The sequence below is a fragment of the Rhizobium redzepovicii genome (genome assembly GCF_019793435.1).
GTDB classification, from domain to species: Bacteria; Pseudomonadota; Alphaproteobacteria; order Rhizobiales; family Rhizobiaceae; genus Rhizobium; species Rhizobium redzepovicii.
This window is the reverse complement of sequence record NZ_JAILYH010000014.1, coordinates 1-55,406: the sequence shown is the minus strand read 5'-3', so window position 1 is coordinate 55,406 and position 55,406 is coordinate 1. Positions and strand designations below refer to the sequence as shown.

The 55,406-nt window shown below is 61.8% G+C and carries 59 protein-coding genes and 1 riboswitch (1 of these 60 running past the window's edge); of the genes, 25 read left to right on the top strand and 34 right to left on the bottom strand.

The genetic code is table 11. The annotated features are described in order from the left end of the window. The 3 genes from purL to K6N12_RS21995 form a co-directional block, all read right to left on the bottom strand. Positions 1-982: the 5' portion of a phosphoribosylformylglycinamidine synthase subunit PurL gene (purL, locus tag K6N12_RS22005; protein WP_097628603.1), read on the bottom strand. Its footprint begins 1,250 nt before the window's first position; 982 of the gene's 2,232 nt are visible here — the first part of the coding sequence; the start codon lies at positions 980-982; the stop codon falls past the left edge of the window. Positions 983-1,151: 169 nt separating this feature from the next. Beyond that, positions 1,152-1,730 (bottom strand): acyloxyacyl hydrolase, encoded by a 579-nt coding sequence (locus tag K6N12_RS22000; RefSeq protein WP_097628604.1) that lies wholly within the window; start codon positions 1,728-1,730, stop codon positions 1,152-1,154. 122 nt (positions 1,731-1,852) lie between these two features. Then, positions 1,853-3,271 (bottom strand): aminotransferase-like domain-containing protein, encoded by a 1,419-nt coding sequence (locus tag K6N12_RS21995; protein WP_097628605.1) that lies wholly within the window; start codon positions 3,269-3,271, stop codon positions 1,853-1,855. An 81-nt stretch (positions 3,272-3,352) separates the two neighbouring features. Between K6N12_RS21995 and K6N12_RS21990 the strand changes: the two genes are divergently transcribed. Next, entirely contained in the window at positions 3,353-3,610 is a 258-nt protein-coding gene (locus K6N12_RS21990) for a DUF1127 domain-containing protein (RefSeq protein WP_097628606.1), read from the top strand. 24 nt (positions 3,611-3,634) lie between these two features. Here the strand turns inward: K6N12_RS21990 and K6N12_RS21985 are convergent, their stop codons facing one another. The 7 genes from K6N12_RS21985 to K6N12_RS21955 all read right to left on the bottom strand — a co-directional run bounded on the left by K6N12_RS21985 (position 3,635) and on the right by K6N12_RS21955 (position 9,520). Further along, positions 3,635-4,033 (bottom strand): hypothetical protein, encoded by a 399-nt coding sequence (locus tag K6N12_RS21985; protein WP_097628607.1) that lies wholly within the window; start codon positions 4,031-4,033, stop codon positions 3,635-3,637. Between the two features lie 31 nt (positions 4,034-4,064). Further along, positions 4,065-4,736: a phosphoribosylformylglycinamidine synthase subunit PurQ gene (gene purQ / locus K6N12_RS21980; protein WP_003586242.1), complete on the bottom strand. Its 672-nt coding sequence runs from the start codon at positions 4,734-4,736 to the stop codon at positions 4,065-4,067. Beyond that, a complete protein-coding gene (locus tag K6N12_RS21975; RefSeq protein ID WP_097628608.1) occupies positions 4,733-5,287 on the bottom strand; it encodes an RNA 2'-phosphotransferase in 555 nt (184 codons plus the stop codon). Before K6N12_RS21975 ends, purQ begins: the two co-directional genes overlap by 4 nt. A 44-nt stretch (positions 5,288-5,331) precedes the next feature. Next, positions 5,332-5,574, bottom strand: coding sequence for a phosphoribosylformylglycinamidine synthase subunit PurS (purS, locus tag K6N12_RS21970; protein ID WP_003568928.1), 243 nt, complete (start codon positions 5,572-5,574; stop codon positions 5,332-5,334). Between the two features lie 15 nt (positions 5,575-5,589). Next, positions 5,590-6,354: a phosphoribosylaminoimidazolesuccinocarboxamide synthase gene (gene purC / locus K6N12_RS21965; protein ID WP_003568927.1), complete on the bottom strand. Its 765-nt coding sequence runs from the start codon at positions 6,352-6,354 to the stop codon at positions 5,590-5,592. Positions 6,355-6,583: 229 nt separating this feature from the next. Next, positions 6,584-8,869, bottom strand: coding sequence for a putative bifunctional diguanylate cyclase/phosphodiesterase (locus tag K6N12_RS21960; RefSeq protein WP_097628609.1), 2,286 nt, complete (start codon positions 8,867-8,869; stop codon positions 6,584-6,586). 96 nt (positions 8,870-8,965) lie between these two features. Then, entirely contained in the window at positions 8,966-9,520 is a 555-nt protein-coding gene (locus K6N12_RS21955; protein WP_097628610.1) for an RBBP9/YdeN family alpha/beta hydrolase, read from the bottom strand. Positions 9,521-9,697: 177 nt separating this feature from the next. Between K6N12_RS21955 and K6N12_RS21950 the strand changes: the two genes are divergently transcribed. Both K6N12_RS21950 and K6N12_RS21945 read left to right on the top strand, forming a co-directional pair. Continuing rightward, positions 9,698-10,501 carry a DUF2189 domain-containing protein gene (locus tag K6N12_RS21950; RefSeq protein WP_097628611.1) on the top strand — a complete coding sequence of 268 codons (804 nt, stop codon included), beginning with the start codon at positions 9,698-9,700 and terminating at the stop codon, positions 10,499-10,501. Positions 10,502-10,619: 118 nt separating this feature from the next. After that, positions 10,620-11,099 (top strand): low affinity iron permease family protein, encoded by a 480-nt coding sequence (locus K6N12_RS21945; protein WP_097628612.1) that lies wholly within the window; start codon positions 10,620-10,622, stop codon positions 11,097-11,099. Between the two features lie 102 nt (positions 11,100-11,201). On the opposite strand, the gene purB is transcribed toward K6N12_RS21945, so the two are convergent. The 5 genes from purB to K6N12_RS21920 all read right to left on the bottom strand — a co-directional run bounded on the left by purB (position 11,202) and on the right by K6N12_RS21920 (position 15,722). Further along, a complete protein-coding gene (gene purB, locus K6N12_RS21940) occupies positions 11,202-12,509 on the bottom strand; it encodes an adenylosuccinate lyase (RefSeq protein WP_097628613.1) in 1,308 nt (435 codons plus the stop codon). A gap of 110 nt (positions 12,510-12,619) precedes the next feature. Continuing rightward, on the bottom strand, positions 12,620-13,105 hold the full coding sequence (locus K6N12_RS21935; protein ID WP_097628614.1) for a hypothetical protein: 486 nt from the start codon (positions 13,103-13,105) through the stop codon (positions 12,620-12,622). Positions 13,106-13,182: 77 nt separating this feature from the next. Continuing rightward, positions 13,183-13,899 carry a DUF2259 domain-containing protein gene (locus K6N12_RS21930; RefSeq protein WP_097628615.1) on the bottom strand — a complete coding sequence of 239 codons (717 nt, stop codon included), beginning with the start codon at positions 13,897-13,899 and terminating at the stop codon, positions 13,183-13,185. Further along, entirely contained in the window at positions 13,896-14,573 is a 678-nt protein-coding gene (gene rpe / locus K6N12_RS21925; protein WP_097628616.1) for a ribulose-phosphate 3-epimerase, read from the bottom strand. Before rpe ends, K6N12_RS21930 begins: the two co-directional genes overlap by 4 nt. Positions 14,574-14,639: 66 nt before the next feature. After that, positions 14,640-15,722 carry an ABC transporter substrate-binding protein gene (locus K6N12_RS21920; RefSeq protein ID WP_097628617.1) on the bottom strand — a complete coding sequence of 361 codons (1,083 nt, stop codon included), beginning with the start codon at positions 15,720-15,722 and terminating at the stop codon, positions 14,640-14,642. A gap of 183 nt (positions 15,723-15,905) precedes the next feature. Between K6N12_RS21920 and K6N12_RS21915 the strand changes: the two genes are divergently transcribed. After that, positions 15,906-16,400 carry a flavin reductase gene (locus K6N12_RS21915; RefSeq protein ID WP_097628618.1) on the top strand — a complete coding sequence of 165 codons (495 nt, stop codon included), beginning with the start codon at positions 15,906-15,908 and terminating at the stop codon, positions 16,398-16,400. 35 nt (positions 16,401-16,435) lie between these two features. Then, positions 16,436-16,756, top strand: a complete 321-nt coding sequence (locus K6N12_RS21910; RefSeq protein ID WP_097628619.1) for a TfoX/Sxy family protein — start codon at positions 16,436-16,438, stop codon at positions 16,754-16,756. Here K6N12_RS21910 and K6N12_RS21905 read toward each other — a convergent pair. From K6N12_RS21905 to K6N12_RS21885, 5 genes are all read right to left on the bottom strand, one after another. Further along, entirely contained in the window at positions 16,726-17,175 is a 450-nt protein-coding gene (locus K6N12_RS21905; RefSeq protein WP_097628620.1) for an NUDIX domain-containing protein, read from the bottom strand. The genes K6N12_RS21910 and K6N12_RS21905 overlap by 31 nt on opposite strands. Positions 17,176-17,182: 7 nt before the next feature. Then, a complete protein-coding gene (locus tag K6N12_RS21900) occupies positions 17,183-18,700 on the bottom strand; it encodes a DEAD/DEAH box helicase (protein WP_097628621.1) in 1,518 nt (505 codons plus the stop codon). 157 nt (positions 18,701-18,857) lie between these two features. Then, positions 18,858-20,177, bottom strand: coding sequence for a peptidoglycan DD-metalloendopeptidase family protein (locus K6N12_RS21895; protein ID WP_097628622.1), 1,320 nt, complete (start codon positions 20,175-20,177; stop codon positions 18,858-18,860). Between the two features lie 106 nt (positions 20,178-20,283). Then, positions 20,284-21,111, bottom strand: coding sequence for a ferritin-like domain-containing protein (locus tag K6N12_RS21890; RefSeq protein ID WP_097628623.1), 828 nt, complete (start codon positions 21,109-21,111; stop codon positions 20,284-20,286). Continuing rightward, positions 21,108-21,581 carry a peroxiredoxin gene (locus tag K6N12_RS21885; protein ID WP_003586264.1) on the bottom strand — a complete coding sequence of 158 codons (474 nt, stop codon included), beginning with the start codon at positions 21,579-21,581 and terminating at the stop codon, positions 21,108-21,110. Before K6N12_RS21885 ends, K6N12_RS21890 begins: the two co-directional genes overlap by 4 nt. Positions 21,582-21,705: 124 nt before the next feature. On the opposite strand from K6N12_RS21885, the gene K6N12_RS21880 reads away from it, so the two are divergent. Next, positions 21,706-25,107 carry a YhdP family protein gene (locus tag K6N12_RS21880; protein ID WP_222148971.1) on the top strand — a complete coding sequence of 1,134 codons (3,402 nt, stop codon included), beginning with the start codon at positions 21,706-21,708 and terminating at the stop codon, positions 25,105-25,107. Positions 25,108-25,120: 13 nt separating this feature from the next. Here the strand turns inward: K6N12_RS21880 and K6N12_RS21875 are convergent, their stop codons facing one another. Then, complete coding sequence (locus tag K6N12_RS21875; RefSeq protein WP_097628625.1) at positions 25,121-26,782, bottom strand: alpha-amylase family protein; 1,662 nt, start codon at positions 26,780-26,782, stop codon at positions 25,121-25,123. A 201-nt stretch (positions 26,783-26,983) separates the two neighbouring features. Between K6N12_RS21875 and K6N12_RS21870 the strand changes: the two genes are divergently transcribed. Beyond that, the gene (locus K6N12_RS21870) at positions 26,984-27,265 is read left to right on the top strand and encodes a hypothetical protein (protein WP_097628654.1); all 282 of its coding nucleotides are present in this window, start codon (positions 26,984-26,986) and stop codon (positions 27,263-27,265) included. A gap of 186 nt (positions 27,266-27,451) precedes the next feature. On the opposite strand, the gene tyrS is transcribed toward K6N12_RS21870, so the two are convergent. Further along, positions 27,452-28,708 carry a tyrosine--tRNA ligase gene (gene tyrS, locus K6N12_RS21865; protein WP_097628626.1) on the bottom strand — a complete coding sequence of 419 codons (1,257 nt, stop codon included), beginning with the start codon at positions 28,706-28,708 and terminating at the stop codon, positions 27,452-27,454. Between the two features lie 131 nt (positions 28,709-28,839). Between tyrS and K6N12_RS21860 the strand changes: the two genes are divergently transcribed. After that, positions 28,840-29,958: an anhydro-N-acetylmuramic acid kinase gene (locus K6N12_RS21860; RefSeq protein ID WP_097628627.1), complete on the top strand. Its 1,119-nt coding sequence runs from the start codon at positions 28,840-28,842 to the stop codon at positions 29,956-29,958. Between the two features lie 65 nt (positions 29,959-30,023). On the opposite strand, the gene K6N12_RS21855 is transcribed toward K6N12_RS21860, so the two are convergent. Together K6N12_RS21855 and K6N12_RS21850 are read right to left on the bottom strand one after the other, a co-directional pair. Beyond that, positions 30,024-31,199 (bottom strand): acyltransferase family protein, encoded by a 1,176-nt coding sequence (locus tag K6N12_RS21855; protein ID WP_097628628.1) that lies wholly within the window; start codon positions 31,197-31,199, stop codon positions 30,024-30,026. A 140-nt stretch (positions 31,200-31,339) separates the two neighbouring features. Beyond that, positions 31,340-32,017, bottom strand: coding sequence for an alpha/beta hydrolase (locus tag K6N12_RS21850; RefSeq protein WP_003568896.1), 678 nt, complete (start codon positions 32,015-32,017; stop codon positions 31,340-31,342). A 217-nt stretch (positions 32,018-32,234) separates the two neighbouring features. On the opposite strand from K6N12_RS21850, the gene K6N12_RS21845 reads away from it, so the two are divergent. From K6N12_RS21845 to sufA, 8 genes are all read left to right on the top strand, one after another. After that, on the top strand, positions 32,235-33,452 hold the full coding sequence (locus K6N12_RS21845) for a cysteine desulfurase family protein (RefSeq protein ID WP_097628629.1): 1,218 nt from the start codon (positions 32,235-32,237) through the stop codon (positions 33,450-33,452). Between the two features lie 93 nt (positions 33,453-33,545). Beyond that, positions 33,546-35,015, top strand: a complete 1,470-nt coding sequence (gene sufB / locus K6N12_RS21840) for a Fe-S cluster assembly protein SufB (RefSeq protein WP_097628630.1) — start codon at positions 33,546-33,548, stop codon at positions 35,013-35,015. A gap of 1 nt (position 35,016) precedes the next feature. Then, a complete protein-coding gene (locus K6N12_RS21835) occupies positions 35,017-35,262 on the top strand; it encodes a hypothetical protein (protein ID WP_003586275.1) in 246 nt (81 codons plus the stop codon). 79 nt (positions 35,263-35,341) lie between these two features. Beyond that, positions 35,342-36,097, top strand: a complete 756-nt coding sequence (gene sufC / locus K6N12_RS21830) for a Fe-S cluster assembly ATPase SufC (RefSeq protein ID WP_037073856.1) — start codon at positions 35,342-35,344, stop codon at positions 36,095-36,097. Between the two features lie 24 nt (positions 36,098-36,121). After that, positions 36,122-37,396 carry a Fe-S cluster assembly protein SufD gene (sufD, locus tag K6N12_RS21825; RefSeq protein ID WP_097628631.1) on the top strand — a complete coding sequence of 425 codons (1,275 nt, stop codon included), beginning with the start codon at positions 36,122-36,124 and terminating at the stop codon, positions 37,394-37,396. Between the two features lie 12 nt (positions 37,397-37,408). Then, complete coding sequence (locus K6N12_RS21820) at positions 37,409-38,650, top strand: cysteine desulfurase (protein WP_097628632.1); 1,242 nt, start codon at positions 37,409-37,411, stop codon at positions 38,648-38,650. 12 nt (positions 38,651-38,662) lie between these two features. Next, positions 38,663-39,043: an SUF system Fe-S cluster assembly protein gene (locus K6N12_RS21815; RefSeq protein ID WP_097628633.1), complete on the top strand. Its 381-nt coding sequence runs from the start codon at positions 38,663-38,665 to the stop codon at positions 39,041-39,043. A 93-nt stretch (positions 39,044-39,136) separates the two neighbouring features. Beyond that, positions 39,137-39,529, top strand: a complete 393-nt coding sequence (sufA, locus tag K6N12_RS21810) for a Fe-S cluster assembly scaffold SufA (RefSeq protein ID WP_003586280.1) — start codon at positions 39,137-39,139, stop codon at positions 39,527-39,529. Between the two features lie 70 nt (positions 39,530-39,599). Here sufA and K6N12_RS21805 read toward each other — a convergent pair whose 3' ends face one another. The 5 genes from K6N12_RS21805 to gcvT form a co-directional block, all read right to left on the bottom strand. Further along, entirely contained in the window at positions 39,600-39,905 is a 306-nt protein-coding gene (locus K6N12_RS21805; RefSeq protein ID WP_097628634.1) for a flagellar basal body rod C-terminal domain-containing protein, read from the bottom strand. A 139-nt stretch (positions 39,906-40,044) separates the two neighbouring features. Beyond that, positions 40,045-41,082 (bottom strand): glycoside hydrolase family 25 protein, encoded by a 1,038-nt coding sequence (locus K6N12_RS21800; RefSeq protein WP_097628655.1) that lies wholly within the window; start codon positions 41,080-41,082, stop codon positions 40,045-40,047. A 213-nt stretch (positions 41,083-41,295) separates the two neighbouring features. Beyond that, on the bottom strand, positions 41,296-44,160 hold the full coding sequence (gene gcvP / locus K6N12_RS21795; RefSeq protein ID WP_097628635.1) for an aminomethyl-transferring glycine dehydrogenase: 2,865 nt from the start codon (positions 44,158-44,160) through the stop codon (positions 41,296-41,298). Further along, positions 44,160-44,522 (bottom strand): glycine cleavage system protein GcvH, encoded by a 363-nt coding sequence (gene gcvH / locus K6N12_RS21790; RefSeq protein WP_097628636.1) that lies wholly within the window; start codon positions 44,520-44,522, stop codon positions 44,160-44,162. The genes gcvP and gcvH overlap by 1 nt, the downstream gene beginning before the upstream one ends. 23 nt (positions 44,523-44,545) lie before the next feature. After that, a complete protein-coding gene (gene gcvT / locus K6N12_RS21785) occupies positions 44,546-45,682 on the bottom strand; it encodes a glycine cleavage system aminomethyltransferase GcvT (protein WP_097628637.1) in 1,137 nt (378 codons plus the stop codon). 157 nt (positions 45,683-45,839) lie between these two features. Next, positions 45,840-45,934, bottom strand: a riboswitch (glycine riboswitch). A gap of 158 nt (positions 45,935-46,092) precedes the next feature. Between gcvT and K6N12_RS21780 the strand changes: the two genes are divergently transcribed. After that, positions 46,093-46,473, top strand: a complete 381-nt coding sequence (locus tag K6N12_RS21780; protein WP_097628638.1) for a hypothetical protein — start codon at positions 46,093-46,095, stop codon at positions 46,471-46,473. 73 nt (positions 46,474-46,546) lie between these two features. Continuing rightward, a complete protein-coding gene (locus tag K6N12_RS21775) occupies positions 46,547-47,548 on the top strand; it encodes a DUF1775 domain-containing protein (RefSeq protein WP_097628639.1) in 1,002 nt (333 codons plus the stop codon). Positions 47,549-47,619: 71 nt separating this feature from the next. Here K6N12_RS21775 and K6N12_RS21770 read toward each other — a convergent pair whose 3' ends face one another. After that, positions 47,620-47,886 carry a hypothetical protein gene (locus K6N12_RS21770; protein WP_097628640.1) on the bottom strand — a complete coding sequence of 89 codons (267 nt, stop codon included), beginning with the start codon at positions 47,884-47,886 and terminating at the stop codon, positions 47,620-47,622. A 121-nt stretch (positions 47,887-48,007) separates the two neighbouring features. Between K6N12_RS21770 and crcB the strand changes: the two genes are divergently transcribed. The 7 genes from crcB to K6N12_RS21735 all read left to right on the top strand — a co-directional run bounded on the left by crcB (position 48,008) and on the right by K6N12_RS21735 (position 53,548). Then, positions 48,008-48,385 (top strand): fluoride efflux transporter CrcB, encoded by a 378-nt coding sequence (gene crcB / locus K6N12_RS21765; protein ID WP_097628641.1) that lies wholly within the window; start codon positions 48,008-48,010, stop codon positions 48,383-48,385. A gap of 94 nt (positions 48,386-48,479) precedes the next feature. Next, the gene (locus tag K6N12_RS21760) at positions 48,480-49,469 is read left to right on the top strand and encodes an RluA family pseudouridine synthase (protein WP_003586294.1); all 990 of its coding nucleotides are present in this window, start codon (positions 48,480-48,482) and stop codon (positions 49,467-49,469) included. Continuing rightward, positions 49,466-50,119 (top strand): HAD-IA family hydrolase, encoded by a 654-nt coding sequence (locus K6N12_RS21755; RefSeq protein WP_097628642.1) that lies wholly within the window; start codon positions 49,466-49,468, stop codon positions 50,117-50,119. The genes K6N12_RS21760 and K6N12_RS21755 overlap by 4 nt, the downstream gene beginning before the upstream one ends. 9 nt (positions 50,120-50,128) lie before the next feature. Then, positions 50,129-50,914 carry an ATP12 family chaperone protein gene (locus K6N12_RS21750; RefSeq protein WP_097628643.1) on the top strand — a complete coding sequence of 262 codons (786 nt, stop codon included), beginning with the start codon at positions 50,129-50,131 and terminating at the stop codon, positions 50,912-50,914. A gap of 65 nt (positions 50,915-50,979) precedes the next feature. Continuing rightward, on the top strand, positions 50,980-51,438 hold the full coding sequence (locus K6N12_RS21745) for a calponin homology domain-containing protein (protein ID WP_097628644.1): 459 nt from the start codon (positions 50,980-50,982) through the stop codon (positions 51,436-51,438). 45 nt (positions 51,439-51,483) lie between these two features. Beyond that, on the top strand, positions 51,484-53,016 hold the full coding sequence (locus tag K6N12_RS21740; protein WP_097628645.1) for an acyl-CoA carboxylase subunit beta: 1,533 nt from the start codon (positions 51,484-51,486) through the stop codon (positions 53,014-53,016). Between the two features lie 139 nt (positions 53,017-53,155). Continuing rightward, a complete protein-coding gene (locus tag K6N12_RS21735; protein ID WP_097628646.1) occupies positions 53,156-53,548 on the top strand; it encodes a DoxX family protein in 393 nt (130 codons plus the stop codon). Between the two features lie 49 nt (positions 53,549-53,597). On the opposite strand, the gene sugE is transcribed toward K6N12_RS21735, so the two are convergent. The 4 genes from sugE to K6N12_RS21715 form a co-directional block, all read right to left on the bottom strand. Further along, positions 53,598-53,912: a quaternary ammonium compound efflux SMR transporter SugE gene (gene sugE / locus K6N12_RS21730; protein ID WP_097628647.1), complete on the bottom strand. Its 315-nt coding sequence runs from the start codon at positions 53,910-53,912 to the stop codon at positions 53,598-53,600. A 163-nt stretch (positions 53,913-54,075) separates the two neighbouring features. Further along, positions 54,076-54,540, bottom strand: a complete 465-nt coding sequence (locus tag K6N12_RS21725; RefSeq protein ID WP_097628648.1) for a YaiI/YqxD family protein — start codon at positions 54,538-54,540, stop codon at positions 54,076-54,078. A 10-nt stretch (positions 54,541-54,550) separates the two neighbouring features. Further along, a complete protein-coding gene (locus tag K6N12_RS21720) occupies positions 54,551-55,021 on the bottom strand; it encodes a GNAT family N-acetyltransferase (RefSeq protein ID WP_097628649.1) in 471 nt (156 codons plus the stop codon). After that, positions 55,021-55,406: zinc-binding dehydrogenase (locus tag K6N12_RS21715; RefSeq protein WP_222148970.1), on the bottom strand; the 386-nt coding region annotated here is incomplete at its 5' end. The genes K6N12_RS21720 and K6N12_RS21715, both read right to left, overlap by 1 nt.

Genomic DNA, 55,406 nt, shown 5'->3' with positions numbered 1-55,406 from the left:
GTTCCTTCTCCGGCTGCAGCACCATGAGCATACGCTCCTGGCTTTCCGACAGCATCATCTCATAGGCGGTCATGCGCTCTTCACGCACCGGCACCTTGTCGAGTTCGAGCAAGATGCCGAGATCGCCCTTGGCGCCCATTTCGACGGCCGAGCAGGTGAGCCCGGCCGCACCCATATCCTGGATGGCGATGACGGCGCCGGTCTGCATCAGCTCGAGGCAGGCTTCGAGCAGGCACTTTTCGGTGAAGGGGTCGCCGACCTGCACGGTCGGGCGCTTTTCTTCGATCGATTCGTCGAATTCGGCCGAGGCCATCGTCGCGCCCCCGACGCCGTCGCGGCCGGTCTTGGCGCCGAGATAGACGACCGGAAGGCCGACGCCCTTGGCTTCGGACAGGAAGATGGCGTTGGATTTGGCGATGCCGGCTGCAAAGGCGTTGACAAGGATATTGCCGTTATAGCGGGCATCGAACTCGACCTCGCCGCCGACCGTCGGCACTCCAAAGGAATTGCCGTAGCCGCCGACGCCGGAGACGACACCGGAAACGAGGTGGCGGGTCTTCGGATGATCCGGGTCGCCGAAGCGCAAGGCGTTCATCGCGGCGACCGGGCGCGCGCCCATGGTGAAGACATCGCGCAGGATGCCGCCGACGCCGGTTGCAGCCCCCTGGTATGGCTCGATATAGGAGGGGTGGTTGTGGCTCTCCATCTTGAAGACGACGCAATCGCCGTCATCGATATCGACGACGCCGGCATTTTCGCCCGGGCCCTGGATGACGCGCGGCCCTTTGGTCGGCAGCGTGCGCAGCCATTTCTTCGAGGATTTATAGGAGCAGTGCTCGTTCCACATGGCCGAGAAGATGCCGAGCTCGGTGAAGGTCGGTTCGCGGCCGATCAGATCCAGAATGCGCTGATACTCGTCCGGCTTCAGGCCATGGCCCGCAATGAGTTCCGGCGTGATCGGGATGGTGTTTGGAATGGTCATGAGCGGAAAGTCCCTGGCGCGTTTTGCGCTGTCTTTAGCGTATGTAGCGGCGGCGCGCGACAGAAAAAAGCCCGCTGTCAACACAGTGAACTGACTCCCAAAGTTGGACACCCAACTTCGGCGGTCAGTTCACAGGGCGGGCAGACTGTTTTCACAAAGCGGCAATCGGTCAGAACTTGTAGCCGACCTGCAGTCCGGCGCGTGTCATGCCGTCGTTCGGGCCGTCGCAGAGATTGGCATGCGAGGAGTGGGCAATCTGAGCCATCACGTTCCAATGCGGGGTGAAACGGTAGCCGGCGCCTGCATATTCGTGAAAGAGGACGCGGCAGCCCAGTTCCGGGCCGTCATCATCGCCCTCGAGATCGCCGGTGTGGATGACGCCGCCGAAGCCGGCTTCGGCAAAGAGCTTCTCGTTGAAATTGACCGTCCAAGTGAAGCCTGTGAAGAATTGGCTGGCCTCGCCCGATGTGCCGATCGAGGTGCCGAGATGAACACGGGGGTGCAACAACTGCTGCTGCCAGCCGACTGAAGACTCGTAGCCGAAAGGATCGAAAAGAGCGGTGATCTCGGTAAAGACGCCGTCTTCCCTGGAATGGCCAGATTGCACCGAGGTCGAGAGCCCGAAACGCAGTTCGTCGAATATCTGCTCGCCGGCATTCGCCGAGCCTGCCGCCAAGGTGCCGGCTACCGCTGCCACTGATGCCTTATTCAAAAAACGCAACGCGATTCTTCCGAAGTCGACCCTCATTTGCTGTCCTTTGATTCGCGTCAGGCGGGAATAACAAAGAGGTAGCATGGAGGTTCGGTCGGTAAAGCACCGCGAATAGGCCCCGGCGGTTTTTCTAATTTATGACGTGTATTTGCAACACATCATATTTCACCATCATAGGCGGAGCCGCCGTTTTCCAGCAGCCGGCGCAGGATCATCAGGCCGGAGACCAGTTCCTGTTGCGACTTGGGCGACGAGAAGCCGATGCGAACGCGGTGATAGATTTTCTCGCCGCGCGCCGCCTTGAACTCATCCTCGTCATCGACCAGCACGCCATCGCGGTAAGCGGCATTCTTGAACGTGCCGGACATCCACGGCTCCGGCAGTTTCAGCCAGAGGAAGGGCGCGTGCGGGTGCGATTGGAAATCGAAGCCCTGCAGTTGCTCGCGGGCGAGCCCGACGCGCCGGGAGAGTTCTTCGACGCTCTGCTTGCGGATTTCGTGCGCCGTGCCGCTTTCGACGAGACGTGCGCAGGTTTCCGCCAGGATGAAGGGCAGGCCACCTGTGATCATCCTGTGCGTCACCCTGATGCGCTGGGCAAAATGCGGCGGGCAGGCGACCCAGCCGCCGCGCACGCCGGCGGCGACGGATTTCGACAGGCCGCTGACGAGGAAGGTGCGATCGGGCGCAAGCGAGGCGATGAGCGGTGTGTCATCGTCGGCCATGCCACCGTAGAGATCGTCCTCGATCAGCCAGACGCCGTGCTTCCTGGCGATTGCAGCAATTGCCGCGCGCCGTTCATAGGGCATGATCGTCACGGTGGGATTGTGGATGGTCGGCATGAGGAAGGCGAGCTTCGGATGCTGCTGCTGGCAGAGCCGCTCGAAATCCTCCGGGATCACGCCGTCTTCATCCGAATCGACCGTCAGCGTGCGGCGGCCGAGCAGGCGGGCGCTGCGGCTGACCTGCGTGTAGGTGAGGTCCTCGAAGACGATCTTGTCGCCCGGCGCCGAGACGGCGGCGATGACGGCGACCGCGGCCGCGTGGGCGCCGAGTGTCGGCACGATGTTTTCGGCTTCCGGCGTCCAGCCGCTGCGGGCAAGCCAGCGGCGGCCCGCCTCGAACCAGTTGCCCGGAAAACTCCGGGAATAGGAGGAGATTTCGGCAAGATGCTCCTCGCCGATCTCGGAAAGGATGCCCGCTATGATCTTGCCCTGGCCAAGATCGGGAGCGGCGGTGGTGTCGAAACGGATCTTGTCTGCCGGCGCATCGCGGAGGCGGGTGCTGCCGAGCGAAACCGTCAACGGGTCGGCTTGTTCGCCGGGCGGGGTCTCCGAGCGGTTCAGCACATAGGTGCCGCGCCCGACTTCGCCGGCGACCAGGCCACGCTCATGCACCAGCGCATAGGCGCGGCCGATCGTGCCGATTGTCACCCCGATATCGTAAGCGAGATTGCGCTGCGGCGGCAATTTGCTGCCGGCGGGCAGGGCCCCGCTCGAAATAGCGGATTCAATGCTGTCGGCGAGCCGGAGATAGACCGGCCCGGAGCCGCGGGAAAGATCAGGAAGCCAATTTGTCATGGTGACAATTGCCTATATTGTCACATTGTCTCTGTCAAGATTAAGAGTCAATTCCAACGGATAACCGAGAGGATTCCTGGAATGTCTGCCTTGCCTGAGATCAAAATGCCGATTGTACCTATTGTCTCTTACGAGGATAGGAGACAAATCGTCGTTCCCGACGCACCTGCCGAGGCGACGACGCGCTTGGGTCGGGTCTGGGCGGCGGTGCTTCTCTGGCATCAGAAGCGGGAAGGCCGTCGGGCACTCAGAAACCTGACGGCGAGCGAGCTCAAGGATATCGGGGTGTCGCAGTCCGATGCTGCGCGCGAAGTCGGCAAGTCGTTCTTCTGGGACTGACGGTGCGGAAAGCGATTGCCGCGATCAGCTGCAGGCCTTGCTGCCGCCGGACCAGCGATTGACGTCGGCGGCGATGCGGCCGGCGACCGGCTCCGACATCATCGGACCGAAGGCCTGGACATGCGACGGGCTTCCCTCGGCCTGCACGACGAGCAGCGGTCGGCTTTCCGGGCTGCCCTTGTGGACGAGAAGGATGCGCGGGCGGCCGGAGAAGGAATTGAGCTCCGGCGCAAGCTTATAGGCGGCAAAAGCCGGATCGCCCGACTTGAACCAGCAGGCATTGGCGCCGAGCGCCACGCGCTCCATCGTCGGCAGCGCGGCGCGGTTCGGACCCGTTGGCGCCGGCGTCGACTGGCAGGCCGCGACCATGGCTGCGAGAGCGGCAAGCAGGGCGGCATTTGCGACGGAAAGGCGAGGGCGCATCGATCTTGCTCCAGATCCGGATGAGAGGATTTCAGGCGGCAATGACATCGAGCGCCGAGGCGAACAGGCCGCGGCCATCCGAGCCGCCATGGGCGGCTTCGATCAGGTTTTCGGGATGCGGCATCATGCCGAGCACGTTGCCCTTTTCGTTCATGACGGCGGCGATGTCGTTGACCGAGCCGTTCGGGTTGGTGCCCTCGGCATAGCGGAACACCACCTGGCCATTGCCTTCGATTGCCGCCAGCGTCGCTTCATCGGCGAAATAATTGCCGTCGTGATGGGCGACCGGGCTGCGGATGATCTGGCCCTGCGCGTAGGCGCGGGTGAAATCCGTCTCGGCATTGACGACTTCGAGCTTGATTTCGCGGCAGACGAATTTCAGCGAGGCATTGCGCATCAGCGCGCCGGGCAGCAGGCCGGCCTCGACGAGGATCTGGAAGCCGTTGCAGACGCCGAGTACCTTCACGCCTTTTTCGGCTTTGTCGATGATCGCCTGCATGACCGGCATACGGGCGGCGATCGCGCCGCAGCGCAGGTAATCGCCATAGGAGAAACCGCCGGGGATGACTATCAGGTCGACATCGGGGATCTCGGTTTCCGTCTGCCAGATCGTCACCGGCGGCTTGCCGGAAATTTTCGTCAGGGCGGCGATCATATCTCGGTCGCGGTTGAGGCCCGGAAGTTGAACGACGGCTGATTTCATGGGGTCCCCGCGTCTGGCGAAAGATATTGATTTGGAACGCTTTCGGCGAGCCATACTCCATTGTCGGAGACAAAGAAAGAATGACCCTCTGAAAACATGCGAGCCGCATCGACACGCAGGATGAGATATTCACCCTTGCGGCGCGTTGCGACGATTTTTGCGGTTTCGATGTCCGCCGACAGATGAACGTGATGACGCTGCATCTTTTTCAAGCCTTCGCGCTCGATCGAATGCCAGTTGGCGGAAGACGTGCCGTGATAGAGAACCGCTGGCGGTTCCACCGGGGTCAATGCGAGATCGACGTCGACGCTATGACCCTGATTGGCGCGAATTCTATTGTCGGCAAGGGTGAAGCGCTTCTTCGGATTGTTTTCGACGACGGCGATAATATCGGCGCGGGAAACGTCGTATTTCGACGTCACCGCCTTTTCGAGTTCATCCAACGATACCCAGCCCTCGGCATCGAGCGTCAAACCTGCGGCCTCAGGCGCATGACGCAAAACATAGCTCATATATTTCGAGACGTCTGTCTCCAGCTTTGCCTGCGTCATGACGCCAAATCCTCAAGGTCCGCCGGACGACGGGTCGGTGATCGTCAGTCGATCGCGATCGCGTAGTTCTCGATGACCGTGTTGGCGAGGAGCTTCTCGCACATGGCTTTTAGGTCGGCTTCGGCCTTGGCCTTGTCGGTGCTTTCCAGTTCCAGGTCGAAGACCTTGCCCTGTCTGATGTGGCCGACGCCCGAGAAGCCGAGGGCGCCGAGCGCGCCTTCGATAGCCTTGCCCTGCGGATCGAGAACGCCGTTTTTCAGCGTGACGGTGACACGAGCCTTGATCACTTTGTCTTTCCTGCCTTACTTGACCAGAACCGGGCCGGTGCCACGCACAGGCTCGTTTTCATTGATGATGCCGAGACGGCGCGCAACTTCGGAATAGGCTTCGAGCAGCCCGCCGAGATCGCGGCGGAAACGATCCTTGTCCATCTTCTCGTGGGTCTCGATATCCCAGAGCCGGCAGCTGTCCGGTGAGATTTCGTCGGCGAGGATGATGCGCATCAGATCGCCTTCGAATAGGCGGCCGCATTCGATCTTGAAGTCGACGAGCTGGATGCCGACGCCGAGGAAGAGGCCGGTCATGAAGTCGTTGACGCGGATGGCAAGCGCCATGATGTCGTCGAGCTCGGCGGGATTGGCCCAGCCGAAGGCAGTGATGTGCTCTTCGGAGACCATCGGATCGTCGAGCGCGTCGGATTTGTAGTAGAATTCGATGATCGAGCGCGGCAGTACCACGCCTTCGTCGATCCCGAGACGCTTGGCGAGCGACCCGGCGGCGACATTGCGCACGACGATCTCCAGCGGGATCATCTCCACTTCCTTGATCAGCTGCTCGCGCATGTTGAGCCGGCGGATGAAATGCGTGGGGATGCCGATCTTGTTCAGATGGCTGAAGATATATTCGGAAATGCGGTTGTTGAGGACGCCCTTGCCATCGATGACTTCGTGTTTCTTCTTGTTGAAGGCAGTGGCATCGTCCTTGAAGAACTGGATCAAAGTGCCCGGTTCCGGGCCCTCATACAGAATCTTTGCCTTGCCCTCGTAGATACGGCGGCGACGGTTCATCGTGGTCATTCTCTGTTGTTGGCGCTCTTGGGATAGCGCGAGTGGATCGATCTCGTGGCGTCCCCTTAAAGGAAAAGAGTGAGTTTCACAATCCGCCTATCCTTCCTTCCCCGGTTTCCAGATTTTACGGAATACCGCCAAGAGAATCGAATGAATTCGCAAGACGAGTCTAGCGCCTTTTCCGATACGGTGAAATGACGACGAAATGGCGGGCTGCTTGTGCAGGTCTTTATTTGGCGGATCTGCTTCGAAGCTCGCGGCGAAGCTGCGTCTGCAAGGCGCGCGCGGCGACCTGCCCGTGGCGCCAGCTGCCGGCGCGGATGAAGGAGGGGATCTGCATCGCCGGCATCGGCCGGGCGAGCGCGTAGCCCTGCAGCGTGTCGCAGTCGAGTTCTTCGAGAATGCGGATATGATCTGACGTCTCGACACCCTCGGCAATGACAAGGATGTTCAGCGAGCGGCCGATATCGATGATCGAGCCGACGAGTTTGCGCTGCTCAGCCGATTGCGGCAGCAGCCGGATCAGCTCGCGGTCGATCTTCAGCGTCTTCGGGCTCAGGCGCAGCAGGCTGACGATCGATGCATGGCCGGTGCCGAAATCGTCGATCTGAATGTCGATGCCGAGTTTGCGCAGCTTTTTCAGGTTGGCGGCGACCGCCTCATCGCAATCGTCGAGCGAGATCGATTCCAGCAATTCGAAGGCGAAGGTGCCGGGCGCAATCTTCAGGGCGCGGAGCTTCTTGCCGAGATCGGGATCGGCAAGCCGCCGGGCGGAAACGTTGACTGATATCTTCGGAACGGACAGCCCGTCCTTGATCCAGGCGCGGCGATCGGCGATGGCGCGCTCCAGGATCAGAGCGTCGATGGTCGAGACGACGTCGAGATCCTCGGCGATATCGAGGAAACGGTCTGGTGCCAGCAGCCCGTGCACCGGGTGCTGCCAGCGGGCAAGTGTTTCGACGCCGACGACATCAAGGGTGCGGGCATCGAACTGCAGCTGATAGAAGGGCACGAATTCGTTGCGCTCGAGGCCGATCAGGATCTCGTCGGCAAGGTGCTTGGCCGAGATGACGTCGCGGCGGTCGGATGCGGAGAAAAATTCGAAACGGTTGCGGCCCAGGCCCTTGGCGCGATAGAGCGCGATATCGGCATCGAGCAGCATCTGTTTGGCGTCGAGTGTCGGGCCGCTGTCGACGGCAATGCCGATGCTGGCCCCGAAACGACAGTCGTGCCCCTCATATCTGACCGGTTTGCGCAATTCACGAATGATCCGTTCGGCAAGGCTGGCGATCTTCTTCGAGGCGGGATCGACGGTGCAGAGGATGACGAATTCGTCGCCGCCGATGCGGGCCACGAAATCGGCGGCGCGGACGGAGTTTCTGAGCACGCTTGCTGCATGCTGCAGCATGGCGTCGCCGGCCCGGTGGCCGAGCGTATCGTTGATCTGCTTGAAGCGGTCGAGATCGATATGCAGGATCGCAAGGCCCAAGCCCTTGGCCCGGCATTCAGCCGAGCGCTCGTCCAGCATCTTGTCGAGATAGCGGCGGTTCGGCAGGCTGGTGAGATAATCGTGCAGCGCCAGGCGCTCGATGCTCTCCTTGGCGGCTTCGAGTTCGCGGTTATGCGCCTCGGCCTGATCCTTGGCGCGCTGCAGCTCGTTGCGGAGCGCGACCTCCTCGGTGACGTCCCAATTGGCGCCGATCAGCTTGCGGTGGCCGTTGCCGTCGACGAAGAAGGCCGAGCGGGCACGGATGACGCGCTCGGCGCCGTCGCCGCGGATGATGCGGTATTCCTGCTGAAAATCACTGCCGCTTTCGACGCTGCGATCGGACAAGCCGAGCACGCGCTCGCGATCGTCGGGATGCAGGCTTTTTGCCCAGATGTCGCTGGCGATTGGCCGCGAGGCGCCCTTCAGCCCGTAAATGGCGATGAGACGCTCGTCCCATTCGACGGTGTCATTCTCGATATCCGCCTCGAAGACGCCGATGCGGGAAATCTCCAGCGCCAGGTCGAGCCGGCGCGACAGGCGCGACAGCGTATCTTCGGCCTCCTTGCGGGCGGTAATATCCGTATCCGTGCCGACGATGCGCGTCGGCACGCCGCTCTCGTCCCATTCCACGCAGGCGCCGCGGCAGTCGATCCACATCCAGTGGCCGTCCCTGTGGCGCTCGCGATATTCGAAGATCTGGAAATCCGGATCGCCGGCATTTTGCCGGTCGATGGCATGGACGACAAAATCGCGATCATCGGGATGGACGAGGGCCAGCCAGGCATCGTAGTCGCCGGCGGCCTCCTCGTCGGGCGCCATGCCGCGCATGGTCTTCCACGTCTGCGAATAATATTTCCGGTCGAGACGATAGTTGTGATCCCAGACGCCGAGGCCGGAGCCGACGAGCGCATGGTTCCACCGGCTCTCCCGTTCCGCCAGGTCGGAATCGTCATCCGCCACGCTGCCGACGCCTGCCTCAGCCGCCGTGGAATCATCGGCCTCTGGATGGGCTTTCTTCACGGGCATTCTCGCTTATTTCATCTCGGTGCAGTTTGCTGTCATTCCATTAAGAAAGACTTAGAAAGCACTTTCTGAATTATCGAGAAGGGCCGGTTTCCTCTATCAGGCGGAGAGCCGGCTGAGGAACTGAGCGAAGACCATTGTGCCCTCGGGCCAGGGGCCGTGGCCGGAATCGGCATTGATATGTCCTGCCTCGCCGGCATCGACGAGGAAGGAGCCCCAGCTGCTGGCGATATCGTCGGCATGTTCGTAGCTGCCGAACGGATCGTTGCGGCTCGCCACCGTGATCGATGGGAAGGGCAGCGGATCGCGCGGGTAGGGGCCGAAGGTCATCAGGTGCTTCGGGCGGATATCGGGATTGGCGACATCGGGCGGGGCGACGAAGAAGGCGCCGGCCACCGGCTTGCGGAAATGCGGGATGGCGTGGATTGCCGAGGTCACGCCGAGCGAATGGGCGACGAGGATAACCGGGCGGGTCGAGGCGTTCACTTCCTCGGCAATCCGGGCGATCCAGTCCTCGCGGACTGGCTTTGTCCATTCGGCCTGTTCGACGCGCCGCGCCGTACTGAGCTTTGCCTCCCAGCGGCTCTGCCAGTGGCTCGGGCCGGAATTGGTGTAGCCGGGGATAATGAGGATATCTGCGTCTGAGGCTTTCATAGTGCCGCCGATGTGAGAAGGCGCGCCCGAGATGTCAAGAGGGGATGTGAAGGGAGAGAGCGACACGGGCGATTTGGTTTGCTATATTGCTCCAGTGCCGGTTGCGGATTTCGTGTCGGCGTTCCCGCCGATTGCGTGTCCGCAGCCGACAAGGTCTCGGCTGAGGAGGAGAAAGCCATGGCGGCATTTCATGTCATGACGGGTTCTAGCGAAAGCTTCGCACGGCCCGTTGTCAATCGCATCGGTATCGCCGACGTCTTCGACGCGCTGAAGCGCGGTTACGACGATTTCATGGAGAAACCGTCCCACTACGTGTTCCTGTGCCTGATGTACCCGATTGCCGGCGTCTTCCTGACGTTATGGACGTCGGGTGCCAACCTTTTGCCGATGGTCTTTCCGCTAATGGCAGGTTTCGTGCTGATCGGCCCGATCGCGGCGATCGGCCTCTACGAGATCAGCCGCCGGCGCGAAGCCGGCCTCGATAGCTCCTGGACGCATGCGCTCGAGGTACGCCATTCGCCGGCGCTGCCCTCGATCGTCGCAGTCGGGCTGATGCTTTGCGGCATTTTTGTCGTCTGGCTGGTGACGGCGCAGACGCTCTACAGCAATCTGCTCGGCGAAGTGTTTCCGCGCAGCATGGCGGATTTCTTCCGCCAGGTCTTCGGCACGCCCGAGGGCATGCAGCTGATCATCTGGGGCAACCTGATCGGCTTCGTCTTCGCGCTCGTCGTGCTGGCGACGACCGTCATCACCTTTCCGCTGCTGCTCGACCGCGATGTCGGCGCGGTAGCCGCCGTCGTCGCCTCGATCCGCGCGACGATCGCCAATCCGGTGCCGGTGCTGCTGTGGGGCCTGATCGTCGCTGCACTGCTCGTCATCGGCACGATCCCGGTCTTTGCCGGGCTTGCGCTTGTCATTCCCATCCTCGGCCATGCGACCTGGCATCTTTATCGCAAACTGATTGCGCGGGAGCCCGCGTAATCGAAGGTTTCCGGGGATCGCGAACTCTCGCGATCCCCGGAGGTTAAAGCTTCGCCGATTCCCGGAACCTCGGGACCTCTCGCCGCGTTATTCAGCACATGCTTGTGGGAGGATTTCGATGAAGCATCTGTTCGCCCGCTTCGCAACCAAGATATCGGAATGGGCGGGCAAACCCGTCATCTTCATCCTGGCGCTGACCGCCGTCATCATCTGGGCGGCACTCGGCCCCTTCTTCGATTATTCGGAAACCTGGCAGCTGGTCATCAACACCGGCACGACGATTATCACCTTCCTGATGGTCTTCGTGTTGCAGAACGCCCAAACGCGCGACACGCGGGCAATCCAGGCCAAGCTCAATGAAATGATCCTGACGAGCCATGCCGAGAACCGCTTCATCGGCATCGAAAATCTCGACGAGGAGGAACTGAAACACCTCGACCAGCTGGTCGCCAAGGCTGCCAAGGGCAGGGGCGAGACGGAGGCTTGCAGGACGACGGAGGCCGCGGAAGCTGTTGCGCCGAAAAAGACGGAGACGAGGAAGCGCGCTATGGCTGGCAAAGCGCCGAAGCAAAAACAACGGCCGCTTGAAAGGAGATAGAGAAATATTGGCGAGCGCAGGCGCGACAACTGCGATAACAGAATATAATCAAACATAAAAACGGCGCCGTAAAGGCGCCGCAATATTGTCGATTTGGAGAACTCACGCTTCGCCAAACACCCGCCGGAAAATCGTGTCCACATGCTTCGTGTGGTAGCCAAGGTCGAACTTCTCGCGAATATCTTCTTCAGAAAGCGCAGCACGGACCTCCGCATCCGCCAGCAGCTCCTCCAGAAAATCCTTGCCCTGTTCCCAAACCTTCATGGCATTGCGCTGCACAAGGCGGTAGGCGTCTTCGCGGGAGGTGCCGGCTTGGGTCAGCGCCAACAGCACGCGCTGGGAGTGGACGAGGCCGCGGAATTTGTTGAGGTTCTTCTCCATGTTCTCAGGGTAGACCAGCAGCTTTTCGATGACGCCGGCGAGACGCGAGAGGGCGAAGTCGAGAGTCACGGTGGCGTCGGGGCCGATCATGCGTTCGACCGAGGAGTGGGAGATATCGCGCTCGTGCCAGAGTGCGACGTTTTCCATGGCCGGCAGGGCGTAGGAGCGGACCATGCGGGCGAGGCCGGTGAGGTTTTCAGTCAGCACCGGGTTGCGCTTGTGGGGCATGGCCGAGGAGCCCTTCTGGCCGGGGGAGAAATATTCCTCGGCTTCCAGAACCTCGGTGCGCTGCAGGTGGCGGATCTCGGTCGCCAGGCGCTCGATCGACGAGGCGACGACGCCGAGGGTGGCGAAGTACATGGCGTGGCGGTCGCGCGGGATGACCTGGGTCGAGACCGGCTCGGCTTTCAGGCCGAGCGCCTCGGCGACATGTTCCTCGACGCGCGGGTCGATATTGGCGAAGGTGCCGACGGCGCCCGAGATGGCGCAGGTCGCGACTTCCTCGCGGGCGGCGACGAGACGCTGGCGGCAACGCTCGAATTCGGCATAGGCGAGCGCCAGCTTGACGCCGAAGGTGGTGGGCTCGGCGTGGATGCCGTGCGAACGGCCGATGGTGACGGTGTCCTTATGTTCGAAGGCGCGGGTTTTCAGCGCTGCGAGCAGGCGCTCGATATCGGCGATCAGGATGTCGGTGGCGCGCACCAGCTGGACGTTGAAGCAGGTGTCGAGCACGTCTGACGAGGTCATGCCCTGGTGGACGAAGCGAGCATCCGGGCCGACGATTTCGGCAAGGTGGGTCAGGAAGGCGATGACGTCATGCTTGGTGACGGCCTCGATCTCGTCGATGCGGGCGACGTCGAAGGTGGCCGCACCGCCCTTTTCCCAGATCGTCTTTGCCGCCGATTTAGGGATGACGCCGAGCTCGGCCAGCGCGTCGCAGGCATGCGCCTCGATCTCGAACCAGATGCGGAACTTGGTTTCGGGAGACCAGATGGCGACCATTTCGGGCCGGGAATAACGCGGGATCATGGCGGCTGCCTTCACTTCAAGAGGTTTACTTCGATTTTCTTTGCGCAAAACCGCTGTGCAGTCTTGCCTGAATTGCTTCAACGCCCCTGTAGCAAAGACGGGCGGCAATCTCAACGCATGCGTTTGGCAAGATGATAGCTGCTGACGACAAGGCAGACGAGACCGAGCGGCAGGAAGAGCCGCAGGCCGATGACCAGGAACTGGTAGACGGCGCTGATGCTGGTGAAGACGAACTGAAAAGCCCAGACGACGCTGCCGAAAGGCGCGTGCCAGCGCGAATAGAAGAGCCGGTATTCCATGGCGAAGAGGAAGGCGGTCATGGCGATCGTCGCTGCCGTCAGCGTCACGAAAAAGGCGGCAAAACGCGCTTCCGGCGGCCTGTCATAGGCAAAGAAGCGGGCAACCGGCAGGGCAAGGGGCCACGCGAACAGTCCGCCGGCGAAATACAGCGCGGCGACTTCGGCAAGCCGGCTCGTCTGCAGGCCGTTGCGCAGGTAAAGGCCGAGCATGGCGGAAGCGAGCATCTGCGCGCCCCAGAACAATGCGCCGGCAATCAGATCGGGGTAGGGCGGCCGCGCGGCTCTCAGACGATCCATTTTCGGGCGATCTGTCTTAGAGCGATCCGTGCTGGGGCGATCCGGGCTCGGGCCATCCATCCCTGGGCGATCCGGGTTCAGGGATGAACCGGAACGGCGATCCAGCGTCCGTTCCTGTCGGCGTCGAAGGCCAGGATCAAGGCGATGTGAACCTGGTCTCCGGCTTCCGGCTGATAGACCACCGCGCCGCCGATCCGGTATTCCACAGAACAGGCGCGCTCGGCCGGAATCGCCGTCGCCTGCCGTGCCGCCTGGCGGTTCGGAGCGCCTTGTTTTTCGATCATCTGCAGGCTGAAACCAAGGACCCGCTTGTCGACTGCTGCGCAATCCTTCGGCGTCGGCACCGGCATCTCACCGAGCGACAGCGTATAGGGCGATTTCGGCGGGCCATCGGTCGCGAGCGTGGTGTAGCGGATGGTCTTTGCGGGAGAACCGAGCTCAGTTGGCGGATTGAAGGCGGCGATGAGGCCCGGATTGGTGAGCAGATCGTATTTGTCCATCTGGCTGCGCGCTGCCGTCAGGTTCTGCCGCCGCGCCTTGGAAAGATTGGCGTCCTTCTCGGTCATCTCGGTGCGGAAGGGGGTGCCCTCGAGATACTGGCCGTTTTCAGTATCGATGAAATAGGTGTTGGAGTAAGGAGCGCCGCCTTCCTCCTTGATGCCGAATTCCTGAAATCCGAACACCTTGCCATCGGCGGAAAAGCCGATCGGCTGGATATTGGCGATGTCGCCGGCCAGTGACAGGCCGGGCAATGCGGCGGCAAGCATGCCGCCGATGAGTAGACGCTTCATCATGATCGTGCCCCTTCGGCTGCCTGACGCAGATCGGCGATGGTCCGGCGATAATCCTCGACCGTCGCGCCCTTGAAAATCGCCGAGCCGGCGACGAGGACGTTGCCGCCGGCGCGGGCGATTGCCGGCGCCGTTTCCACCGTGACGCCGCCGTCGACCTCGAGTTCGATCGGCCTGTCACCGATCAGCGACTTCGCCGCCGCGATCTTGGCTCCCATCGCCGGAATGAACTTCTGGCCGCCGAAGCCGGGATTGACCGACATGATGAGGATGAGGTCGACATCGTCGAGCACGTTCTCGATGGCGCTGAGCGGGGTTGCCGGATTGAGCGTCACGCCGACCTTCTTGCCGAGATTGCGGATGGTCTGCAGCGAGCGATGCAGATGCGGCCCGGCTTCGGCATGGACGGTGATGCGGTCGCAGCCGGCCTTGGCAAAGGCCTCGAGATAGTCGTCGACCGGCGAGATCATCAGGTGGCAGTCGAAGGTCGCCGAGGTATAGGAGCGTAGCGACTTGATGACATCCGGACCGAAGGAGATGTTCGGCACGAAATGCCCGTCCATCACGTCGAGATGGATCCAGTCGGCGCCCGCGGCCGTGACGTTGCGCACCTCCTCGCCGAGCCTGGCGAAATCCGCCGCGAGGATCGAGGGGGCAATGCGAATGGGCAGCGTCATCAAGTTTTACTCCCTGTGGGCCGCCATTTGAGCGCGGTGCCCGATTTCAAGACTGGCGGCCGCCGCTTATTGCGTCGGCGCGCGAGGTGGAAAAAAGCCATTGCCCCGCCATTCGAGCAGGCGGTAGGGGTTTTGGGCAAGTTCGTGCGCGGCAGTGAAAGCGATGGCGCCGACCGGCGTCTGGAATGTCGTGCCGAGGAGCGTCTCCTGCAGCGGCTTGCCCGCGGCGGCCGCAGCTTCCGCCGCCTGGCCGGCGATCAGCGCTGCCGCGAGCGACGGCAGGACATAGCCTTCCGGCTCGATGCCCTTGGCGCTGAGAGCCTCGGCTGTCGCCGCGCCTTCCGGCAGAACGGCATATTCCGGCAGGGCGACGGCGCGCACGCCGGGGTCAAGCGGCAGCGGTTGGTCGGCGGCGCGCATGGCATCGCCGCCGAGGATGGAGAGCGGAATATTTTCTGCCTTGGCGTCGCGCGCGATGACGGCGACATCGTTGCGGTCGCCGCCGATGAAAACCCGGGTGGCGCCGGCGCGCTTCAGACGGCGGACGAGGGCAATCTGCTGCTCCTGTCCCGGCCGGTAAGTATCTGTAAAGATCGGCTTCAGGCCGTTCTGTTCCAGTGCGTTGCGCACCGCTTCGGTCAGTTCGCGGCCATGGATGGTGCCGTCTTCGATCAGGGCGATCGGATCGGCGGCCCAGTCCTTCAGGATCACTTCATTGATCTTTGCCGCTTCGGCGCCGTCGGCGGGCGCCAGACGAAAGAGCGGCCAGCCGTTCTTCAGCGCATCCTCCATCAGGATGCGGGAGCGCGCCGAGATGGTCATGGCGGGAATGCCCGCGTCTTTCAGCTTCGGCAGCGCGCCTTCCAGCGTCTCGCTGCAGAGAAAGCCGACCGCGACCTGCACCTTGGCAGCGACCAGCGCATCGGCAACCGTAGCGCCGCTATTGTCCTCGCAGGTCTCATTGATGGCGACGAGGGTGTTTCCGGATTGCTGGATCCCGAAACCGGCCCCAGTGGCAATCTGGGCGCCAAGCAAGGCGAGCGCGCCGTTCTGAGGGGCGACGACGCCGATCGTCACGCCGGCCGCATGGCCTTGCGCCGCCGCTCCCAGCAGCACCAGACAGGCTGCTATGCCACGCAGGTTGATCATGAAAGGCGGAGATCCCCTAGCCATCGTCCATGCCCTTTTATCCGCAAGGCTGCGATCGTCAAAGAAAAACAAGCGTGAAGCAGTGCTTTTCACTGGTCCTATTGTAGAAAAGGTAACCGATGCTCGCCATATTGGCGCGATAGCAAGTCGAACCATGGATCAAAGCGCGTACGGGAGAAGCAGGTGTTGAACAGGCAGCATATCGACCCCGGCCTTTATCGAGACGCCATGAGCCGTTATGCCGGCCATGTGCAGCTCGTGACGACGGCGATGGGCGAGTTGCGCCGCGGCGTCACCATCACCGCCGCCTGCTCGGTCTCGGACAATCCAGCCTCGGTGCTGATCTGCCTCAACAACAACAATTCGAAGAACGAAATCTTTTTCCGAAGCGGCATCTTCGTTCTGAACACGCTCGGCGCTCATCATCAGGGCGTTGCCGACGCCTTTTCCGGACGGACGGCGCTTGCCGATAGCGAACGTTTTGCCAGCGCCCGTTTCGAGACGCTGGTCACCGGCGCGCCTGTGCTGGCCGATGCGCTGGCTGCCTTCGATTGCCGGGTGACCGACATCAAGGAAATGCCGACGCACAATGTCATCTTCGGCGAGGTCGCGGCTGTGCGCTTCAGCGAAAAGCATCCGGCGCTCATCTATATGAACCGGGATTATCACGCGCTGTGATGGCCGCCACGGCCGGGATTTCGAGGGAATAGCGAATGGACAATGCCGGCATCGAGGAAATGTTTCAAGGTCTCGGCCCGGTCACGGTCAAGCGCATGTTCGGCGGCAAGGGCATTTATCATCTCGGGCGCATCATCGCGCTCGAAGTGCGCGACGAGATGCTGCTGAAGGCCGATGAGACGAGCGCCCCGGAATTTGCCGCCGCCGGCGCCACGCAATGGAGCTACGAGGGCAAGAAGGGCAAGCCGGTAAAGATGCCCTACTGGTCGATTCCCGACGAGGCCTACGACGATCCCGATTTGATGGCGAAATGGGTGCGGCTTGCCTATGAGGCGTCGCTGAGGGCCGATCGCTGACTGGATTCGGCTGAGGGCAGGGCTGCTATCGCCGCCTTGGTGAATGCCGAGAGCGGTTCCGGCAAATCCGTGAGCGGAAACCAGCCGAAATCGGAAAGCTTGTCCGGTTCGGTCAGTTGCGGCTCGCCGTCGACGTCGCGGGCGAGATAGAGAAGTGAAATCCAGTGCTGGCGGTCGGTATCGATGATCTGTTCGGTCACGGCGATCCGCTCGATGCGGCCGATCTTGAGGCCGGTTTCTTCCTCGGCCTCGCGGCGCGCGGCTTGCTCGGCCGGCTCCATATGATCGACCTTGCCGCCGACGATATTCCAGTAGCCGGCTTCCGGTGGGCGCACGCGTTTATAAAGAAGAATTTTGGCGTCGCGCAGAATGACCAAGCCAACGCCGAAGCCCGGAAAATCGAGACCGGGCTTACCCATTGGCCGTTCAGACCTTGGCGCTGCCGGCGATCAGCATGAAGGCGGGGATATCGTCGCCGAAGCCGACCGGGGTCGGGCCGTCATCATGGTCGCGATGGCGGCGGCGGTCGCGGCTGTCGTCGTTTGCCGGATAAGGCCGGCTGTTGCGCGCATTGTTTTGCGGCTTCTGCTCTGCTTTGCGCTCGTTCTTCACGATGTCGGCCTTTACTGGTGCTGCCTGGATCACTTGGACGTCATTATCCTGTATGTCGTTATCAGATTTATGACCTGCGGCGCTGCGATTGCCGCGTCCGCGACCACGATCCCTGTCGCCGCGTTCACCCTTTGCGCCACGTTCGCGGCTGTTGCGCCGCGGGCGCTCGCTGTCGGCGCTTTCTTCTGCCGGCGGCAGGGAATTCACATCGCCGCTCAGCCATTCCACTTTCTCGCCGATCAGCTTTTCGATCGCGTCGACGAATTTGCTGTCGCGCTTGGTGACGAGCGTGAAGGAGGCGCCTGAGCGGCCGGCACGGCCGGTGCGGCCGATGCGGTGGACGTAATCCTCGGAATGGATCGGCACGTCGAAATTGAAGACGTGGCTGACATCGGGAATGTCGAGGCCGCGGGCAGCGACGTCTGAGGCAACCAGCAGCTGCAGATTGCCGTCACGGAAGCTCTGCAGCGTCATCGTGCGGGAGCGCTGGTCCATGTCGCCATGTAGCGCGCCGACGGAGAAGCCGTGGCGTTCCAGCGACCGGAAGAGGTCGGCAACATCCTTCTTGCGGTTGCAGAAGATGATGGCGTTCTTGAGTTCCGTCTGGGCGCGGACGAGTTCGCGCAGAACCGCGCGCTTCTCGTAGTCCTTGCTGTGCGAGGCGACGAAGCGCTGCGTCACGGTCTTTGCGGCCGAGGCGGGCTTTGCGACTTCGATGCGTTCCGGATTCTGCAGGAACCGGTCGGCGAGCTTCTGGATCTCCGGCGGCATGGTTGCCGAGAAGAACAGCGTCTGGCGGGTGAACGGGATCATCTTGGCGATGCGCTCGATATCGGGGATGAAGCCCATGTCAAGCATGCGGTCGGCCTCGTCGATAACGAGGATCTCGACGCCGCTCATCAACAGCTTGCCGCGCTCGAAATGGTCGAGCAGGCGGCCGGGCGTGCAGATCAGCACATCGGCGCCGCGCTCGAGCTTGCGGTCCTGGTCCTCGAAGGAAACGCCGCCGATCAGAAGGGCGACGTTGAGACGGTGGTTCTTGCCGTATTTTTCGAAATTCTCGGCAACCTGGGCGGCGAGTTCGCGCGTCGGCTCGAGAATCAGCGTGCGGGGCATGCGGGCGCGGGCCCGGCCCTTTTCCAGAAGCGACAGCATCGGCAGAACGAAGGATGCCGTCTTGCCGGTGCCCGTCTGCGCGATGCCGCAAATATCGCGACGCTCGAGCGCAAACGGAATGGCTCCCGCCTGAATAGGCGTGGGTATCGTGTAGCCCGCGTCGGTAACAGCGGATAGCACTTTTTGGCTCAAGCCAAGGTCAGCGAATGTCGTCAAAGGGAAAACTGTTTCCGTTCCGGTTCGGCCGAGCTCTGAACGAGTCGGCGGGATTGCATGCCGCAATGCAGCGCGACATAGCCCCGAATGGCCGGCAAGTCAAGAAATAGAGAGGCCGCACCCCATACAGAGTGAAGCCATGGTTACCTGACGGCTGTTACTTGATATAGGTGGCGAGTTTAAGGCCCGCATTCATGAAATATACTGGATCGACCGCGTGCCCGTCCTGGCGCACTTCATAGTGCAGATGCGTTCCCGTCGAGCGGCCGGTGCTGCCGGCGAGGCCGATGACGTCACTGCGGCCGACCGTGTCGCCGACCTTGACCAGCACCTGGGACATATGGCCGTAGCGTGTCGAGATGCCGTTGCCGTGGTCGACCTCGACCATGTTGCCGTAACCGCCGGTCCAGCCGGCCGCGATGACCTTGCCCGGCGCCGACGGGCGGATCTTCTCACCCGGCGAAAAGCGGAAATCGATGCCGGAATGCAGCGCGAGGCGGCCGAGGAAAGGGTCGCGGCGATTGCCGAAGGGACTGGTCACGTCCTTGCCGATGGCGGGATTGCGGAAGGGAAGGGATTCGGCGGTGCTGCGCACGGCCTCCAGCCGGGTCAGCGCGCCGTCGAGTGCTGCCAGTGAATTGTTGAAATCATCGTTGCTTTCAGGCTCGACATAGGGGCCGCCGACGGCATCGTCGCCCTGCCGCCCCGCAGACTCCTCAGGCACCGGAATTTTGAAGCGGGTCAGCACGTTGCCGATGGCATCGGCGGCGTTGCCGGCGTCGCTCGTCAGCTGTTCGACACGGTTGCGCTGGTCCTGTTCGACACCCTTCAGCGACAGCGTTACATTGGAGAAGATGCGGTCGGCGCGGTCGCCGACCGTTTCGGCGGAGGGCACATAGGCAAGCGTCAAATTGTCGGGCGTCGCATCGGCGGGCGCGCCGCTCGCCAGCTGTTTCTCAATCGCCTCGATGCCGCCGCCGGTCAGCGAAGCGCGCTTGTCCTTGATCTCAGGGGCAAAGGACTGAATCGGCGAAGACGGCTCGGGCAGGGCGCCGGACTTTTCCGTCAGGCCGGAGCTTTCGGCCCGGTCGAGCAGATTATCGAGCTTGCCGTGGCGCGACGTCAGCGCCATCTGCTGTTCCATCAACTTGTCGACCTTGTCCTCGACCACCTGCTGGTCGAGAAGCTGGCGGGAGGTGATGCGGTCGACCTGGGCGCGAAGAGCGGCGATGCGGTCCTCATAGTCATGCTGCATCCGGGCTTGCCGCGCCATGGTGGCGCCGATCAGGTCGTCGCGCAGCACGAGATAGGAGGTGGCCAGCAGATAGCCGATCGAGAAGACGCCGATGAAGCAGAAGGCGAGAGCGGCCATCCACGGCCGGACCGTCATGTGGCGGACCTTGTCGCCGCTTGCGAGGATCAGGATGTGCTCCTGCGCCCGCTTGCCGAATACCCGGTGCTGATGTCCGCTGTTCACGCAGGCTCTCCCGACTGATGCACTACGCCTCTTTCGGAAAATTAGACACGTTTATGGTTAACGAATGCTTTCTTTGTCGCTGTCCGTGTAGAAAATACCAGCGATTTCAGGCATGGCTGATCGATGCCAGCGAGCGGTAGAAGGACGGCGTCAGCCCGGCCTCGGCGCGCGCGAGATCGTTGAAGGGCGGTTTCAGCGGCCCGCGGAAATTGGCGCGCACCAGATCCCGAAAGGCCTTTGCCGGATCGCGCTTCTCCCGGGCGCAGAGGAAGCGGAACCATTTGGCGCCGACCGCGACATGACCTTTCTCGTCGTTGTAGATGACGTCGAGAACCGCGGCACTTTCGAGGTCGCCGGTCTGGCGCATTTTCGCCTGCAGCGACGGCGTGACGTCGAGGCCGCGGGCTTCGAGAATCAGCGGCACGACGGCGAGCCTTGCCGTCAGGTCGTTGCGCGTCGAATGGGCCGCCTGCCAGAGCCCGTCATGGGCGGGGAGATCGCCGTAATCGGCGCCGAGATCGTTGAGACGGGCGCGCACCAAGCGAAAATGCTTGGCCTCCTCGAAGGCAACCTGCATCCAGCCGTCGAAAAAGGAATTCGGCACCTGTTCGGTGGCGAATCGCGCAACGATATCTAGCGCCAGATCGACAGCATTGAGCTCGATATGGGCGATGGCATGGAGCAGAGCGATCCGGCCTTTCAGCGTATGCAGTGAGCGCTTTTCCACCTGGGTCGGCGGCGTCAGCAACGGCCGGTCGGGACGACCGGGCCTCTCCGGCATGGCCGCATCGAGCGGCGAGCGCAGCGACACCCGGCGGGCGAACCAGCGGGTGGCGCTTTCCTGCGCAAGCGCCGTCTTGCGGTCGAGATCAGCGGAGCAGATGGCATCGATGGCGCCGCCGCGCAGCGAGGTCATCGCGAGGTCGCCGGTCACGCAGCCAGATTCCGCACGGCCTCAAGCACGGTTTCGGCGTGGCCCTGCACCTTCACCTTCTGCCAGATCGTGGCGATCGTGCCGTCCTGGCGGATCAGGAAGGTGGTGCGCTCGACGCCCATGAAGTTACGGCCGTACATGCTCTTTTCCTTCCAGACACCGTAGGCCTGCAGCGTCGTCTTCTCCTCGTCCGAGGCGAGCGCTACCGAAAGACGGTGCTTCCTGACGAACTTGTCATGGCAGGCGGCCGAATCGGGCGACATGCCGATTACGGCTGCACCCGCGGCTTCGAACTCGCTTGCCAACGCGGTGAAGGCCAATGACTCGGCGGTGCAGCCTGTTGTATCGTCCTTGGGATAGAAGAACAGGACGAGCGGCCGACCCTGGAATTCGGCCAGCGAGATGCGGCCGCCGCCGTCGCGGGGAAGGTTGAAATCAGGAGCCGTGGCGCCGATGCCGGGAACCGCCATTGGGAAAACCTTTCTTTTGCCGGGTTTGTGGATGACACTTTCTCTCCCCGAATTATATAGTGGACGGAAACCCGTCCAGCATGCCGGGTTCAATTCTTCACTTAAAGGGAGAGCCCGAAGGCGCATGTCAGCCATCCGCGGCGAAAAGGTCACGTTTCGCAAGAAGGATATCGTTGCGCTGGACCGCTTGCCGTCCGCCCAGGCCGAGGATCCGATCATCGTCTCTTGCCCGCCGCCGCGTTCTCCTATGCGGCGCACGGCGAAGCTGACGGCCGGATTTCTGGGGGTGATTCTGCTTATCCTCGCCGGAATTGTCTTCACCGTCGAGAGCGGCATGTTCGACAAGCCGCTGTCGCAGCAGGCGCAGGCGGCGTTGAACGGCGTGGCCGGACCGCGCTACCGCGCCGAGGTCGGCTCCACCGTCATCCGTTTCACCTCGGATTTCCGGCTGGCGCTGGAAGCGCGCAACGTCAACATGATCGACGAGCAGAGCGGCCAGCACCTGTCGACGACGGGCTCGGTGCGGCTGGGGCTCGATCCGCTGCAGCTTTTCCGCGGCCGCATCGCCGTCACCGACATCGAAGCCGACGATATCGCGCTCGATACCGCTCTGTTGCCCTCCGGCAATCCTCTGACGCTCGACGATTTTCGCATCGACGCCATGCCGGCAGCGATGGAGAAGATCTTCTCGCAGTTCGACATGTTCGACAGTGTCGTCACGCGCGGCTCGACCAGCTCCGTGCGCATCTCCGGCATCGACATCAAGCTTGCCGACACCGCCAACGGCCCGCTGTCGCTGGTCGTCGACGATCTTGTCTTTGCCCATGCCGGCCCATCCTCACTGCAGTTGACCGGCGAAGTGGCGCTGAACGGCGAGGTGGCCGAGCTCGAGGTGCTGGCCGAAAAGGAAGCCGGCCACGTGTCGAAGGTGGTGGCGACGCTCAAGCATGCCGACCTCACGCCCTTTGCGCTGAAACGCAACGATCAGGGCGTGATCCGACAGGGGCTCAGTGCCTTTGCCGATTTGACGGTATCGGCCACCAGGGAACGCGATGGCGTGCAGCCGGCACTTGCGGCGACCGTCGACATCGATCCCGGCCAGATCTATGCCGACGGCGATCCGCAGGAACTGTCGGGCGGGCAGATCAACCTCGTTTATGATTTCGCCAAGCAGACGCTCGAAATCGCCCGGTCGAACGCCCGCTTCGGCGCGACCACGGTTCCGATCAACGGCGCGCTGATCGATCTCGACAAGCTCGACCCGCAGGCCGGCAAGGGCTTCGGCATCGATCTTCTGGTCAGCGGCGGCTCGGCAGCACCCGGCGGCTCCGGCGAGCAGCCGCTCTCCTTCGATATCCAGGCGACCGGGCGCTACCTGGTCGCCGGGCGGGAATTTCTATTTCCCAACATGACCGTCTCCAGTCCGCTCGGCGCGCTATACGGGGCACTGCACGTCAAGCTCGGGAGCAAATCGCCGGAGATCAGCTTTGCCGGCCAGTCGGCACAGCTGCAGACGACGGCGATCAAGCAGCTCTGGCCGTTCTGGATGGCGCCCAAGGTGCGCACCTGGGTGCACGGCAACCTCTTCGGCGGCAGCGTAGCCAACGCCTCCATCTCGGTCTTCATTCCCTTCGGCAGGCTGGACGAGGCAGCCGGCGGCAAGGGACTGAAGCTCGACGCCAACCAGATCCGCATCGGCTTCGACATCGCGGATGCGCGGATGAACATCGCCGGCGACATTCCGCCGGTTCGCGATATGGCGGCCCATTTCGACCTGACCGGTCCGGTTGCGACGATCGCGATCAAGAGCGGCACGTCGTTTTTCCCCTCCGGCCGGTCCGTCGGTCTCGGGCAGGGGACGTTCACCCTACCCGCCACGTACGACAAGCCGCTGATGGCCGATATCGATCTTGCGATCTCCGGGACAGCGGATGCCGTCGGCGAGCTTCTGACCTACAGGCCGATCCGGGTGCTGCAGCGCGCCGGCTTTGCGCCCGACGATCTCAAGGGGCGGATCGAGGCGAATGTGAAGGCGCATTTCGGCTTGCTCTCCTCGCAGAATCCGCCGCCGGCCGAATGGACGGCGGCGATGAAGCTCACCGATATCGATCTTGCCAAGCCGTTCTCCGGCCGCACGATCAGCAATCTCGACGGGACGCTGAACGGCAATCCGAAACAGATCACGCTGGATGCCAAGGCCCAGATCGACGGCGTCCCGGCCGATATCGATCTTGCCGAACCGGTCGAGGCCTCCGATGGCGCGAAGCGGACGCGGGTGATCACCGCGACGCTTTCCGAGGAGCAGCGCAACAAGCTGATACCCGGCCTTTCCGGCATCATCGGCGGCAGCGTCAAGATGGTGCTGACGCGGATCGACGACGACCGGCAGGATGTGCAGCTCGACCTGACCAAGTCGCAACTCGACCTGCCATGGATCGGCTGGTCGAAGGGCAGCGGTATTGCCGCGACGGCCGAATTCGAAACATTCGGCCCGGCCGACAATACCCAGATCAAGAATTTCCGGCTGAAAGGCGACGGTTTCGGCGCCAACGGTTCGATGAACATTGGCAAAGGCGGGCTGATCTCGGCCGATTTCGACAGCGTCAAACTCTCCTCGCTTGACGATTTTGCCCTGTCGGTGAAACGCAGCAAGGGCAATTTCGACGTCTCGGTCTCCGGCGACAGCGCCGATGCGCGGCCTGTCATCGCACGATTGAAATCGGGCTCGGGCGATGGCGATGATGACGGGGATGGCGGCGACACCGGCGTATCGGTGCGCGCCAGGCTGAAAAATGTCATCGGGTTCAACGACGAGAAGATCGGCAATTTCCAGGCGCAGGTGTCACTGCGCGGTGACAAGCTGCAGGCGCTGAACTTTTCGGCCGTGACCGACAGCGGCGAAGCCGTGGTCAGCCAGATGAAGGATGGCGGCGTCATCAACATCACCAGCGGCGATGCCGGCGCGGTGTGGCGTTTCGCCGATCTCTACCAGCACATGCAGGGCGGCCTGCTCAATCTGGCGATCCGGCTTTCGGCAGAGGGCGGCTGGGACGGCTCGCTCGACGTGCGCCGTTTCTCGATCGTCAACGAACAACGGCTGCGCTCGATCGTCTCGACGCCGGTTGGAAATGAGCAGCGCAGCCTCAACGAAGCCGTCAAGCGTGACATCGATACCTCTTCGCAACGCTTCCAGCGCGGCTTTGCCCGCGTCGTTTCGCGCAATGGCATGGTCGGCATCGAGAACGGCGTGCTGCGCGGCGACCAGATCGGCGCAACCTTCCAAGGCATTGTGCGCGATCGCAAGGGCAACATGGACATGACCGGCACCTTCATGCCGGCCTACGGCCTCAACCGGCTGTTTGCCGAATTGCCGCTGATCGGCGTCATCCTCGGCAACGGCAGCGATCGCGGCCTGATCGGCATCACCTTCAAACTCACCGGCAAATTCGACCAGCCGAACCTGCAGATCAATCCGCTGTCGATCATTGCGCCGGGTGTATTCCGGCAGATCTTCGAATTCCAATAGGCAGGGCCGAGACCTAAATCTCCTTGCGCCTGAGGAGATAGTCGAGGCCGCCGACGCGATACCAGCGGTAGCCGTAGGCATCGAGCCTGACGGTGTGAAAGCCTTTATCGTCTGCTTCACTGCTCGCGCCATCGGCAATGTCGATCAGCTGTCGTCCGTCTTCACCGACATCGGGATCGAAGGTTACTTCTGCCGGTTGCGCATGCAGATTGTGCAGGATCAACACGGAATTGCCGCGCCAGTCGTAGCGAAGCGCCAGCACGCCGTCGTCACCCGTGTCGACCACGGAGAAATCGCCCCATCCGATCTCCGGGGCTTCCTTGCGCATCCGGATCATCCGTTCGGTCCAGTTCAGCAGCGAATTGGGATCGCGCCGCTGTTCGGCGACGTTGACATGCTGGAACCCGTAGGGGCCGTCCTTGATAACCGGCGAGACAGGCTTTCCACTCTTGGTGAAACCGCCTTCCGGTTCCGTCGACCACTGCATCGGCGTGCGGGCACAATTGCGCTCCGGCAAGGCCAGATCGTCGCCCATGCCGATCTCGTCGCCGTAGCGGATGACAGGCGTTCCGGGCAGCGAAAACAGCAGGCTGTATGCCATCTCGATCCTGCGGCGGTCGCCGCCGAGCATCGGCGCCAGGCGACGACGAATGCCCCTGTCATAAAGCTGCATGTCCTTTTCGGGTCCGAAGGCGGCAAAGACCGCGCCGCGCTGCTTTTCCGACAGCCGACCGAGATCCAGTTCGTCGTGATTGCGCAGAAACAGACCCCATTGGGCGGTGGCCGGGCGCGGTTTCGTCGTCTCCATCGCCTTCTTCAGCGGCCGCGTATCGGCGCTGGCGAGAGCATAAAACAGCGCCTGATTGACCTGGAAATTGAACATCATCTGCATGCGGTCGCCGTCATCGCCGAAATATTCGAAATTGTCTTTCGGCAGGATGTTGGCCTCGGCGAGAATGATGGAATCGCCCAGTCGCCATTGCAGGAATTCGCGAAACTTCCTCAGCATGTCGAACTGCTCGACGGGCTTGGAAACGTCTGCGCCTTTCGTCTCGATTATGAAGGGGGCGGCATCCATCCGGAAGCCGGAGACGCCGAGCTGGATCCAGAAGCCCATGATCTTGAGGATCTCCGTCTGCACCTCGGGATTGGAGGTGTTGAGATCGGGCTGGTGGTCGTAGAAGCGGTGAAAATAATAGGCCCTGGCTTTTTCGTCATGGGTCCAGGTGGTCTTCTGGACGCCGGGGAAGACCATTCCCTGATCGGCATTCGCAGGTTTTTTGTCTGACCAGACGTACCAGTCGCGATAGCGTGAGTGCGGGTCGCTCCTGGCGTCTTGAAACCAGGGATGGTCCTTGGAGGTGTGATTGATCACCAGATCGATCAGCACGCGGATACCGCGCTGCTTGGCGCCATGGGTGAATTCGACGAAATCGCCGAGCGAACCATAGCGCGGGTCGACATTGTAATAGTCGGAAACATCATAGCCGTCGTCGCGGCCGGGCGACGTCTGGAATGGCATCAGCCAGATCGCCGTCACGCCAAGGCCGGAGAGATAGTCGAGGCGCCGCATCAGCCCCTGAAAATCACCGACGCCGTCACCGTTCGCATCCATGAAGGTCTCGACCGAGAGGCAGTAGATGACGGCGTTCTTATACCAGAGGTCGTTGATCATGCCGGAGCTCCAATCCAATCTGGTCGCAAATCCCGGCGGGCGGAAAAGGTTCCGATAAAGCGGTCTTTGTCGCACGGCTTATCCGCTGATTCCGACCTATACTGTCCAGTCGGGCAATGATGCTTTGCCTATTTTAGGTAATTCTGATGTAATGCAGCTTCCGGCTAGCAAATAATGGTCGGCGCGATGTCGGAGGATGCCATGCAGTGCGCTCGGACAGTCTCTTTCGTATCGGTCGCGGTGATCGCCGCCGCAGCTGGAGAGGTTTCGCATTCTGCAGAAAAGAGCGACAGGCTGAGGCCAACCGAGCTCATTCGTTCCGCCCATGTGCTGACGGTTCCTCTCGACGCGACGGTGACGCCGCCGACCTTCTCGATCAGCTGGTGGTCACGCGTGACGCGCGCGCCAGACGCCAATCCGCCTCCCTATGTCTTCCAGGAGGCTGAACGAATGGACGCGATTTCTCGGCCAGGCGCTGAGTGAGGGTTACCCGCCTATTCAGGAGTTGGACAAAGAAAAGCCGGCGCGGACGCCGCCTTAAAGCATGTCTCGCAAAAGTGTGCAGCGGTTTTGCGATAATGACATGCGAAAAAACAAAGACATAAAGCGTGACAAGCGAATCTGAAAGATCGCGGCACGCTTTAGATATCCATTCGAAACTGGATCCGCTTAGGCGGCGCGGCGGATCAAAATGTGCTTCTTTTTACCGAGCGAGAGCTTGATGACGCCGTCGGCGGTGATTTCGTTGCTGCCGATCAGACGGCGTTCGTCGCTGATCGCCTCGTCGTTGATGCGCACCGCGCCGCCCTGGACGTGTCGGCGCGCTTCGCCGTTCGAGCCGGCAAGGCCAGCGCGGACCATCAGGGACAGCAGGCCGATGCCGCCGTCGAGTTCGGTCGCAGGGATATCGACGGACGGCAGGTTTTCCGACAGCCCGCCTTCTTCGAAGGTCTTGCGCGCCGTTTCCGCAGCCTGCTCGGCGGCCGGACGGCCGTGCAGGATGGCGGTAACTTCGGTCGCCAGAATCTTCTTGACCTCGTTCAGCTCCGAACCGCCGATCGCCGAAAGCCTTGCGATTTCATCCATCGGCAGCGTGGTGAAGAGCTTGAGGAAGCGCGGCACGTCGGCATCCTCGGTGTTGCGCCAATATTGCCAGAAGTCATAGACGGGGCGCAGGTCGGCATTCAGCCAGACCGCGCCGGATGCCGACTTGCCCATCTTGGCGCCTGATGACGTCGTCAGCAGCGGCGATGTCAGTGCGTAGAGCTGCTGTGTCCCCATGCGGTGACCGAGATCGATGCCGTTGACGATATTGCCCCACTGATCAGAACCGCCCATCTGCAGACGGCAGTCGTAGCGCTTGGCAAGCTCGACGAAGTCGTAGGCCTGGAGGATCATGTAGTTGAATTCCAGGAAGGACAGCGACTGTTCGCGGTCAAGGCGCGTCTTCACGCTGTCGAAGGACAGCATGCGGTTGACGGAGAAATGACGGCCGACATCGCGCAGGAACTCGAGGTAGTTCAACGAGCGCAGCCATTCGGCATTGTTGATCATCAGCGCGGCATTGCCGGGTTTGTCGTAGTCGAGATAGTTCGAGAAGCAGTTCTTGATCGAGGCGATATTCTGCTCGATCGTTTCGATCGTCATCAGCTGGCGGGCTTCCTCCTTGAAGGAGGGGTCGCCGACCATGCCGGTGCCGCCGCCCATCAGAGAAATCGGGCGGTGGCCGGTTGCCTGCAGCCAGTGCAGCATCATGATCTGGGTGAGATGGCCGACATGGAGGCTGGATGCCGTCGGGTCGTAGCCGATATAGGCCGTCACGGTTTCCTTGGCGAACATATCGTCGAGGCCACGTTCATCGGAAACCTGATGAATGAAGCCGCGCTCTTTCAGCGTGCGGAGGAAATCGGACTTGAACTCGGACATGGCTTTCGTCTCTTGGTGTCTGCGCTTGACCCATATGGCTTCACGCAAGTTCGTTGTTGTTGATCTGTCGCGGCGCGTTTAGCACTGTTTTTATAAAAGTGCATCCGGGAATCGCATGGGAGGCAAGCCTCATGGATGTCATCAGAACCGCGATCGGCCTGATGAGCGGCACGTCGATGGATGGAATCGACGTGGCGCTGATCAGGACCGACGGCCGCGGCTTCATCGACCGCGGGCCGTTCCTGGGCGTGCCCTATGAGGCCGATTTCCGCGGGCAGCTGAAACGGGCGCTCGAACTGGCGCGACCGCTGACCGACAGGAACGGCCGCTCCGCTGAACTTCGCGACATCGAGCTTGAGTTGACCCAACGGCATGCAATTGCCGTTGCGGCATTCCTGGAGCGTTTCGGGCTTGCTGCCGATGCCGTCGATGTCCTCGGCTTCCATGGCCAGACCGTGCTTCACCGGCCCGACGAGGGGCTGACGGTCCAGATCGGCGACGGCCAAGAATTGGCGCGCCAAACCGGCATACCGGTGGTCTATGACATGCGTGCCAACGATATGGTTCATGGTGGCCAGGGCGCGCCGCTGGTGCCGGCCTATCATGCGGCACTGGCCGGAAAATTCCAGCAGGCCGGGCAGGCTGTCTGTTTCGTCAATATCGGCGGTATTTCCAACCTGACCTTCATCGGCACGGACGGGCGGATATCGGCCTTCGACAGCGGCCCGGGCAATACGCTGATCGACCAGTGGGTGGAGATGCAGACCGGCAAAACTTACGATCCCGGCGGCGAGATCGCCGGACGCGGCAAGGTCGTGGCCGCCCTGGCGGAGCGTTACCTTGATAACCCGTTCTTCCGCGGCAATGTCCGCCGCTCGCTCGATCGCGGCGATTTCGCGCCGCTTCGGGATGGCGAAGCGAGTCTCGAAGACGGCGCCCGGACGCTCGCGCATGTCGCTGCCGCCGCGATCGTCAAATCTGCCGGTTTCCTACCGGAGAGCCCGTCGATCTATATCGTCTGCGGCGGCGGGCGGCTAAACGCCACAGTGATGGCGGAGTTTTCGGCCATGGCCGAAGCACTGGGATCGCATGTGTTGACCGCCGAGCAGGCCGGCTTCGATGGCGACGCTATGGAGGCCGAGGCCTGGGGCTATCTCGCCGTCCGCTCGCTGGACGGGCTGCCGCTGACATTTCCTGGCACGACGGGCGTTACCGCCCCCGTCAGCGGCGGGATGCTCGCAAGGCCATGAGCGAGAGGGTGATGCTGAAGACGCGGCCCGGTTTCCTCAGTCCCGACCATGCGGCCGGCAAAGCCCTAACTCTTTACGGCGACTGGCCGGACATTGGATCCGCGCCCAGCCTGATTGCCATCCTCGACGCCTCTGACCTGGGCGATGAATGAGAATTTCTTGCGAAGGCCAAGGATCGGCTTCTCGATGAAATGCCAGGACAGGACCGCGACGGCGAGGGCCGAGGGCAGGCCGACGAGATAGAGCGCCAGTGCACCATATTTCGGATAGAGAAAGACCGTGGGGAAAGAGCTGATCCAGATCTGCAAGAACGGATCGTGGTAGAGATAGACCCCGTAGGAATAGTCGCCTTTCCTGAAGAAGGCGGGAATCGGAACTTCCGACAGGCCGATGAAGACTGTGATGTAAACCAGCGAGGTGATGACGATCGGCCGGTTGATCACCGACTCCACTGCCTGGCTGTCGAGGGTAACAATGGCGACGACGCAAACCAGGCAGGCGGCAGCAAATAGCCAGCGGGAATACGGAATGACGGCTTTGAACTGAAAGGCGACGATGCCCATCATGAATGCCGTTATCAGCTGCGAGCCCCGGCTCATGAACAGAAAGCGCGCGATCGGCTTGATCGAGCCCGGGAACAGATAGGGCATTTTCTGCACGATCAGGCCGAGGACGATATAGGCGGCCGTCACGGCGAGCAGCTTATAGCGGGTCTTCACGATGGCGGTGATCATCAGGAACGACATGATGATGTAGCAGAAGATTTCCCAGGGAACCGTCCAGAGCGCGCCGTTGACACGCTGGCTGGGATTGTCCTGGAAGACACCCGGCAGCTCGTAATGGATCCAGCCGACGATATTCAGGAAGTATTTGAAAAATCGCGGATCGGTAAAATAGTCGGCATGATAGACGACCGTGATGATCGGCCCGATGATCAGCGAACAAACGACGATATCGACGGCCAGTGCGGGGACGATTCGCAAGCCGCGATTGATCAGGAAGTTCCGCAGGCTCAGGCGTTGGGCACTGCCGGCGATCAGAAATCCGCTCAACGCGAAAAACATCGGAACAAGAGCATATTCGGTAAACCAGAGTACCGAGCCCCTGATGAAGGCATCATTCCTTGTCAGCAAAAAGGAATGGGTCAATACGATAGAAAAGGCGAGCCCAATTCGAAGAAAGTCGAACCCCGGACCGATACCCCTATACTTATCCAGGACTTCCCCGAACGACTTGGTCATTGCGGACCTCGCTTTAGTTAGGATCGCGAGGAACCTACCGCACTGCAATATAGATTGCAACACGGTAGGTGATCTGTTCCGGCACAATCGACCCAAGCGACCTGGATCGTGCCGAGCGGGATGGTTTCGGCGCTATGAGGTCAGCGGATCCGCTTGGCGGCCGGCTCTGGCACCAACTCGCCGTTCAGGCGGCGGTCGAGGTAGTCCTCGCATTCGCCCATCAGCGTTTCCACCTGGCCGTTGAAGAAGTGGTTGGCGTTGGAAACGGTGCGGTGGGTAATCAGAATGCCCTTCTGGGTCTTCAGCTTCTCCACAAGGCCATTGACGTCCTTTTCCGGCGCTACCTTGTCGGCCTCGCCGTTGATGATCAGGCCGGAGGAGGGGCAGGGCGCCAGGAAGGAAAAGTCGTAAGTGTTCGGCTGCGGGGCGATCGACATAAAGCCTTCGATCTCCGGCCGGCGCATCAAGAGCTGCATGCCGATCCAGGAACCGAAGGAATAACCGGCGACCCAACAGGTCTTCGAATCAGGGTGCAGGCTCTGGACCCAGTCGAGCGCCGAGGCAGCATCCGAGAGTTCGCCGGCGCCGTGGTCGAATTCGCCCTGGCTGCGGCCGATGCCCCGGAAATTGAAGCGCAACGTCGTGAACCCGCGCTTCTGGAACATGTAGAAGAGCTGGTAGACGATCTGATTATTCATCGTGCCGCCGAACTGCGGATGCGGATGCAGAATCAGGGCGATGGGCGCGCTTTTTTCCTTGGAGGGCTGGTAGCGGCCTTCAAGACGGCCGGCTGGGCCGTTGAAAATAACTTCGGGCATTGGTACTCCGGGTTTTATTTCGCGTTCGCGCTGCGTCGGACGACAACATGACTTGACTAGTGTTGTCAGCTTTTCTAAAACGCAGTTTAGAACAATTCGAAACTTGCATGGCGATCCACGCATCGTGGAATGTGTCATAAGGCAAGCCCGGCGGAAATTTCAAGAAAAATGAACCGCGGATGCTGAAGCAAGCTCGTCAAGCGCAGGACTGAAGATCATGGCGCCGCCACGCCTTTATCTCGACTGGAACGCCACAGCGCCGCTGCACCCCGCAGCACGCGCGGCGATCATGCGCGCCATCGACATTTTCGGCAATCCAAATTCCGTTCACGGCGAGGGCCGGGCCGCTCGCGCCGCCATCGAAGGCGCACGGCGCAAGGTGGCAGCACTTGCCGGCACCGATGCCGGCAATGTGGTCTTTACCAGCGGCGCGACCGAGGCCGCCAATCTGGTGCTGACGTCGGATTTCCGCATGGGCCGCACGCCGCTTCGGCTTGGCCATCTCTATTTTTCGGCGATCGAGCATCCGGCTGTGCGCGAAGGCGGGCGCTTCGCCAGAGAGAGTATGACGGAGATCCCGGTGACGGAAGCCGGCATCGTCGCTCTCGATGCGCTCGGCCACCTGCTCGAAGCGCATGACAAGGCTGCGGGTCTGCCGATGGTCGCTATCATGCTCGTCAACAACGAGACGGGAATCGTGCAGCCTGTCGAGGCAGCGGCAAAGATCGTCCACGCCCACGGCGGGCTCTTCGTGGTCGACGCCGTGCAGGCGGCGGCCCGCATCGCGCTCGATATCGAAAAGATCGGTGCCGATTTCATAATCGTTTCCTCGCATAAGATCGGCGGGCCGAAGGGTGCCGGCGCGCTCATTGCGCGCGGCGAGGCGCTGATGCCCAGGCCGCTGATCCAGGGCGGCGGACAGGAGCGGGGTCACCGCTCAGGGACACAGAATTCGCTGGCGCTGATCGGCTTCGGCGCGGCAGCAGAAGCGGCGGTCGACGAACTCGAGGCGCGCAACGCGGCGATCGGCGCGTTGCGCGAGCGGCTAGAAGCCGGCATGCGTCAGGCCGCAGCCGACGTGATGATCCACGGCGAGGGTGGCGAGCGTGTCGCCAATACGATCTTCTTCACCCTGCCGGGGCTGAAGGCCGAGACCGGACAGATCGCCTTCGATCTCGAAGGCGTTGCACTTTCCGCAGGCTCGGCCTGCTCATCGGGTCGGCTTGGCGAAAGCCATGTGCTGACGGCGATGGGCCGCGACGCCAAGCTCGGAGCGCTGCGCATCTCGCTCGGCTTTTCGACGACGGAAGAAGATATCGACAGGGCGATTGCGGCTTTCGCCAAGATCGCCAACCGGCGCAGGTCGGCGGGCGAGGCGGCTTGCCCCGTGTCAAAACTTGCGGAAACGCAAATTTCTGCTTGCCAATCGGGCTGAAAAGTCCCTTTTGGCCTCTTACATAAAGGGCAAGAGAAATGCCCAAACACTACAAGCTGCCGGACCTTGTATCCGGCGAGATTGGAGAATGAGATGGCTGCGGTGCAGGAAACAATCGACCAGGTGCGCCTGATCGATGTGGACCAGTACAAATACGGTTTCGAGACCGTCATTGAGATGGACAAAGCGCCGAAAGGCCTGTCCGAAGATATCATCCGCTTCATTTCGGCGAAGAAGCAGGAGCCGGAGTGGATGCTGGAATGGCGTCTCGAGGCCTATCGTCGCTGGCTGACGCTGGAAGAGCCGACCTGGGCGCGCGTCGACTATCCGAAGATCGATTTCAACGACATCTATTATTACGCCGCGCCGAAGAGCACGCCGGGCCCGAAATCGCTCGACGAGGTCGATCCGGAGCTGTTGAAGGTCTATGAGAAGCTTGGCATCCCGCTGCGTGAGCAGGAGATCCTTGCCGGCGTCGAGAAGCCGAAGATCGCCGTCGATGCCGTTTTCGACAGCGTCTCGGTCGTCACCACCTTCAAGGCAGAGCTGAAGAAGGCCGGCGTGATCTTCATGTCGATCTCGGAAGCCATCCGCGAGTATCCGGAGCTGGTACAGAAGTACCTCGGCTCCGTCGTTCCAACGAGCGACAACTACTATGCGACGCTCAATTCGGCGGTCTTTACCGACGGCTCCTTCGTCTTCGTGCCGAAGGGCGTTCGCTGCCCGATGGAGCTGTCCACCTATTTCCGCATCAATGAGAAGGGCACCGGCCAGTTCGAGCGCACCCTGATCATTGCGGAAGAAGGCGCCTACGTCTCCTATCTCGAAGGCTGCACGGCGCCGCAGCGCGACGAAAACCAGCTGCATGCGGCTGTCGTCGAACTCGTTGCGCTCGACGATGCCGAGATCAAATATTCCACCGTCCAGAACTGGTATCCGGGCGATAAGGAAGGCAAGGGCGGCATCTACAACTTCGTCACCAAGCGCGGCGACTGCCGCGGCGACCGGTCGAAGATCTCCTGGACGCAGGTCGAAACCGGCTCGGCGATCACCTGGAAATATCCGTCCTGCATCCTGCGCGGCGACGACAGCCGCGGCGAGTTCTATTCGATCGCCGTCTCTAACGGCCATCAGCAGATCGACAGCGGCACCAAGATGATCCATCTCGGCAAGAACACGTCGAGCCGCATCGTCTCCAAGGGCATCGCCGCCGGCGTTTCCAACAATACTTATCGCGGCCAGGTCTCGGCCCACCGCAAGGCTTCGAATGCGCGCAACTTCACCCAGTGCGACTCGCTGTTGATCGGCGACAAGTGCGGCGCCCATACCGTGCCCTACATCGAGGCGAAGAACTCGACGGCGCAGTTCGAGCATGAGGCGACAACCTCGAAGATCTCCGAGGATCAGCTGTTCTACTGCCTGCAGCGCGGCATCCCGACCGAAGCGGCGATCGCCCTGATCGTCAACGGCTTCGTCAAGGAAGTCCTGCAGGAATTGCCGATGGAATTCGCCGTCGAGGCGCAGAAGCTGATCAGCATTTCGCTGGAAGGCTCAGTGGGCTGACATGAGCGAGGCGGACAAGAAGCGTATTCTTGAACGTCTGGAGAATATGCGCGGGGAGATATTGGCGAAAATTCGCCCCCGCGAGCAAAGAAACGAGACGGAAACGCCGCCGGAGCGGCCTTATGTGTTTCTCCGGCAGCGCATGGAAAAACCGGGAGAGATCATTCAGGGGATCCCGGAATTTCTCGAATGGGTTTGGCTCGTAACGGTCGCGGTTTTCCGCGTTTTCCGTTTTTTGGGGCGATAGCGCCGAGCACAACATGTCGATGTCCTTAGAAATTACGCGAGGCTCCGATGAGCTACGCAGAGAAAACGCAGGAACCAAGATGCTTGAAATCAGAAACCTCCATGCTCGCATTGCCGAAGACGGCACCGAGATCATCCGTGGCCTGAACCTGACGGTAAAGGCCGGCGAAGTTGCCGCAATCATGGGGCCGAACGGCTCCGGCAAGTCGACGCTCTCCTATGTGCTGTCTGGCCGCAGCGATTATGAAGTCACCGAGGGCGACATTCTCTATAATGGCGAGAGCATTCTTGAGCTCGATCCGGCCGAACGCGCCGCCAAGGGCGTGTTCCTCGCCTTCCAGTATCCTGTGGAAATTCCGGGTGTCGCCACCATGCAGTTCCTGAAGGTGGCGATGAACGAGCAGCGCAAGGCGCGCGGCGAGGACGAACTGACGACGCCGGATTTCATGCGCCGGGTCAAGGATGCCGCCGGCAAACTGCAGATCAACACCGAGATGCTGAAGCGGCCGCTCAATGTCGGCTTCTCCGGCGGCGAGAAGAAGCGCGCCGAGATCCTGCAGATGGCGCTGCTGGAGCCGAAGCTCTGCGTGCTCGACGAAACCGATTCCGGCCTTGACATCGACGCGCTGAAGATCGTTGCCGACGGCGTCAATGCGTTGCGTTCGCCGGACCGCGCCGTCGTCGTCATCACCCACTACCAGCGCCTGCTCGACTATATCGTGCCGGATACCGTCCACGTGCTCTACAAGGGCCAGGTGATCAAGTCTGGCGACAAGACGCTGGCGCATGAGCTTGAGGCCAACGGCTATGCCGACATCATCGGCGCGGCGGCCTGATCTCGGGTGGAAAGGACGACGTCCATGAACATGCAGACGACGAGCCGCCTGACCGCGGCGGAAACTGCGCTGATCGAGGCCTTCAACCATCAGATCGGCGATCTGCCGGGCAATGGCGCGGTGACGGCGCTGCGCGACCGGCTTCTCGATGATCTGAAGAAGGCCGGCCTGCCGACGCGCCGCATTGAAGCCTGGCACTACACCGATCTGAAAAACCTGCTGCGCACCTTGCCGCCGCAGGTCGGTGACGCCGGCTCCGACGCGCTTGAGCCGCTTGTCGACGGCTCTACGGTGCTGGCGGTGATCCAGGGTCATGCCAACCAGAAGGCTGCCGCCGACGGTCTTGGCGTTTCGGCCTATAGCGAACATCTGCTCGACGGCTCCGCCGCGGACGGCCTCGATGCGCTCGGCAGCGACGACGCGGTCGGCCGCATCAACGGCAGCTTCGTGCGCGACGGCTATGTCATAGACGTGCCTGCCGATACCGAGCTTGACGCTCCGCTCGAAATCCAGTTCGTCCATGCCGGCGGGCAGACACATACGCGTCTTCCTGTTGCCTTCGCCTCTGGCGTCAAAGCGACGGTGATCGAGCGTCATCTTGCGGTGACCGGCGATCCGGCACTCGTGTCCCACGTCAGTGACATCACTGTCGGCGAAGGTGCGGAGCTGACCTGGATCATCCTGCAACAGCACGGAGCCGAGGATACGCATCTCGGCCAGATCCGCATCGATCTCGGCGCCGACGCCAAGCTTCGCCTGTTCGTCATCAATGCCGGCGGCAAGCTGGTGCGCCAGGAGCTGCATATCAAGGTGACGGGCGAGGGCGCTGATCTGACATTGCGCGGCATCAACCTGCTCGGCGCTGACAGCCATACCGACGTGACGATGGTGCTCGGCCACGACGTGCCGCACACCGGCTCGACCGAAGTGATTCGCAACGTCGTCTTCGACCGCGCCAAGGGTGTTTTCCAGGGCATGATCCGGGTGGCACCCGATGCGCAAAAGACCGATGCCAAGATGGCCTGCAATACGCTGCTGATGTCCGACGATGCCGAATTCTCGGTCAAACCCGAGCTCGAAATCTTCGCCGACGACGTGCAGTGCGGCCATGGGGCGACGGTGACCGATATCGACGCCAATCATCTCTATTACATGATGGCGCGCGGCATTCCGGAGAACAAGGCGCGGGCGATGCTCGTCAACGCTTTCGTCGCCGAGATCGTCGAGGAACTGGAAGACGAGACCCTGGTCGAAGCGCTGGAAGGCGTGATTTCGGCGTGGCTCGAAAAGCACGCCTGATCGGATATAGCAATGGACAAGATCGTGCCGGCCACGCCATACGATGTCGAAGCCATCCGCCGGGATTTTCCGATCCTGGCGGAGAAGGTGCACGGCAAGCCGCTGGTCTATCTCGACAACGGCGCTTCGGCGCAGAAGCCGCAGGTGGTGATCGACGCCATCTCGCATGCGTATTCGCATGAATATGCCAATGTGCATCGCGGACTGCACTATCTCTCCAATGCCGCGACCGATGCTTATGAGGCGGCGCGCGAGAAGGTGCGCCGTTTTCTCAATGCGCCTTCGGTCAACGACATCGTCTTCACCAAGAATTCGACAGAGGCGATCAATACCGTCGCCTATGGCTGGGGCATGCCTGAGATCGGCGAAGGCGACGAGATCGTCCTGACGATCATGGAGCACCACTCCAACATCGTGCCCTGGCACTTCATCCGCGAGCGGCAGGGTGCCAAACTGGTCTGGGTGCCGGTGGACGATGAGGGCGCCTTTCATATCGAGGACTTTGAGAAGAGCCTGACGGAGCGCACCAAGCTCGTCGCCATCACCCATATGTCGAATGCGCTCGGCACGATCGTTCCCGTCAAAGAGGTCTGCCGCATTGCGCATGAGCGCGGCATTCCGGTCTTGATCGACGGCAGCCAGGGTGCGGTGCACCTGCCTGTGGATGTGCAGGACATCGATTGCGACTGGTATGTGATGACCGGCCACAAGCTCTACGGCCCATCTGGAATCGGCGTGCTCTACGGCAAGAAGGAGCGGCTTTCGCAGATGCGCCCGTTCCAGGGCGGCGGCGAGATGATTTTCGAAGTCGCCGAGGACGCGGTCACCTACAATGATCCGCCGCATCGCTTCGAGGCCGGCACGCCGCCGATCGTCCAGGCGATCGGGCTCGGTTATGCGCTCGACTATATGGAGAAGGTCGGCCGCGAGGCGATCGCCCGCCATGAGGCCGATCTTGCGGCTTACGCCGTCGAGCGGCTGAAGTCGGTCAATTCGCTGCGCGTCTTCGGAACGGCGCCCGACAAGGGCAGCATCTTTTCCTTCGAGCTTGCCGGCATCCATGCCCATGACGTCTCGATGGTGATCGACCGGCAGGGCATTGCGGTGCGGGCCGGCACGCATTGCGCCATGCCACTCTTGAAACGCTTCGGCGTCACCTCCACATGCCGTGCATCCTTCGGCATGTACAATACCCGCGCCGAGGTCGATGCCCTGGCCGATGCGCTTGAATATGCGCGCAAGTTCTTTGCTTGAGGAGTGTCCGTGATGAGCCTGGACGAAAGCGAACAGAAGATCGACGTGCGCGAAGGCATCGTGCATTCCAGCATTCCGACCGATGAGCTGGCGCGGCTCAGCGACGACGTCATCAGCGCGCTGAAAACCGTCTACGATCCGGAAATCCCGGCCGACATCTTCGAACTCGGTCTGATCTACAAGATCGATATCGAGGACGATAGGATGGTGAAGATCATGATGACCTTGACCGCACCTGGCTGCCCGGTTGCCGGCGAGATGCCCGGCTGGGTCGAAAATGCCGTCGGCGCCGTCGAAGGCGTGTCCGGCGTCGAGGTCGAGATGACCTTCGATCCGCCGTGGACGCCGGATCGCATGTCCGAAGAGGCGCAGGTCGCCGTCGGCTGGTACTGACATTCCGCGGTATTGATCCGTTTACCTCGGACGACTACATTTGAATCATGAAGCACCGGATCTTGACCCCGGTTGTGGAAGGAGAATGGGCCGATGGGCTTTGCAGTGATGAGCATGACGGATGGGGCCGCGGCCCGCGTCAAGGCGATCGTCGAGAATTCCGGCCCGGAGGCCAAGGGCGTTCGCGTCGGCATCAAGAAGGGCGGCTGCGCCGGGATGGAATATACCATCGACCTGGTGACCGAGCCGAATGCCAAGGACGATCTGATCGAGCGCGACGGCGCCAGGGTCTGGGTCGAACCATCGGCGGTGCTCTATCTGCTCGGCACCGAAATGGGCTTCGAGCAGACGACGCTGCGCTCCGGCTTCACCTTCACCAATCCGAACCAGACATCGGCTTGCGGCTGCGGCGAATCCGTCGAGCTGAAACCCGCCGATCTGGCAGCTCTTGCCGCACAGCGGCAGAGCGAGCCGGCGCATTCCTGACCCGGCGGGCTGTCTTTAAATTTTCCGGCCAGAGTTAAATTATCTGCGACGCAGCATCATACGGCAGCGCTCAGTCGCGCTTGATGCTCATCAGCATTTCCCACATGTCGGCACCGGTCTCGAAGACCACGGCGTTCGCCTTGTAACTCTGTTCGGCTTCGAGCAAGTCGGTCAGTTCGGTGGCTGGGTCGACATCCGACGCGGTCGGGCTGACGGTCGCCTGAACGCTGCCTGATACTACTGAAGTGATGCTGGTGTTCAGTCTGGCGTAACCTGATGTGCTGCTGTTTGCGACGTTGCTGGCGATCGCGCCGATCCGCGTCGTCTGCGCCCGCATGCCCGAAAGGGCGGTGCTCGTGATGCCCGATATGCTCATCAGCCGTTTCCCCAGAACTGGATGATCGTCTTTTATCCGCAAGGATTTAGGGAATGCTGAAGGCGTTGCCTTAGCAACGACCTACAGGATGTGCGTCCTGCCGTTCCGCTTGTTCCGGATTGGCACGGAACCAGCTTCGCTATCGCGACGCCACCCAGTCGTGCCAATCGCTTTCGTTGCCGTTGAAGACGTTGAGATCAATCTTGCCTTCGACGCCTTCGGAAAGGCCGGAGCCGGAATATTGCCAGAACAGCCACTTGCGGCCCGGATAGACCTTCGAGGGGTGGGCGGCAACCGAGCGCAGCCAGAAGGGATAGTCGAGCATCTGGCCCTTCAAATTGTCGCGGTAGAAATCCGGCGCGGTGTAGATGATCGGGCGCTGGCCGTAGTAGCGCTCCAGCTTGTCCATGAACACCTGCATCTTTTCCCGGACGCGGGCGGGGGAGATGCGCCGCTTGCAGCTCGACTCGCCGTTCCATTCGACATCGATGACGGGCGGAAGCGCGTTTGCTTCCCTCGGTACATTACGGATGAACCAATCGGCCTGTTCGCCGGCCGTCCGGCACCAGTAGAAGAAGTGATACGCGCCGTGTTTGAGGCCGGCTTCCTTGGCGCGGCGCCAGTTCTTCTTGAACATCGGATCAAGGTGATCGCCGCCGTCCGTCGCCTTGATGTAGACGAAGTTCGCGCCCTGCTTCCTCAATGTCTCCCAGTCGATTTCGCCCTGCCAGCGCGATACGTCGACGCCGTGCACGGCAAGCTTTCTCGGCGAGGTGGAACCAAAATTGATCGGCTTGGCGTCGCGGAATCGGTGGCCGTAGATCTGTCCGCGTGACGGCGATTTCCTGCCGGCATCGAGATCGGCATCCGGGTTGGCGGGCATCAGCATCGCCACCGGTCTTTCCGTCGGCATCGGCATGCCGACCGGCCTGTCGGCGGGCACGAGCGCCTCAGGTTCGGGAACCGGTCCGGTCCAGCTCAACGCTTCCTGCGGCGCGCTTGTTTGTGCCATGTCGCCGACGGCGGCGGCCGGTATCGGGCCGCTCGGCTTGGTGATTGCATTGGTTGTTTCCGCCGACGGGACAGGCGTGAGCACATCTTCGGCCCCGGAACTGGCGGCGCATCCGGACAGGACCAGGGCGGCAAGGAGGATTGCTGGCAAAGCCGATGGACGCATGAGAACCTGCACGCAAAACAAAAGGTAGACGGCAACATCCCCGCTGGAGAAAACCCGTCCATTTTCAATTGCTAACAGAGACTTGCTAAGAAAGGTTAAATTTGAACTCACTGCCTTGAAACGGGCATTGCCGAGTTCGGCCCTTGCCATACAGCGAAAGTCGACGCGCAGGCCGCCCCTCCCTACCCGCGGGAGGGGCTTGCCGATTTGCCGTTATTCTGCTGCTTCCGCGTAGCTTTCGACCGGCGGGCAGGTGCAGATCAGGTTGCGGTCGCCGTAGACGTTGTCGACGCGGTTGACCGGGGACCAGTATTTGTCGACGCGGAAGGCGCCGGGCGGGAAGCAGGCCTGTTCCCGGCTATAGGGACGATCCCATTCGCCGACGAGGTCTTCCACCGTGTGCGGGGCGTTCTTCAGCGGGTTGTTCACCTTGTCCATGCGGCCATCCTCGATGGCGCGGGCTTCCTCGCGGATCGCCAGCATAGCCTCGCAGAAGCGGTCGAGTTCGGCCTTAGTCTCGCTTTCCGTCGGCTCTATCATCAGCGTGCCGGCGACCGGCCAGCTCATGGTCGGCGCATGGAAGCCACAGTCGATCAGCCGCTTGGCGACGTCGTCGACCGTGACGCCCGAGCTGTCGACCAGCGGACGAGTGTCGATGATGCATTCATGCGCGACGCGGCCGGTTTTCGACTTGTAGAGCACGTCGTAAGCGCCCTTCAGCCGGGTGGCGATGTAGTTGGCGTTGAGGATCGCCACCTTGGTTGCCTGGGTCAGGCCTTCGCCGCCCATCATCAGGCAGTAGCTCCAGGAGATGGGCAGGATCGAGGCCGAGCCGAAGGCCGCGGCCGAAACCGCGCCGGGACGGCCGTCGGTCTCGGGATGGCCGGGCAGGTGGGGCGCCAGATGCGCCTTGACGCCGATCGGGCCCATGCCGGGGCCGCCGCCGCCATGCGGGATGCAGAAGGTCTTGTGCAGGTTGAGGTGCGACACGTCGGAGCCGATGTCACCGGGGCGGGACAGGCCGACCATGGCGTTCATGTTGGCGCCGTCGAGATAGACCTGGCCGCCATGGGTATGCACCAGATCGCAGATTTCCTTGACGGTCTCCTCGAAGACGCCGTGGGTCGAGGGGTAGGTGATCATGCAGCAGGAGAGGTTTGCCGCATGCTCCTCAGCTTTGGCGCGGAAATCGTCGAGATCGATGTCGCCGTTCTCGCGCACCTTGACGACCACAACCTTCATGCCGACCATCTGGGCCGAGGCCGGGTTGGTGCCATGCGCCGAGGTCGGGATCAGGCAGACGTCACGATGGCCCTCGCCGTTGGCGATATGGAAGTTGCGGATCGTCAAAAGGCCGGCATATTCGCCTTGCGCGCCGGAATTCGGCTGCATGGAGAAAGCGTCGTAGCCGGTGACGGCGCAGAGCTTTTCGATCAGGTCGTCGATCATTTCGCGATAGCCGAGTGCCTGGTCTGCCGGCACGAAGGGATGGATATCGGAAAATTCAGGCCAGGTGATCGGCAGCATTTCCGCCGTCGCATTGAGCTTCATCGTGCAGGAGCCGAGCGGGATCATCGAGCGGTCGAGCGCCAGATCCCTGTCGGAGAGCCGGCGGATGTAGCGGGTCATTTCGCTTTCGGCACGGTTCATGTGGAAGATCGGATGGGTTAGGTAATCGCTTGTTCTGAGCAGGCCCTTCGGCAACCGGTAGGAAGGATCGAAATCGGCAACCTGGAAATTGCCGCCGAAGGCGCGCCAGACGGCTTCAAGAGTCGCCGGCCGCGTGCGCTCGTCAAGGCTCATGCCGATCTGGGTTTCGCCGACCTTGCGCAGATTGACCCCTTCGGCGACGGCTGCGCGCAGGATGAGGCCCTGCATGTGGCCGACATCGACGGTGATCGTGTCGAAGAAGCTTTCGGGTTCAACCTTATAGCCAAGCTTTTCCAGGCCCTTGGCCATCAGCACGGCCTTCTGGTGCACTTGCTGGGCAATCGCCTTGATGCCCTTGGGGCCATGGAAGACCGCATACATCGAGGCCATGACGGCGAGCAGCACCTGGGCGGTGCAGATGTTCGACGTCGCCTTCTCGCGGCGGATATGCTGTTCGCGGGTCTGCAGCGACAGGCGATAGGCGCGGTTGCCGCGGGCATCGACGGAAACGCCGACGAGACGGCCGGGCATGGAGCGCTTGACGGCGTCTTTGACCGCCATATAGGCCGCATGCGGGCCGCCGTAGCCGACCGGGACGCCGAAGCGCTGCGAGGATCCGACGGCGATATCGGCACCCATTTCGCCGGGTGATTTCAGCAGCGTCAGCGCCAAAATGTCGGCGGCGACGATCGCTATGGCGCCGGCCTGATGCAGGCGGGCGATCAGGCCGGTGAAATCATTGATGTGACCATGGGTGCCGGGATACTGGAAGATCGCCCCGAAAACATCGACCGGATCGAGATCGGTGAAGGGATTGCCGACGATGACGCTCCAGCCGAGCGGTTCGGCGCGCGTGCGGATGAGGGCGATGGTCTGCGGATGGCAGTCGGCATCCACAAAGAAAGCCTTGGCCTTCGACTTGGAGACGCGCTCGGCCATCGCCATGCCTTCGGCAGCAGCGGTCGCCTCGTCGAGCAGCGAGGCGTTGGCGACGTCGAGGCCCGTGAGGTCACAAACCATCGTCTGGTAGTTGAGGAGCGCTTCCAAACGGCCCTGGCTGATCTCCGGCTGGTAAGGCGTATAGGCCGTGTACCAGGCGGGGTTTTCCAGGATATTGCGCTGGATGACCGGCGGCGTGATGGTGCCGTAGTAACCCTGGCCGATCAGCGAGACCAGCACCTTGTTCTTGTTGGCGGTCTCGCGCAGCTTGTCGAGCGCCTCGCGCTCGGTCATCGGCGCGCCCCAGACGAGCGGCGCCTTCTGCCGGATGGCGGGCGGCAGCGTCGCATCGATCAAGCCGTCGAGGCTGTTGTAACCGATCACCTTCAGCATGTCGGTCATCTCGGCCGGCGAGGGGCCGATGTGACGGCGATTGGCAAAATCGTAGGGCTGATAGTCGGTGAACTGGAATTCGGTCGGCGTCGTCATTACGCGGTGAGCTCCTTGTAGGCCGCCTCGTCGAGCAGGCCGTCGGCATCCGCGGGATTGGCAAGCTTCAACTTGAAGAACCAGCCGGCGCCCTGCGGATCGGAATTGACCAGCGACGGATCGGCAACGATGGCCGGATTGACCTCGGTGATCTCGCCGTCAAGCGGACAATAGACGTCTGAGGCCGCCTTGACGGATTCGACGGTCGCGGCATTGCCGTTCTTGGAGAAGGTCGCACCGACTTCCGGCAGTTCGACGAAAACCAGGTCGCCGAGCTGATCGACGGCATAATTGGTGATGCCAACCGTCGCAACGCCGCCTTCGATCTGCAGCCACTCGTGTTCTTCGGTAAATTTCAGCATTGTTCGTCCTCTCTGGAAAAGGTTTAGCGTTTGTAGGTCGGTGTGACGAAGGGCAGGGCGCTGACGGTGATCGGCAGATATTTGCCGCGCACCTCCGCGTAGACGAGCGTGCCGGCCGCAGCATGTGAGACCGGTACGTAGCCCATGGCGACGGGGCCCTCGACGCTAGGACCGAAGCCGCCCGAGGTGACTTCACCGATTTCGAGCTTGCCCTCGGCATCGGCATAGAGCTTGGCATGGCCGCGCACCGGCGCCTTTCCCTCAGGCTTCAGGCCGACGCGGCGGCGGGCGGCGCCATTTTCGAGCTCGTAGAGAATGCGGCCAGAGCCCGGGAATCCGCCGGCGCGGGCGCCGCCCGCGCGCCGCGCCTTCTGCATTGCCCATTCCAGCGCCGCCTCGACCGGCGAGGTGGTGGTGTCGATATCGTTGCCGTAGAGGCAGAGGCCGGCTTCCAGGCGTAGCGAATCGCGGGCGCCGAGGCCGATCGCCTGGACGTCGGGATGCTCGAGCAACCGCATGGTGACATCCTCGGCCTTATCTGCCGGGACAGAGATTTCGAAACCGTCCTCGCCGCTATAGCCGGAGCGCGAGACCAGACAGGAAACGTCGTGCAGCCGGCAGTGACGCACATCCATGAATTTCATCGACGCGACATCGGCCCAGAGTTCGGCGAGAACTTCGACCGCGCGCGGTCCCTGCAGCGCGATCAGCCCGCGGTTGAGAAGGGTGATGTCGCACGTGTCGCCGATATGGGCCTGCAGATGGGCGAGATCGGCCTCCTTGCACGAGGCGTTGACGACGACGAAAAGATGGTCGTCGACATGGGTGATCATTAGATCGTCGAGGATGCAGCCGCTGTCGTCGGTGAAGAAGCCATAGCGCTGGCGGCCTTCGGCAAGACCCAGGATATCGACCGGCACCAGGCTTTCGAGCGCCAGCGCGGCGTCCTCGTAGCTGCCGGATTTCGCCTTCACGATGACCTGGCCCATGTGGGAGACATCAAAGAGACCGGCTTCGGTGCGGGTATGAAGGTGCTCCTTCATTACGCCTGCCGGATATTGCACCGGCATGTCGTAACCCGCAAACGGCACCATGCGGGCGCCGAGCTGGAGATGCAGGGCATGCAGCGGGGTTTTCTTCAGGGCAGCAATATCGTCCAAAAGACGCCTCCGGGGTTTGCGCCTTTTTGCGAAGGCGCGGGCTCAAATCTGAAGGCGCGGTTGCGCACTTCTCTCCTGAGCCCCCTCTGTCCTTGACGCCTGAGATTGTTATCCCTTCGGCGAGCGTTTCGAGAACGCTTCTCTCCAGAGTTCCGTCTGCCCCTTGCTGGTCCTTTGGCCTGAGAGTTTCCGGGGCGGTTGCTCCTTCGGCACCGGTGGTTGACAAGCACCGGATTCTCCCAACAAGGTTGGTGCAATTATCCGGCGGCTGTGGCTCTTGGCAAGCGGCAAATGTCGTCGCCGGGCAAATTTTTGTCGTCTTATTCCAATCGGGCCTTAAACTGCGGCAAATCTGCTTTTGCATTCGGGGGCGAAACCGGCTATCGCGACTTGCTGTCGAAGGGGATCTCATGCGGCCGACCGGACTGAAAGCGACGCTCTTTCTGCGCATGCTTTGCGCATTGAGCCTAGCTTTGCTCGGCCTTGCGCATCAGGCGCCGCAGGCTGTCGCGTCCGAAAGTTATGATGCGAGCGCCTATGTGCTGCCCGACGGTACCTTCGCCTCGCTCTGCATCACGGTAAAGGATGCCGACGGCAAGAGCGTCGCTTTCAAGCCGACTTGCGAAGCCTGCCGGCTGTCGGCCTCCATCGTCCTGCTGACGCCGGATGCAGGCTCCTGGCTCGAACGCAAACTCGCCTCGCTGATCAACGCGCCGACCGAGGCCTCGACCTTTACCGGGGGAAGAGCCGTCAGCCGGCCGAATTCCCGCGCGCCTCCCGTCCTCGCCTGATCTGCCTTCGCAATCCAATATGCAGCATGCCGGTCCGCCCGAGAAAAGTTTACGGCCGGTGAGGAGATATCCGATGAAGATCAGCAAGACATTTGGCAAGACATTCGCGCTTGCCGCCCTTCTTTCCGCGACCGCCATCGCCGGCGCCGAGGCGCATGTGACCTTCCTCAACAAGGAGGCGACCCAGGAAAGTACTATTCTCGCCACGCTGCAGCTGCCGCATGGCTGCGACGGCAAGGCGACCACGGAAGTGCGGATCAAGCTGCCCGAAGGTTTCGTCTTTGCCAAGCCGCAGCCGAAGGCCGGCTGGGAACTCGAGGTGATCAAGGGCGACTACCAGAAAACCTACGACAATCACGGCGACAAGGTGAAGGCGGGCGCGGTCGAGATCCGCTGGAAGAATGGCAATCTTTCCGACGATTTCTACGACAACTTCGTCATCCAGGGTAAGGTATCGGGTGTAGAAGCCGGCACCTCGCTCGCCTTTCCGGTGACGCAGATGTGCGGCGACACGGTCGAGGCCTGGGATCAGGTGGCGAAGGAAGGCGGCGACGCCCACGGGATGAAAAGCCCGGCGCCGATGTTGAAGGTCGTTGCCGGCGAAGACCATGGTCACGGTCATGACGACATGGCAGGGATGGACATGTCCGGTATGAGCGGTATGGGTGCCGCGGCGCCGGCTGGCGAAGTGGTCAAGGCCGGCGATCTCGAAGTCTCCGGCGGTTTCGCCAAGGCAATGCTGCCCGGCCAGCCGGTCGGCGGCGGGTTCTTCACGGTGAAGAACAACGGCCAGACGGATGATCGGCTGCTTTCGGTGACATCGCCCGCAGCCGGCGAGGTTCAGATCCACGAGATGGTGACGAAGGACAATGTCATGCGGATGCGCCAGCTGAAGGACGGTATCGGCATTGCTGCCGGCCAGACGCTCAAGCTCGAGCCCGGCAACCTGCATCTGATGTTCCAGAAGGTTAAGACGCCGTTCAAGCAGGGCGAGACGGTGCCGGTGACGCTGACTTTCGAAAAGGCCGGCAAGGTCGATCTGGTGCTGCAGGTGCTGTCGGCGCAAGGCAAATAAGCGCGACCGATCGAAACGATAAAGCCCGCGGCTCTGCGCAGTCGCGGGCTTTCATCAGGGAGGCGGTTGCCTCAGACCTCTTCGTAGGATTGGAGGGCCTGCTTGAGACCTGCCTGCGGCTGGCGGTTGCCTTTGGCCATCAGGTCGAGCGCCACTTCGGTCGACTGGATGATGCTCGAGGGCTCCTCGGCCTGATCGGGGCTCTCGGCCTTCAATTGCCGGTCGGCAAGGCGCTTTGCGTCGCGCGCGGCGGTGCTCGTCGCCACACGCTGGGGAATCCTCAGCGATTCGAAGGCAACGGCAGCGGTGTTGGCCGATATGGACAGGAGCTGTGTCATGCCGTCACGGTATCGGCATGATCTTGGCGCCATCATAAGAAAATCATTGGCATTTTACCGGATGGTAAGAATTCATTCCGTCGCGATTGGAATCCCAGCGCAGTTGCGATAAATCCGGCTCATGATCCAAGCTCTTCTCGTCGCCGTCGGCGGCGCTATCGGTTCCCTTCTCAGATATTATGTCGGCCAGTGGATGCTGAGGCTCATGGGCCCGGCCTTCCCCTGGGGCACGCTTGCCGTCAATGTCGTCGGCTGCTTCGTCATCGGCGTCTTCGCCGAGCTGATCGCGCGCAGGTTCAATGCCTCGGTGGAACTGCGCCTGTTGCTGATCACCGGCTTCCTTGGCGGCTTCACCACCTTCTCGGCCTTCTCGCTGGACGCGATCTCGCTATTCGAGCGCGGTGAGGCGGTGGCTGGCGGTATCTATATCGTTGCGAGCGTCGGGCTTTCGATGGTGGCGGTCATGTCAGGCCTTGCCGTCATGCGCGCTTTGGCCTGATTTCTTTTCCGGTTTCCGTTTTGCGTGAAAATGCTCTAAAGCCTGCGGCAAGAACGCCGGCTTGGCCCGTGCTGCAATTTCCGAAAGATTTTTTATGGCTGGCATAGAACATATCAAGGTTGAAGCCGACGAAGCGGGCATGCGGCTCGATCGCTGGTTCAAAGTACATTTTCCCGGGCTCGGCTTCGGCCCGCTGCAGAAGCTCCTGCGCTCCGGCCAGGTGCGCGTCGACGGCGGCCGCGTCAAATCGGATGCGCGGGTGCAGCCCGGCCAGACGGTGCGGGTGCCGCCGCTGGATGTCGATGCGAAGAAGTCCGGGCCGATCGCCGGCAAGGATCTCAAGCATTCGTCCGATTTCGAACTCCTGTCGCGCATGGTGCTGCATGAGGACGATAAGGTGATTGTGCTCAACAAACCGCCCGGCATTGCCGTGCAGGGCGGCTCCGGCGTGGCCCGGCATATCGACCAGATGCTCGAAGCCTGGACCAGCCCGAAGGGCGAAAAGCCGCGGCTCGTTCACCGCCTCGACCGCGATACATCAGGTGTTCTCGTCATCGCCCGCACCCGCGGCGCCGCACAGAAGCTGACCGCCGCCTTCCGTGAGCGCGACACCAAGAAGACCTATTGGGCGCTGGTCAAGGGTGTGCCGCGCAAGCACGAAGACAAGATCTCCACCTGGCTCGTCAAGGAACCGACAGCCGACGGCGACCGCATGCGCATCGCCAAACACGGCGAAGACGGCGCCGATCATGCGATTTCCTTCTATCGCGTAATCGAGACGGCGGCCCAGAATCTCGCATGGCTTGAGATGGAGCCCTATACCGGCCGTACCCACCAGTTGCGCGTCCATGCCCTGCATATCGGCCATCCGATCATCGGCGATCCGAAATATTTCGACGACGATCCGAACTGGGATTTTCCGGGCGGCGTCCAGAAGAAGCTGCATCTGCACGCGCGCCATATCGACATCCCGCACCCATCCGGCGGCCGTCTGCGCGTCAGCGCGCCGCTGCCGCCGCATATGGTGCAGACCTGGAACCTGCTCGGCCTCGACCTTGCCGGCGCCGAAAGGGACAGCGAATGAAACTCGCGCTTTTCGATTGCGACGGAACGCTGGTCGACAGCGCCGGTCTGATCCACGAAACCATGCGCCGCACCTTCGAAAAGTTCGGCAAGCCGGAACCGCGATTTGAGGATACGAAAGGGATTATCGGCCTGTCGCTCGATATCGCGATCGCGCGCATGCAGGGCAGGCCGCATGTCGAGCAGCAGGATATCGAGATGACGGCGCACTACAAATCGCTGTTCTCGGTCGTGCGCCAGGATCTCGACTATAAGGAGCCGCTGTTTCCCGGCATTCGCGAGATGATCGACGCGATCAGTGGGCGCGAGGATCTGCTGATCGGTGCGGTGACCGGCAAATCCAGGCGCGGATTGAACCTCGTGATGGAGACGCACGGCTTCGACCGACATTTCACCGTTGCGCGCACCGCCGACGACTGCCCTTCCAAGCCGCATCCGGCCATGGTGACGGAATGCTGCGACGAAACCGGCATGAATGCCGCCGACACCATTGTCATCGGCGATGCGATTTACGATATGCAGATGGCAAAGGCTGCCGGCGCCAAGGCGATCGGCGTTGCCTGGGGTTATGCCAGCGTGGATGAGCTGATCGCCAACGGCGCCGATGCGATCGCTTATCATCCGAACGAGTTATTGCGCCATTTTTCCTGAGGTGAGCCCATGCGCGACCTGCTTAACGACCTTTCCGAAGGTCTGAGCCATCCCGACCCGATCCGCCGGGCGCAGATCCAGATGAAGAAGCCGCTACCGAAGCGTTTCTACGCCGACGTCGCCATTGCCGAGCATGAGGGTGGCTTTGCCATCATGCTCGACGGCAAGATGGTGCGCACGCCGGCACGGCAGGTTCTCGCCGTTCCCACGCAAGCGCTGGCGCGTCTTGTCGCCGCCGAATGGCAGGCGCAGGGTGAAGAGATCGATCCCGTGACGATGCCGGTGACGCGACTTGTCAACACCGCGCTCGATGGTGTCGACGCCAACAGGCAGGCGATCTTTGAAGATATCCTGCGCTTCTCCTCGAGCGACCTCATTTGCTACCGCGCCGATGGACCGGAACTGCTGATCGAGCGTCAGACCGAGCGCTGGGATCCCGTCGTCGACTGGGCGGCAAACGATCTCGGCGCCCGCTTCATCCTCGTCGAAGGGGTGATGCCGCGTGAGCAGCCGCGCGAGGCGACGGCCGCCTTCGCCGTCACGCTCACCAGATACGACAACCCGATGGCGCTTGCAGCCCTCCACACGATCACGACGCTGACCGGTTCGGCGATCCTGGCGCTGGCCTTGGCCGAGGGTCACTTGGCGATGGAGGAAGCCTGGTCGCTTGCCCATCTCGACGAGGACTGGACGATCGAGCACTGGGGCAGCGACGAAGAAGCCGAGGAGCGGCGGGCCAAGCGCTTTGCCGAGTTCAAGGCGGCGACCGACGTTTTTTTCGCCGTAAGCGCCTGAAACATATTGCCTTCCCAGGCATTATGACGAAATCTGCGACTCCAAAGAGGGGTGCGGGATTTGTCATGAATTGGCTGAGGTCGTGTTTTTGCCGGGCCGCACTCGTCTGTGTCGCACTTACGGCCTGCGTCAACCTCTCGGGCCCTAAGCCGGAGGCGCCGGTCTATGATGTGCGCAGCGCCGTCGTCGTCTCCGGCCCGAATATGCCGGCCGATCTGCTTTCCGGCATCAACGACCGCGTCAATGCCGCGATCAACGCCACGGTGCGCGACACCGTGCTGCCGCGGGTGGTGCTGACGATCCGCATCGTCGCCATCGAGAAGGGTCTCGGCTTCCAGAAGGACCGCAACATCGCCAAGGTCAGTATCGACGCAGCCTCCGTCGAGGACGGCTCGGTCATTGCCGTCAGCGCCTTCGACGTGACCAGCATCGCCGCCGATCCCAAGCTTGCCGACGAGATCCTGGCCGAGGACGTCGCGGCAAGGATACGCTCGGTTTTCTCACTCAGCGGGCGTGGGCACTGAAGCAGTCGCGGTCGACATGCTAGAAACAAAGGCGAGGGAGATCGCATGAAGGAAATTCTCGAAGAACTGGAACGGCGCCGCGGCGTCGCCCGCCTCGGCGGCGGCAAGGCGCGCATCGACGCCCAGCACAAACGCGGCAAGCTGACGGCGCGCGAGCGCATCGATCTCTTTCTCGACGAAGGCTCCTTCGAGGAGTTCGACATGTTCGTCGAACACCGTTCGACCGATTTCGGCATGGACAAGAGCCGGGTTGCCGGCGACGGCGTCGTCACCGGCTGGGGCACGGTCAACGGCCGCACCGTGTTCGTCTTCGCCAAGGATTTCACCGTCTTCGGTGGCTCGCTTTCGGAAGCGCATGCCGAGAAGATCATGAAGGTGCAGGACATGGCGCTGAAGAACCGCGCGCCGATCGTCGGCATCTACGATGCGGGCGGCGCCCGCATCCAGGAGGGGGTGGCGGCGCTTGGCGGTTATGCCGAAGTGTTCCAGCGCAATGTGCTCGCCTCCGGCGTCATCCCGCAGATCTCGGTGATCATGGGTCCCTGCGCCGGCGGCGACGTCTATTCGCCTGCGATGACCGATTTCATCTTCATGGTGCGCGATACCTCCTACATGTTCGTCACCGGGCCCGACGTGGTGAAAACGGTGACCAATGAGACGGTAACCGCTGAGGAGCTCGGCGGCGCGAAGGTGCATACCACCCGCTCGTCGATTGCCGACGGCGCCTATGACAATGATGTCGAGACGCTGCTGCAGGTGCGCCGGCTGATCGATTTCCTGCCGCTTTCGAACACCGCGCCGTTGCCCGAGATCGAATGTTACCAGTCGGTGACGGAGACCGACGCCTCGCTCGACACCCTGGTGCCGGCCAGCGCCAACAAGCCATACGATATCAAGGAGTTGATCCGGAAGGTGGCGGACGAGGGGGATTTCTTCGAGATCCAGGCGAGCTTCGCCGGCAATATCGTCTGCGGCTTCGGACGCGTTGAGGGCTCCTCCGTCGGTTTCGTCGCCAACCAGCCGATGGTGCTGGCCGGCGTGCTCGACAGCGATGCCTCGCGCAAGGCGGCCCGCTTCGTGCGCTTCTGCGACTGCTTCAACATTCCGATCGTCACCTTCGTCGACGTGCCGGGTTTCCTGCCGGGTACGGCGCAGGAATATGGTGGCCTCATCAAGCACGGCGCCAAGCTGCTTTTCGCCTATGCCGAGGCGACGGTGCCGAAGCTCACCGTCATCACCCGCAAGGCCTTCGGCGGCGCCTATGATGTCATGGCGTCGAAGCATCTGCGCGGTGATCTGAACTATGCCTGGCCGACGGCGCAGATCGCCGTGATGGGCGCCAAGGGCGCCGTCGAGATCATCTTCCGCAAGGATATCGCCGATCCCGAAAAGATCGCCGCCCATACGAAAATGTATGAGGACCGGTTCCTCTCGCCCTTCGTTGCCGCCGAGCGTGGTTATGTCGACGAAGTGATCATGCCGCATTCCACCCGGCGGCGGTTGGCGCGCGGGTTGAAGATGCTGCGCAACAAGGACCTCGCCAATCCCTGGAAGAAGCACGACAACATTCCACTGTGAAATCTAGCGGGCGAATAAAACTAGTACGTCAAGTGTTTAGCTGCTGTCGAAAATGTGAACGGCCGTCAGCGATCCGTGTGTTCAATCCTTGCCGGCGACAGGCTAACGCTCGGCTGGTACTATTTTAAAGGAGAGGTTTATGTCAAGTTTCGAGCGTCTTTCTGCCTATCGCCCCTATGGGCTGGCCGCTCTCAGAATTATCACCGCGCTGCTGTTCATCGAACACGGCACGATGAAGCTTTTTGGTTTTCCGGCTTCGCAGATGTCCGGCTCGCTGCCGCCGCTGATGCTTTTCGCGGCTCTCCTCGAGCTCGTCGGCGGTATCCTCATTCTCATCGGCCTGCTGACGCGCCCCGTCGCCTTCCTGCTCGCCGGGGAAATGGCGGTTGCCTATTTCATGGCGCATGCCCCAAACAGCTTCTTCCCGGCCGTCAACCAGGGCGACGCCGCGATCTTGTTCTGCTTCGTTTTCCTCTATCTGTTCTTCTCCGGTCCTGGCGCATTTTCCGTCGATAACCGCAAGGCAGCCTGAGCCGACATAGACTGCGGGGCATTTGCGATGCCCCGCAGCATTTTCTTCGTCAGGCGGTGAGCTTGAGACCCGCGATGCCGCCGACGATCAGCATGATGCAGGCAAGGCGGGAGACACTTGCCTGATCGCCAAGCAGCCAGATGCCGAGGAGCACGGTGCCGACTGTGCCGATGCCGGTCCAGACCGCATAGGCGGTCCCGATCGGCAGGTGCTTCACCGCCAGGCCGAGCAGCACGATGCTGACCACCATGGATATGACGGTCAGCGCCGTCGGCAGCGGCCGTGTGAAGCCATCGGTATATTTAAGGCCGATCGCCCAGCCACATTCGAAAAGACCAGCGAGAAAAAGCAGAAACCAGGCCATACGACTCTCCTTGTTCAAGAGCGAGGCCGTCCCCGCGACGGTTGCATCGGTAAGATGCCGCAGTCGTCTGCGATGACGTCTATATGCGAGAGGAGACGGCGGACTTCAAGGTAGGAATCGACATGGCTGCCATACCACCCGTTTCTTGCTGGCCTGAGCGGGATTACTTGCCACCAGCCTCCGTCGAAAGGCTCTTGGCGCGGCGGCAGAGGCGGTCGAATGTTTCCAGGAAACGGGAACGATCTTTCGGGCTGAAGGCGGCGTTGTAGCCCTTGCTCTCGCCGGTTTCGCGCAAATGCGCGCCGAGATCGCGCATTGCGCTTGCCATGCCGATATTGGTCTCGTCGAAGACGCGGCCGGTGGGGCCGCTGACGAAGGCGCCGGTGGCGACACAGCGCACGGCGAGCGGCACGTCGGCGGTGACGACGACATCGCCCGGGCCGGCGCGCTCGGCAATCCAATTGTCGGCGGCGTCGAAGGCGTTGGAGACGATGACGTTATGGATCATCGGATCGCGGGAAGGGCGCAGGCCGGAATTGGCAACGAAGGTGACTTCGAGGCCGAGGCGTTCGGCCACCTTCAGGACTTCCGGCTTCACCGGGCAGGCATCGGCATCGACGTAGATCATGGCGATATCCTCATGCCGGCCGCGCCGCCTGTCTGACCATATCGATATGGGGAATGCCGTCTTCCAGATATTCCGCCGATGTCCCGACAAAGCCGAAGGCTTCGTAGAAGCGCCGCAAATGGGCCTGCGCCGACAGGGCGATGGGATTTGCCGGATAAAGCCGTTCGCAAGCAGAGATCGCTTCGCTCATCAATGCATCGCCCAGGCGCTTGCCGCGATGGGCCGGTGAGACGACGACGCGGCCGATCTTTGACGGATCATGCGGCTCGTGCGGTTTCAGGATTCTCGCCGAAGCCAGGAGTTCGCCGCTCTCCAGCAGCCTTAAATGCAGGGCATCGATATCCTTGCCGTCGAGTTCTGGATAGGCACAGTTCTGCTCGACGACGAAGACATCGACACGCATTTTCAAGAGGTCGTAGAGCTCCCTAGCGAGGAGGTCATCGACGCTCTTGAGGTCGGTCGTGTAGGCCATCGAAAGCATCAGTAGACCACCACGCCACGAATGCTTTCGCCCTTGTGCATCATCTCGAAGCCCTTGTTGATGTCGTCGAGCGGCATGGTGTGGGTGATCATCGGGTCGATCTGGATCTTGCCCTGCATGTACCAGTCGACGATCTTCGGCACGTCGGTGCGCCCGCGCGCGCCGCCGAAGGCGGTGCCCATCCAGTTGCGACCGGTGACCAGCTGGAACGGACGGGTGGAGATCTCCTGGCCGGCCCCGGCAACGCCGATGATGATCGATTTGCCCCAGCCGCGGTGGGAGGCCTCCAGCGCCTGGCGCATCACCTTGGTGTTGCCGGTGCAGTCGAAGGTGTAGTCGGCGCCGCCGATCAGGTCGCCATTGCGTTTGGTCATGTTGACGAGAT

Bases quoted from the DNA above. Each gene is read 5' to 3' on its own strand.
- K6N12_RS22000 (WP_097628604.1), bottom strand. From the start codon at position 1,730: ATGAGGGTCGACTTCGGAAGAATCGCGTTGCGTTTTTTGAATAAGGCA.
- K6N12_RS21995 (WP_097628605.1), bottom strand. From the start codon at position 3,271: ATGACAAATTGGCTTCCTGATCTTTCCCGCGGCTCCGGGCCGGTCTAT.
- K6N12_RS21990 (WP_097628606.1), top strand. From the start codon at position 3,353: ATGTCTGCCTTGCCTGAGATCAAAATGCCGATTGTACCTATTGTCTCT.
- K6N12_RS21985 (WP_097628607.1), bottom strand. From the start codon at position 4,033: ATGCGCCCTCGCCTTTCCGTCGCAAATGCCGCCCTGCTTGCCGCTCTC.
- purQ (WP_003586242.1), bottom strand. From the start codon at position 4,736: ATGAAATCAGCCGTCGTTCAACTTCCGGGCCTCAACCGCGACCGAGAT.
- K6N12_RS21975 (WP_097628608.1), bottom strand. From the start codon at position 5,287: ATGACGCAGGCAAAGCTGGAGACAGACGTCTCGAAATATATGAGCTAT.
- purC (WP_003568927.1), bottom strand. From the start codon at position 6,354: ATGAACCGTCGCCGCCGTATCTACGAGGGCAAGGCAAAGATTCTGTAT.
- K6N12_RS21960 (WP_097628609.1), bottom strand. From the start codon at position 8,869: ATGCCCGTGAAGAAAGCCCATCCAGAGGCCGATGATTCCACGGCGGCT.
- K6N12_RS21955 (WP_097628610.1), bottom strand. From the start codon at position 9,520: ATGAAAGCCTCAGACGCAGATATCCTCATTATCCCCGGCTACACCAAT.
- K6N12_RS21950 (WP_097628611.1), top strand. From the start codon at position 9,698: ATGGCGGCATTTCATGTCATGACGGGTTCTAGCGAAAGCTTCGCACGG.
- K6N12_RS21945 (WP_097628612.1), top strand. From the start codon at position 10,620: ATGAAGCATCTGTTCGCCCGCTTCGCAACCAAGATATCGGAATGGGCG.
- purB (WP_097628613.1), bottom strand. From the start codon at position 12,509: ATGATCCCGCGTTATTCCCGGCCCGAAATGGTCGCCATCTGGTCTCCC.
- K6N12_RS21935 (WP_097628614.1), bottom strand. From the start codon at position 13,105: ATGGATCGTCTGAGAGCCGCGCGGCCGCCCTACCCCGATCTGATTGCC.
- K6N12_RS21930 (WP_097628615.1), bottom strand. From the start codon at position 13,899: ATGATGAAGCGTCTACTCATCGGCGGCATGCTTGCCGCCGCATTGCCC.
- rpe (WP_097628616.1), bottom strand. From the start codon at position 14,573: ATGACGCTGCCCATTCGCATTGCCCCCTCGATCCTCGCGGCGGATTTC.
- K6N12_RS21920 (WP_097628617.1), bottom strand. From the start codon at position 15,722: ATGATCAACCTGCGTGGCATAGCAGCCTGTCTGGTGCTGCTGGGAGCG.
- K6N12_RS21910 (WP_097628619.1), top strand. From the start codon at position 16,436: ATGGACAATGCCGGCATCGAGGAAATGTTTCAAGGTCTCGGCCCGGTC.
- K6N12_RS21905 (WP_097628620.1), bottom strand. From the start codon at position 17,175: ATGGGTAAGCCCGGTCTCGATTTTCCGGGCTTCGGCGTTGGCTTGGTC.
- K6N12_RS21885 (WP_003586264.1), bottom strand. From the start codon at position 21,581: ATGGCGGTTCCCGGCATCGGCGCCACGGCTCCTGATTTCAACCTTCCC.
- K6N12_RS21880 (WP_222148971.1), top strand. From the start codon at position 21,706: ATGTCAGCCATCCGCGGCGAAAAGGTCACGTTTCGCAAGAAGGATATC.
- K6N12_RS21875 (WP_097628625.1), bottom strand. From the start codon at position 26,782: ATGATCAACGACCTCTGGTATAAGAACGCCGTCATCTACTGCCTCTCG.
- K6N12_RS21870 (WP_097628654.1), top strand. From the start codon at position 26,984: ATGCAGTGCGCTCGGACAGTCTCTTTCGTATCGGTCGCGGTGATCGCC.
- tyrS (WP_097628626.1), bottom strand. From the start codon at position 28,708: ATGTCCGAGTTCAAGTCCGATTTCCTCCGCACGCTGAAAGAGCGCGGC.
- K6N12_RS21860 (WP_097628627.1), top strand. From the start codon at position 28,840: ATGGATGTCATCAGAACCGCGATCGGCCTGATGAGCGGCACGTCGATG.
- K6N12_RS21855 (WP_097628628.1), bottom strand. From the start codon at position 31,199: ATGACCAAGTCGTTCGGGGAAGTCCTGGATAAGTATAGGGGTATCGGT.
- K6N12_RS21850 (WP_003568896.1), bottom strand. From the start codon at position 32,017: ATGCCCGAAGTTATTTTCAACGGCCCAGCCGGCCGTCTTGAAGGCCGC.
- K6N12_RS21845 (WP_097628629.1), top strand. From the start codon at position 32,235: ATGGCGCCGCCACGCCTTTATCTCGACTGGAACGCCACAGCGCCGCTG.
- sufB (WP_097628630.1), top strand. From the start codon at position 33,546: ATGGCTGCGGTGCAGGAAACAATCGACCAGGTGCGCCTGATCGATGTG.
- K6N12_RS21835 (WP_003586275.1), top strand. From the start codon at position 35,017: ATGAGCGAGGCGGACAAGAAGCGTATTCTTGAACGTCTGGAGAATATG.
- sufC (WP_037073856.1), top strand. From the start codon at position 35,342: ATGCTTGAAATCAGAAACCTCCATGCTCGCATTGCCGAAGACGGCACC.
- sufD (WP_097628631.1), top strand. From the start codon at position 36,122: ATGAACATGCAGACGACGAGCCGCCTGACCGCGGCGGAAACTGCGCTG.
- K6N12_RS21820 (WP_097628632.1), top strand. From the start codon at position 37,409: ATGGACAAGATCGTGCCGGCCACGCCATACGATGTCGAAGCCATCCGC.
- K6N12_RS21815 (WP_097628633.1), top strand. From the start codon at position 38,663: ATGAGCCTGGACGAAAGCGAACAGAAGATCGACGTGCGCGAAGGCATC.
- sufA (WP_003586280.1), top strand. From the start codon at position 39,137: ATGGGCTTTGCAGTGATGAGCATGACGGATGGGGCCGCGGCCCGCGTC.
- K6N12_RS21805 (WP_097628634.1), bottom strand. From the start codon at position 39,905: ATGAGCATATCGGGCATCACGAGCACCGCCCTTTCGGGCATGCGGGCG.
- K6N12_RS21800 (WP_097628655.1), bottom strand. From the start codon at position 41,082: ATGCGTCCATCGGCTTTGCCAGCAATCCTCCTTGCCGCCCTGGTCCTG.
- gcvP (WP_097628635.1), bottom strand. From the start codon at position 44,160: ATGACGACGCCGACCGAATTCCAGTTCACCGACTATCAGCCCTACGAT.
- gcvH (WP_097628636.1), bottom strand. From the start codon at position 44,522: ATGCTGAAATTTACCGAAGAACACGAGTGGCTGCAGATCGAAGGCGGC.
- K6N12_RS21780 (WP_097628638.1), top strand. From the start codon at position 46,093: ATGCGGCCGACCGGACTGAAAGCGACGCTCTTTCTGCGCATGCTTTGC.
- K6N12_RS21775 (WP_097628639.1), top strand. From the start codon at position 46,547: ATGAAGATCAGCAAGACATTTGGCAAGACATTCGCGCTTGCCGCCCTT.
- K6N12_RS21770 (WP_097628640.1), bottom strand. From the start codon at position 47,886: ATGACACAGCTCCTGTCCATATCGGCCAACACCGCTGCCGTTGCCTTC.
- crcB (WP_097628641.1), top strand. From the start codon at position 48,008: ATGATCCAAGCTCTTCTCGTCGCCGTCGGCGGCGCTATCGGTTCCCTT.
- K6N12_RS21760 (WP_003586294.1), top strand. From the start codon at position 48,480: ATGGCTGGCATAGAACATATCAAGGTTGAAGCCGACGAAGCGGGCATG.
- K6N12_RS21755 (WP_097628642.1), top strand. From the start codon at position 49,466: ATGAAACTCGCGCTTTTCGATTGCGACGGAACGCTGGTCGACAGCGCC.
- K6N12_RS21750 (WP_097628643.1), top strand. From the start codon at position 50,129: ATGCGCGACCTGCTTAACGACCTTTCCGAAGGTCTGAGCCATCCCGAC.
- K6N12_RS21745 (WP_097628644.1), top strand. From the start codon at position 50,980: ATGAATTGGCTGAGGTCGTGTTTTTGCCGGGCCGCACTCGTCTGTGTC.
- K6N12_RS21740 (WP_097628645.1), top strand. From the start codon at position 51,484: ATGAAGGAAATTCTCGAAGAACTGGAACGGCGCCGCGGCGTCGCCCGC.
- K6N12_RS21735 (WP_097628646.1), top strand. From the start codon at position 53,156: ATGTCAAGTTTCGAGCGTCTTTCTGCCTATCGCCCCTATGGGCTGGCC.
- sugE (WP_097628647.1), bottom strand. From the start codon at position 53,912: ATGGCCTGGTTTCTGCTTTTTCTCGCTGGTCTTTTCGAATGTGGCTGG.
- K6N12_RS21725 (WP_097628648.1), bottom strand. From the start codon at position 54,540: ATGATCTACGTCGATGCCGATGCCTGCCCGGTGAAGCCGGAAGTCCTG.
- K6N12_RS21720 (WP_097628649.1), bottom strand. From the start codon at position 55,021: ATGCTTTCGATGGCCTACACGACCGACCTCAAGAGCGTCGATGACCTC.